Genomic DNA, 57,671 nt, shown 5'->3' with positions numbered 1-57,671 from the left:
GCCCGACGTCGCGCGGTCGTAGCAGGCGAAATCGTGGCCCGCTCCACCTTCGAGATAGTCCGCGCCGGCTCCGCCGTAGAGCCCGTCCCCGCCCTCACCACCGGAGAGCATGTCATTCCCGCCGTTGCCGAAAAGCTCGTCATTGCCGCCATGACCGTAGATCTGGTTGCCGGCTTCGTTGCCTGTGAGCCAGTCAACATAGTTCGAGCCGCCCAGGCCTTCGATCGACACATATACGTCCCCGGCCGCATCGCCGGTATTGACCCAGGGACTGGCAAGACTCGCCTGCACGCCGGTGAGGGCAGTGTAGTAGCTGGCCCAATCATAGCCTTCGCCGCCATCGAGGGTGTCGGCGCCGTGTCCCCCGAGCAGATCGTCATTGTCGCCGCCGGCCAGGAGGAAGTCGTTGCCGGATAGGCCGAAGAGGGTGTCCTGACCATAGCCGCCGTAGAGCACGTTACCGCCATGGTTACCGGTGAGCGTGTCGGAGTAGTTTGAGCCGAACAGGCCCTCGATGCTCTCATAAGTATCACCGGCAGCTTCGCCGGTGTTCTGCGAGGCATCGAGGAGACTCACGGTGACGGCCATCGTGTAGGCGGCATAGTCATAGCCGGCCCCGCCTACGAGCCAGTCGCCGTGCTGACCACCCACGAGCGTGTCGTCGCCAGCCCCGCCCACCATGTAGTCGCGCCCATCCAGGCCCGAGAGCCAGTCGCCGCCATCATGGCCGTAGAGTTTGTTGCCGGTCTCGTTGCCGATAAGTTTGTCGTCATAAGCTGAACCGGACAGCGCCTCGATGCTGTCGTAAACGTCGCCGTAAGCCTCGCCCCTGTTCTGCGACGCATCGGAGAGGTTGGCCACCACGCCTCCGGCGGCGTTAGAGTAGCTGGCAAAATCATAACCGATGCTGCCCCGCAGCACGTCAGCGCCTGCGCCGCCCTCCAGATCATCGTCGCCGGAGCCGCCCTCAAGGGTGTCGGTCCCGCCTTTACCCTGAAGCTCGTCCCTTCCGTCCCTGCCTTCGAGAACATTGCTCGCGTGATTGCCGAGGATCTTGTCGTTGCCGCTTCCCCCGATCGCGTTCTCGATCAGGGAACGATTGTCGCCATTGTGCTGGAAAGCGTTGTAGACGTTGCCGCTCACCTTGGTGGCCGCATCCTTGCGGGCCAGCTGGGCATTGGAGAACCGCAAGTATCCGCCTGGGGCGAGATCGATCGCAGCATCGTCGGCGTAATTCGACATGTCATAGGTATCGACGCCGCCGCCATCCCAGATCGTCAGGAAAACAAGGTTTCCTGCAGTTCTGCCTTGGCTTGCCCCGTCGATGTACATCTCGCCCGTTGCGGCATTCCAGCGGTACGTGGTGTTGGAGCTCTGGGTCGTGAAATCGGCCCCGTACATCGCCTGAAGCGCCGCGATGTCGTACTGCATGAAGCTCTGGGGGCGATTGATCGTCTCGTTATATGACATTACCGTATATTCGGTGCTGTCACGGTAACTGGACATCCGCGGAAGGCCAGGAGCAGAGTCGTGGGAGTGCTTCAGGCCCAGCGAGTGGCCAAGCTCGTGCATGGCCATGAAGTAGTTGTGGCTCCCCTTCATGACAGCCGTCGACGTGCCGGTAGTCAGCCACGTGTCGCCGCCATAAACGGGTACGCCAGGATAATAGCCGTGGCTGCGCTGGATCACGGAACCGGGCTCGAAAGACGCGACCTTGATGTTGGCCTCGCCACGGCCCGCATAGGAGATGCCCGTGCTGACGAGCCCACCGACTGCAGCCATGATCGCGTGAACAGCGACCTCGGTCTCAGCGGACAGACTCTTGAAGCCCGATGCGCTCGGGTTGGCCCATTCATAATCCGAACGGAAATCAGGCAATGAATACGTGATCGTCGATCCGCTCCACTTGGACCCGGACTGAAGAGCGTTCACGTCGTTATCGGCATGGTTGGGAATGTAGTACTGCACGTTCCCGAACGTGTAGGACGGAACGAGCCCGCCCATGAACGAGAAGAACTTGAGTGGAATGCCTGAAATATTGTCGGACAGCCAACTCCAAGCGGAATCGGCCTGATCGCCGATCCAATCGCCCACGGATTCGACCTGATCGACAACCCAGTTACCCGCAGAGTTGAAAGCGTCAGAGAACCAGGACATAGATTCACCAGTACATTATATTGTTATGTTAACATAACGTATAGCTACGCTTTGTCAAGGATCGGCTCCTGGCCGGACATGCGCGCTCATCCTGCCGCAGAGGCATAAATCGTTATTGTCTCTGGGAAAACTTCCAAGAAGCGAACGGGGAGAAGCGCTCCCCACCTTCCTTTGGATCCTGAACCGGGATAGGTGCTCGCGAAGGCCGAAGGACGGCAAAATCTGGTGAACTTCCGCCGCGAAGCTGGTACAGGACCGCTTCACTGTACCAAAACCCATTGAGAGAGACGCGATGAACGCGCCACGTTCCGAATTTCTGAAGGTTCTCACCGAGCGAGGCTTCATTCACCAGACCTCGGATTTCGAGGGCGTGGATGCCGCGGCGCTGGAGAACCGGCTCACCACCTATGTGGGCTATGACTGCACCGGCCCGTCTCTCCATGTGGGGCACCTGCTCTCGATCATGATGCTGCACTGGCTGCAGAAGACCGGGGCCGGCAAGCCCATCACCCTTATGGGCGGCGGCACGACCCGGGTGGGCGACCCGTCCGGCAAGGACGAGAGCCGCAAGCTTCTCACCGTCGAGCAGATCGAGGCCAACAAGGACAGCATCAGGACCGTCTTCTCGCGCTTCATCTCCTTCGGCGACGACAAGGCCGACGCCATGATGGTGGACAATGCCGAGTGGCTGACCAAGCTCAACTACATCGAGTTCCTGCGCGATGTGGGCCGGCACTTCTCCGTCAACCGCATGCTGGCCTTCGACAGCGTGAAGCTGCGTCTCGACCGCGAGCATGAGCTGTCGTTTCTCGAATTCAACTACATGATCCTCCAAGCATACGACTTCGTGGAGCTCAACAAGCGCTACGGCTGCGTGCTGCAGATGGGCGGGTCGGACCAGTGGGGCAACATCGTCAACGGCATCGATCTCGGACGCCGACTCGGCACGCAGCAGCTCTACGCCGTCACCTGCCCGCTGCTGACGACCGCCTCCGGCGCCAAGATGGGCAAGACCGCCTCCGGCGCGGTCTGGCTCAACGCCGACATGCTGACCCCCTACGATTACTGGCAGTTCTGGCGCAACACCGAGGATGCGGATGTGGCCCGCTTCTTGAAGCTTTTCACGATCCTGCCCATGGACGAGATCGCCCGGCTCGAGGCGCTGCAAGGCGCCGATATCAACGAGGCGAAGAAGGTGTTGGCCACGGAAGCAACCGCTCTCCTTCACGGCCGCGAGGCGGCGGAGCTGGCGGCGGAGACCGCCCGCAAGACCTTCGAGCAGGGCGCGCTGGCCGAAAGCCTGCCGACGGTCGAGATCGCCTCGGATGTTCTGAAAGAGGGCCTCGGGGTGCTCGCCGCCTTCGGGCCGGATTACGCAAAGCTCGTGCCCTCGTCGAGCGAAGCCCGGCGGCAGGTGAAAAGCGGCGGCCTCAAGGTGAACGACCAGACCGTCTCGGACGAGCGCGGCACGTTGAGCCTGTCGGACGTGACCGCCGAGGGCGTGATCAAGCTGTCCTTCGGCAAGAAGAAGCACGTCCTCCTGCGCGCCGTCTAAGGCTTCTATCGGTCGGGAGCTGCGGGCAGCGATCCTGTCTGCGGCTCCCCGCCGACTCCGAAAAGCTTGCGCAGGAAGCCTGGGGCGACGGCCGATAGAGGATTGACCGTCAGCGAGGGCGCGCCGGCCGGTCCGGCCAGGCGGAAGTTGACCGCAAACAGCCCCTCGTTCTGCCCTCCCCCCAGCAACGGCCCGAACAGCGGCACCTGGGCGAACACGTTGTTCAGCCCATAGGCTGGCACGAAGGTGCCGGAAATATCCAGCCGGTCGCGGGCATAATCGATGAACCCGCCAAGGGTGAACCCGATCTGATTGCCCCAGATGGCTGCGTCCTTGAAATCGACGCGGCCCGCCGAGCGGGCAAACTCGAGCCGGGCCTTTGTGAAGTGGACCTCGTTCACGTCCACGCGAACGGTCTGCGGATTCCCGGCCCTGTCCTGACCCGCAATGATCTGGGTTTGTGTGGGAATGATGCGGCGCAGGGCAGGCTCGTTCACAAGGGCGAACGATTGCATCACCACATGGCCCGCCTGCGGCTCGCCCCCGGTCGCCAGCTGGAGGATGAGACTGCCGCGCGACATGCGCTTGTAGATGTCGGTGAAGCGCAGCAACGCGCCGGCATCCTCCGCCTGGATGATCACGACGGGGCTGCCCCCGTTCTGGGGAACCGTGCGCCCGAGGATGTCGGTTGCACCAAGCCGCCCCTTCAGATCGAGCTGACGCAGGCTGTCCTTGCGCATGGAGGCCTTGATCGACGCATTGGTGATCGCCTCCTCGTTGTAGCCGGTCAGGATGTTCAGGTTCAGATCGAGGTCGAAATCCTTGGCGTCGCGCTGCGCGGCGATGGCGCGGCCGGAGGCTGTCCCCCCGCCCTTCACGAAAGGCCGGGCGTCGCCCACATTGCCCCGGATCGTGACCTTGTAGACGCTGCCGGTGCGGTCGATCTGCGCCCGCATGTCGTCGCCGGGCGAGAGCTTGAAGGTGGACAGCTCAGCCTTGTCCAGGCCGCCGTCCGAGGACAGGGTTGCGGTTCCGCGCAGCTGCACCGTGCCGCTGTCGAGGTGCAGATCCTTGATCTCGTTGGCCGGTCCATCGACCATGGTGAAGGTCAGCTTGCCGGGCTTGCCGACCGGTTTCACCCAGCCGGGAACGAGCTGATCCACGCCTGCCTTGGCGAGATCCGCCTCGACCAGGATGATGGACGGGGCAGATGCCCCGAGGGGCAGGCTCGCCTTCAGGCCGACCGTTCCGGTGAGCTGGGAGCCGAAGGACAGCCCTCTCCTGCTTCGCGCCGCCTCGTCGAGCGAGAATGCGACGCTGGCCTGTCCGCCCTGCCGGTTTTTCTGGAGATTGATGGCCGCCGGGCTTCCGGCAAGCTTGCCGTCGCCTTTGACGGACAGGTCGCCCTTGTCGAAGGCGATCGTCAGATTGGCCCCTTCCAGGCGGTCCTTGCCGAAGAACTTGTCGACCCCGAAGTCGCTGGCCGTTCCGGTGACCTTCAGGGGCAGGTTCGCGAACTCCGGAATGTCGTTCACCGGAAGGCCTATCCCGACGCGCAGGTCCGCCCTGCCCTTCATGGTGGCCGGATCGATGTTGAACCCGGCGATTTCCTTGATGCGCGGCTCGAGCAGGAGCGCGCCCAATCCATCGGCGGCGCCGGTCAGGCGGAAGTCGATGCGCGCAACCGCTTTGTCGTCCCAGTAGTTGTCGAGAGTGAACGCCCCCTCGGACGCCGCAAGCGAACGGTCGCCCGCCATCTGGACATGTCCTGCTGGGGCGCGGACAAGAACCTTCGTGCCCGTCACCAGACCGGTGACGTTCATGCCGGAAACCGGCGGGAGGCCGTCGGCCGCCTGAAGCACGCCTTGCGCGATGGTGAAATTGATCTTCAGGGACTCGTCCGGCGTCGGGCCGCCCGTAACGGCCTTCTCGATATCGGCCCCTGTCATCGCAACCTTCAGGTCGATTGCCTCCAGGGTGCCCGCCTTGAGGTTGGAGACGAGGAAGCGCCGCACAGCTGGCGCAGCCGCCTCGGGCCAGAGCCGCAGGGCCGAGCGAAGGTTGGTCTTGTCCGCCCGCACATCGAGCCGCAAGCCCTTCGGATCGGCGGAGGCTCCCAGAAGGCCCGTGATGCTGGCTGACAGCTCCGGTCCCTTGAGCGTCAGGCTATTGATCGCAACGCCGTCCGGCCCGGAAAGCTCGGCGGCGAACTCGCTCACCCGGAGGGGCCTGTCCCCTGGTGCAGCCCCGGTCCAAACGATGTCCCGGCCGTTGAGGGACAGACGCCAGGGATCGTTCCCGGACGGAGTCATCAGGCGACCGCGAAGGCGCAGCTGCGTCTCGCCGCCCTTCATATCGAGCGAATGGAGCTCGAGCGCCTTCTCGCCCTCGTTCCAGCTCGCCTCGATCGCCGCCCGCTCGACCGGGAAGGGCGAGGTGTCGGGATCGTCGATCTGAACCGTGCCGGCATTGCTGTCGAGCCGGGTCTTCAGCTGCGTGATGCGGCCCTGCGCATAGGCGATGTCGAAGCGCCCCGAGAATTCGAGATCCGTGGTCGCAGGCAGGTCCGAGGATCCGGTGAGCAGCAGGATGTCCTTGATGGGCGCGCCATCCGCTACCACCGAGGCCCGATAGGTATCCTGCCCCTCGGCCATGGCGTCGCCGTTCAGTCGCCAGGGTCCCTGCGGTCCATCGACCGTCGCGGCGAACCGGCGGCCGCCATTCTCGGCCCAGTCGAAGGCGGCGTCGACCCGGTGGAACCGGGCCCGCTCGCGACCGTCCGCGTCGACGAAGACAAGGCGCGCATTGGTCAGCTGCGCCTGGCCCAAGGAATTGAGGACACTTCCGGGGCCCACGATCAGGTCGAGCAACGATCCGACCGCACCCGATACCGGCGAAGGTCCGTTGGTATCGAGGGCAAGGGATGCCGCGGCCGCCTTGGAAGGATCAGGCGAGACGGACGGCGGCGCGGCGTCCCCGGCATCGGCTCCCTGCACGGGAGAGAAGGTCAGCGATCCGTCGCGGTTCACCAGAACCCGCAATTGCAGATCGCGAACTTCGATCGCTTTCGGCTGAAGGTTCGCTGTCAGCAGGGAGGAGAGATCGACGCTGAAGACCGCATAGGGCGCCCGGAGCACGAGCGCTCCTCCCGGAGCCCTGATGTCGAGCCCGTTGGCCCGCAGGGCCGGAGACCCGTCGTGAAGCTCGATCGACGTATTCCGCAAGGTCACGTCCCAGCCGGGGCCGATGCGGGCGGCGAGCGCCTCGGCCACCCGCTCCGGCAGACGCCCGAAGCTCAAGGGTGCGGCGGACAGGCGCAGGTAGAAGAGGCCGAGCCCAACAGCGACAAAGAGAACAAGGCCAAGCTTCACATAGAGAGTACCACGAAGCACGCGCTTGAAGAGGCTTCGCTTCACCGGGTCTCGCCGGGGCAACGTGGTCCGAAATGGAAGCTTCATTCTTGTTATATCAAGCAATCCGGTTCTTGCGCTTGCGCGCGGATCAGGGAATCAGAGGAGACAACTTAACCGTGTCGGGCACTTCTCGCGACTGTTCCGTTCAGCCGTGCATACGAGAGGTTTCCAATCAGTATAATCCGCCGAAAGGAAGGCGAATGATGCACCTCAACATTGGAACCAAAGCCCCGGCCTTTGCCCTGCCCGCGACAGATGGTCGGGAGATCAGCCTGGAAGGCCTGAAAGGGCGCAAGGTCGTGCTCTACTTCTATCCTAAGGACGATACCAGCGGCTGCACCCTCGAGGCGCAGAACTTCCAGGCGCTCCGTGGGGACTTCGAGGCGGCGGACACCGAGATCATCGGCGTATCGCCAGACAGCCTGAAGAGCCACGACAAGTTCCGCAGCAAGTACGGTCTCGACTTCACGCTTGCCTCCGACGAGGCCAAGACGATGCTGGAGGCCTATGGCGTCTGGGTGGAAAAGAGCATGTACGGCCGCACATATATGGGCGTCGAACGCACCACGGTGCTGATCGATCGCGAGGGCGTTATCGCCCGGGTCTGGCCGAAGGTGAAGGTGCCAGGGCATGCGGAGGAGGTGCTGGCGGCGGCCAGAAACCTATAGCCATCTTCAGGGTTGCAAAAATAAGTAATCATATTACTTTGCGGATGAAATCTTTCCTTCCTTTGCGAGCCATCGATAATGCCGTCCCATAAAGCCATTCTGACCGGCTATAACTGGAACTCCGACCCGACCCTGAAGCCGCAGAAGACGCCGATCTTCCTCACCTATTCGTTCGCGGCAAGTTGGGGCGAAAAGCGCTTCAACTCGGCGGATCAGAAACTTGCCCGCTACGCCCTCAAACAATGGGGCGACGCTTCCGGGATCCGGTTTCTCGAGACCAAGAGTGCCGATGCGGAAATCAATTTCAGTTGGTACACCCCGTTCATCGACAGCACCACTGTGGCCTACGCCGAGTTTCCGGAGCTTTACACGCTGGACGAAAGCGAGCCGGGCGAAGCCTACAATCGGATGTACGAGGCTGGCAGCGTGCATTTCAACACCCATTACAAGCCCGATTTCAAGAACATCTCATATAAGACCTACGTTTTGCTTCATGAGATCGGTCATGCCCTTGGGCTCAAGCATCCGTTCCACACGTCGCCCTACAACAAGAAGAAGCTGAGCAAGGCTGACGACCAGTCCAAGAACACCGTCATGAGCTACGACAACGGCGAGAGCGAGATCTATCCGACCAAGCTGGGGCGGTTGGACAAGCTGGCCATCAAGGAGCTTTACGGATCGTCCAAGACCGACGGCAAGCATGTCGCAGCCTGGTCGTGGAACAAGAGAACCGAAACCCTGACCCAAATCGGGAAGGAAGGCGCGGACAAGATCCACGGAACGGGCGTCAAGGACGTGATTCAGGGCCGTGGCGGAAACGACCGCCTCTTCGGCTACGACGGTGACGACACCCTTAACGGTGGCGCTGGGAGCGACACGCTGCACGGCGGTTTCGGCGAAGACGTTTTCGTGTTCGATACCCCCCTCGATCCCGTAGCGAACGTCGACAAGATCGTTCACTTCGAAGAGGACGATTCAATCCATCTGTCCTCGGCGGTTTTCACGAAGCTGCCCGTGGGACAGCTCAGCTGGGACAGTTTCGTCGACTACGGCACCACGGAAGATGAGAACGACTACATCGTCTACGATGAGGACGACAACCTGCTCTACTACGACCCCGATGGATCGGGCGCCGTGGAGAAGGTGCTCTTCGCGAAGATCACCATAAGCCGGTATGACATAGGTTTGAACCTGAGCGCATCGGACTTCTACGTCGTCTGAACGGCGACCCATTGGGCTCCGGCGGCCTTGGATCCCGGAGCATGTTCGACGCACGCTCTGGAATGCTTCACGGCCGCGCCACAAACCATAATCCCTTGAAGCCTCCGGCAAGAGCCGCTCCGCCCTGAACCAGGAGGAGCATGCCTCTGCCGGAGCAAGATGCTTAGTCGATATCCTCGACCTCTGCGTCACCGCCATACACCCGCTGGGCGAGCGAGGCTTCCATGAACGGGTCGAGGTCGCCGTCGAGCACGTCCTGCGGGGCCGTGGACTGAGCCCCCGTGCGCAGGTCCTTCACCATCTGGTAGGGCTGCAGCACGTAGGAGCGGATCTGGTGGCCCCAGCCGATATCCGTCTTGGCGGCGGCCTCGGCGCTGGCCTTCTCCTCGCGCTTCTTCAGCTCGGCCTCGTAGAGGCGGGCGCGCAGCATGTTCCAGGCGGTGGCCCGGTTCTTGTGCTGGGACCGCTCCTGCTGGCAGGCCACCACGATGCCGCTCGGGATGTGGGTGATGCGCACCGCCGAGTCCGTGGTGTTCACGTGCTGGCCGCCGGCGCCTGATGACCGGAACGTGTCGATGCGGCAGTCCGATTCCTTGATCTCGATGTTGATGCGGTCGTCAACCACGGGATAAACCCACACGGATGCGAAGCTCGTGTGCCGGCGGGCATTGGAATCGTAGGGCGAGATGCGCACCAGCCGGTGCACGCCCGACTCGGTCTTGAGCCAGCCATAGGCGTTGTGACCCTTGATCAGGAGCGTGGCGCTCTTGATGCCCGCCTCGTCCCCATCCGTGATCTCGAGCAGCTCGACCTTGTACTTCCGGCGCTCGGCCCAGCGGGCATACATGCGCTGGAGCATGTTGGCCCAATCCTGGCTTTCGGTGCCGCCGGCGCCCGAATGCACTTCCACATAGGTGTCGTTGCTGTCGGCCTCGCCGGACAGCAGGGTTTCGACCTGGCGGCGGGCGGCTTCGGCCTGAAGGCTCCGGATGGTCTCCTCGCCTTCGCGGATGGTGCCCTCGTCGCCCTCGGCCTCGCCGAGCTCGATCAGGGTGATGGCGTCCTCGAGGTCCTGCTCCATCCGCTTGATCGCGGTGATCTGGTCCTCGAGGGAGGTGCGCTCGCGCATGATCTTCTGCGCGGCCTCCGCATCGTTCCAGAGGTCCGGCCCTTCGGCCTGGGCGTTCAGTTCTGCGAGGCGTCGCTGGGCATTGTCCCAGTCAAAGATGCCTCCTCAGCAGCCCGACTGACTGCTTGGTCTCTTCTACGAGATGTTGAATTTCGGCGCGCATGGTTCTCGGTGCTGTCCGTGCCTGATGACGGCGTCTTAGAGCATTGGGCCTGAAAGTGGAATGCACTTTCGGAATTTATCGATCCCCATTCCTGGCCCCCGCATCGTGTGGGCCTGAAAACCGGGTCCATTTTTCCCTGATACGAACCTTCGGTTCAAGCCAGATCCTCCCGGGAGCGCCGCCCTCCATTGAGAGTGACCCTGCGGCCGGATTGCGGCCACAGGGTCATTCGTTTCGGCTTTTGGACTATTCGGATAGGTAGGGTGGCCCGGCCTGATCAGTACAACCCGCCGCCCAGGGCCTGACGGGGCGCCGGCGCTCCCGGTGCCTCGTACTCGGCCTGCGGGACCTCTTGCGGCTCTGGAGCCACATATTCAGGCGGCGCCGTGCCGGGCTTGAAGGCCTCCAGGATCGTTCCGCCGCCCTCGCCTCCGGCACGGGTGCCGGTCGAGGCATTGACGCGGATCAGCTTGATACCAGCCGGCACCCGGAACGGGGTCGCGGGCTTGTCCTTGAGCGCCATCTGCATGAAATCGCGGAAGACCGGCGCCGCATACTGGCCGGCCGTCGCCGCATTGCCGAGGGACTTGGGCTGGTCGTAGCCCAGGAACACGCCGACCGCGAGATCGGGCGAGAAGCCGACGAACCACACGTCCTTGGCATCGTTTGTTGTGCCCGTCTTGCCGGCGAGCGGCTTGCCCACAGCCTTGACCGTCTGTGCCGTGCCGCGCTGCACCACACCCTCCAGGATCGAGGTCATCTGGTAGGCCGTGAGCGAATCGAGCACTTGCTCCCGGGTATCTGTAAGCTTCGGCGGCGCACCGCCGTCCCACTTCTGCGCGTTGCAGGTGGTGCACTTGCGGTCATCGTGACGGTAAAGCGTGCGGCCGTTTCGATCCTGGATCTGATCGATTAGGGTCGGCTTGATGCGACGCCCACCATTGGCGAACATGGAATAGGCTGCCGTCATGCGCATTACCGTAGTCTCGCCGGCACCGAGCGACATGGAGAGCAGCGGCAGCATGTCGTCATAGACCCCGAAGCGGCGCGCATAGTCGGTCACCGCCGGCATGCCGATCTCGTTCGACAGGCGCACTGTCATCAGGTTCTTGGAATGCTCAATGCCGTAGCGCAGGGTTCTCAAGCCACCAGACTTGCCGTCATAGTTGGACGGCGCCCAAGCGGCCTGCCCGGGCCCCATATCGAGCACGAAAGGCGAGTCCATGATCTGGGACGATGGGGTATAGCCGTTGTCAAGAGCAGTCGCATAGACGATGGGCTTGAACGAGGAGCCCGGCTGGCGCATGGCCTGCGTTGCCCGGTTGAACTCGCTTTGATCGTAGGAGAAGCCCCCCACCATGGCGTGAACGCGGCCCGTATTCGGGTCCATTGCCACGATGGCGCCGGAGATCTCTGGCATCTGGCGCAAGCGAAACTGGCCCTGCTTGTCCGCGAGAGGCTCCACGTAGACCACGTCGCCGACTGCCAAGGCCTTGTCGACGCTGCGGCGAGTCCATTTGATGCCGTCGGCCGTCACAAGACCCGTCTCGCGGTCCTTGACAACTTGCCCGGAAGCCTCACGCCTGGGCTGCAGGCCAACCTTTGCCTGTCCGCGGGCGACTTCCAGCACGACCGCTGAGCGCCAGGGCTGAACGTCGCCAAGTACCGGTACTTCTGCCAGGGCCAAGCCCCATTCGCGGCCTGCCAGATCAATCTTCTGCTGGGCACCGCGCCATCCGCGGGCCTCGTCGAAGCGCACGAGACCGTCCACGAGGGCCTTGCGGGCCATGGCCTGCAATTTGGGATCGAGCGTCGAGCGGATGAGCAGGCCGCCTTCGTAGAGGCTCCCCTCCCCATAGCGCTCGGCGATGTCGCGGCGCACGCCCTCGGCGAAATATCCCGAAGCGATGCTGTTCGGGGAGACCACCCGCAGCTTGACGTTGAGGGGCTCCTTCTTGGCCGCCTCGGCATCGGCCTGCGAGATGTAGCCGTTGAGGGCCATGCGCTCGATCACCCAGTCCCGGCGCTCGACGGCGGCCTTGCGCTGGCGGAACGGATGGTAGTTGTTCGGCCCCTTCGGCAGGGCCGCGATATAGGCGGCCTCCGCGATCGTCAGCTCGTGAATGGACTTGCCGAAATAGTCGAGAGCCGCGGCGGCGATGCCGTGCAGGTTGCGCCCGGGGGTCAGGGTGCCGAGGAAGATCTCGTTGAGATAGAGCTCGAGGATCTTCTCCTTGGAGAAGGTCGACTCCATCCGGAGCGCGATCAGCGCCTCGCGGATCTTGCGCTCATAGCTCTTCTCGTTGCCCACCAGGAAGTTCTTGGCCACCTGCTGGGTGATGGTGGACGCGCCCTGCTCGCGGCTTCCGCCGGACCGGAGGTTCACCACCACGGCGCGCACGAGCCCCTCCGGGTCGATGCCCGGGTGCTTGTAGAAGTTTTTGTCCTCGGCGGACAGGAAGGCTCCGATGATGAGCTTCGGCACCGTCTGGATCGGCACGTAGAGGCGCCGCTCCCGGGCATATTCGGCGATCATGCTGCCGTCGGAGGCGTGAATGCGCGTCATCACCGGCGGCTCGTAGTTGGCGAGCTGGGCGTGATCGGGCAGGTCCTTCGAATAGAACCAGAACCCATAGGCCAGGCCCACGGCGCCGATCAGGAAGAAGATCGCTCCAACGCTGAAGAGAAACCCGAAAAATCGTAGGACGAAGCGCATTCGAAGGTATTCCATGACGGCGCCTTGGGCGCCCGTTTATGTAGATCTTGAAACGCGGACCCTCGTTAACCGATGAATCGCGCCCCCGCTACGGGTATCCACACTCTATCTATGGTAAAACTGCGGCGGCGCCCTGCTTGGCAAACCGCGTCGCGAAAAAACGATCCACCGCGACGGCCATGGCCGAGACCATTTTGGACCGCCACTCCTCGGACATCAGCAGATCCAGATCCTTCTGGCTCGACAGATAGCCGAGCTCGACCAGGACGGAGGGGACATCGTGGGCGCGCAGCACCTGGAAGCGCGCCTGCCGGTGAGGGTTCTTGTTGAGGCGGGCCACCGCGTCGAACTCGCCCACGAGGCGGGTGGCGAAGCCGTGGGAGAAGCTGCGGGTTTCCCTGAGCGTGAGCTCCTGCAGGATGTCGGACACGTCGTCCGGCATGTCGCCCGACTCGACGCCGGCCGCCGCGTCGGCCTTGTTTTCGCGGTCGGCGAGCCGGGCGGAGTCCGCGTCGGAGGCGCGCTCGGAGCCGGTATAGACCGTCAGTCCCCGAACATCCTGCCCTCCGGAGATCGAATCCGCATGGACCGAGATGAAAAGGTCCGCCTGGGCGGCCCGCGCCGCCTTCACCCGGGCGCCCAGGGAGACGAACACGTCCTCGTCGCGGGTCATGACAACCTTGTAGCGCCCCCCGGCTTCGAGCTTCTTCTTCAGCCGCTGGGCGAAGGACAGGACCAGATCCTTCTCGACCACATGGCCCGACGCCGCCGCCCCTGGATCGATGCCGCCGTGGCCGGGATCGATCATGATGACGGGCCGCGCATCCTTGGCCTGCTGCACGGCGGGAGGCTCCGGGGCGCCTTCCGCCGATTTGGAGGCGCTCTCGGCCGCCGCGCGGCGAAACTCCTCGCGCTCCACCCGGGACAGCTCGATGGTCAGAAGCGTGGCCGCGCCCGACGCATCGGGCTGGACCGTCATGCCGGACACCACGGCGGGCTGGGCCAGATCCATCACCACCCGGGAGCGGCCGGGGGCAAAAAGCCCATAGCGATAGGAGGCGATGAGGCCCTCCTTGCTGCGCCCGGCCTCGGCCGGCAGGTGAAAGGACACCTCCGGCAGGTCGACGATCACCCGGTCGGGGCGCTCCATCAGGAAGGCCTGAGCCGTCACCGCCTTGGAGAGGGTGATCTTGAAGCGGGTCTTGGCGCCCTCGGACTCCACCGCAACGGCCGCCGCGACAGCCGAGGCTCCGGCCTTCGCTCCCTCCCCCGCAGCCCATGCGCGAGCGCCTCCGGCGGCGATGGCAATCGCCAGCAGGAAAGCGCTCATGAGGCGTATGAAGGGTGCAGGTTGCATGACCGGTCGCTGAAGATCTGGAGCGTCCTTCCTAACTCATAGACGGCCTTTGGTTAATGAAACCTCACGGGGGTTGAACGGTTGCTGAGACTCTGTTGCATTCATGGTACAGTGACCTTGCATCTTGCCAAATGCCCCAATCGATCTGTAATGATCTTGATCCCGTTCGGCATGGCCGAATCTGACGGCGGCTCCGAGGAGACGGTTGTGTTGACCGATCCTCAAGGACGCCCGTCACCCTCGACAGGCTCACGGACAGGATCATATGGCGACGCTTGTCGCCACCCGCCGATGGCCGGCTCCGCCGGTTGTCGAATTCTATGAAAGGGCCGTCTTGAATGGTTGCGAACACGAAGTCAGATCTGACTCTCGTCTCGGCACCGTTCGAATCGCGCGTTTCTTTTCGCGCCCGCCCATGCCTCCCCTCACCCGGCATGGAGCCGGCCCAGTTTAACCCAGGATGCGCCCGAATGAGGCGCACGATGGCGATCGACAGCAATCCGAACGCAATCTCAGCCCGCCGCCGCAACACGCGGCGTGGCCACCCGCCCACAACGCGGCCCCTGCCTCAGGTCCTGCCCTCGATCGCCATGTCGAGAGTTCAACATGGCAAACAAGATGCTCATCGATGCCTCACACCCGGAAGAAACCCGGGTCGTGGTGGTACGTGGTCAAAAGGTCGAAGAATTCGACTTCGAATCCGCTAACCGGAAGCAGCTGCGGGGTAACATCTACCTCGCCAAGGTCACCCGGGTCGAACCGTCCCTTCAGGCGGCTTTCGTCGAATACGGCGGCAACCGCCACGGGTTCCTCGCCTTCAGCGAGATCCATCCGGATTACTATCAGATTCCTGTCGCCGACCGGCAGGCTCTGCTCGAGGCCGAGGCCGAGGCCCAGCGCGAGGAAGAGCACGAGGAGGAGCGCCGCCGCAACCGCCGCCGCCGTCCCTCCCAGAAGCGGGCCCGGAACGACGAAGCCGTCGCTTCGTCCGAATCCGAGGCCGGCGCCGGCGAGAGCCTGGAAGCCTTCGCCGAGGGCGAGGGCTCCGGCGAAGCCCAGGCCCTGGGCGAGGCTCAAACGTCCGAACAGGACGTCTCAAGCGCCTCAGCCGAAGGCGACACCCCTGACGCAGGTGCGCAGGAAGACGCAATCGAGGCTGTCGAGGGATCGGCAGCGGTCGCATCTCCCGATGATTCACAGGAATCCGACGAGGACGCATCCGAAACCGGCGAGGACAACGAAGCCGACGAGGACGCGGACGACGAGGAGTCCGAGGATGATCACGAGCTGGAGGAGCACGAGATCGTCGAGCAGCTCGGCGGCGACGACGCCATCGAGGATCTTCCCCAGCGCCGGCGCGTGCCCCGCAAGCAGTACAAGATCCAGGAAGTGATCAAGCGCCGCCAGATTCTTCTGGTGCAGGTGGTCAAGGAAGAGCGCGGCAACAAGGGCGCGGCGCTCACCACCTACCTGTCGCTCGCCGGGCGCTATTCGGTGCTCATGCCCAACACGGGCCGGGGCGGCGGCATCTCCCGCAAGATCACCAATGCGGCGGACCGCAAGCGCCTGAAGGAAATTGCCCAGGAGCTGGAGGTGCCGGAAGGAATGGGCATCATCCTGCGCACCGCAGGCGCCTCCCGCACCAAGCCCGAAATCAAGCGCGACTACGAATACCTGATGCGCCTCTGGGAGAGCGTGCGCGAGCTCACGCTGAGCTCGGCGGCTCCCGCCCTCGTGTACGAGGAAGGCTCGCTGATCAAGCGCGCCATCCGCGACCTCTACAACAAGGACATCGACGACGTCATGGTCGCCGGCGAGGACGGCTACCGCGAGGCCAAGGACTTCATGCGGATGCTCATGCCGAGCCATTCGAAGCTGGTCCAGCCCTATCGCGATCCGCAGCCCCTCTTCGCGAAGTTCGGCGTCGAGGCCCAGCTCGATGCCATGTTCTCGAACGTGGTCACCCTGAAATCGGGCGGCTACCTGGTCATCAACCCGACGGAAGCGCTCGTTTCCATCGACGTGAACTCAGGACGATCCACCCGCGAGCACAACATCGAGGACACGGCGCTTCGCACCAACCTCGAAGCCTCGGAGGAGATCGCCCGGCAGCTGCGCCTGCGGGATCTCGCGGGCCTCGTGGTGATCGACTTCATCGACATGGAGGAGAAGCGGAACAACCGCGCCGTCGAGAAGAAGCTGAACGAGTGCCTGAAGAACGACCGCGCCCGCATCCAGGTGGGCCGCATCTCGCCGTTCGGGCTCCTCGAAATGTCGCGCCAGCGCATCCGCACGGGCGTGCTCGAATCCTCCTCGATCCCCTGCGCGCACTGCGCCGGCACCGGCTTCGTCCGCTCGACGCCGTCGGTCGCCCTGCAGGTGCTGCGCTCGATCGAGGAAACGCTCATCAAGAACGCGAGCTACAACCTCATCGTCCGCACCAAGATGGACGCGGCGTTCTACATCCTGAACCAGAAGCGCATTCACCTGCGCGAGCTCGAGACCCGCTTCGGCGTCGCTATCTCCATCGTGGCCGACGACAGCATCATCGGCACCACGACCTACGCCATCGACCGGGGCGAGCCCGCCCTCAAGCTGGAGCACAAATCCGCCGCGACCGGCATCCAGATCGACGCCATCATCCCCGTGGACGAGCCGGTCGACGAGGTTGAGGACGAGATCGAGGCTGAGGCCGAGGAGGAAACCACCGAAGAGGCTCAGGCCGGAGAGGAGCGCGGCGAGGAAGGCGATGCGAACGGACGCCGCCGCCGCCGCCGCCGTCGCCGCCGGGGCCGCGACCGGGAGGTCTCCGCGGGCGGAGCCCAGGACGACGAAGGCACCGAGGCCGGCGAACCCGAAGGCGAGGAAGCTGCCGAGGTCGAGGCCTCCACGGGCGAGGCTGCGGCCACGGAAGGCGAAGGCTCCCCTGAGTCCGATGAGGACCGCAACGGACGCCGCCGGCGTCGCGGCCGCCGCGGTGGCCGTGGACGCGGACGCGACGAGACCGCTGAGTTCGCCGCCGAGGAAGGCTTCGTGGCCGCCGATCAGGCTGAAGCTGCGCCGGTGTCGGATGCCATGTCGGCTCCTGCCGAAGAGCTCAAGCCCGAGGTGGAGGCTCCGAAGCCTGCGCCCCAGGACGACCGCATCATGGCGCCGTCCCAGCCCGTGGCCGAAGAGCCCGCAGCGCCGGCACCCGTGGTCCCTGAACCCGAGCCGGTCGCCGTCGTGCTGACCCCGCCGGACCCGGAGCGCCCGAAGCGCGCCGGCTGGTGGTCCAAGGCCAAGTCGGTCCTGAGCGGATCGTAATCCTGACATGAAAATGCCCGGCCTTGAGCCGGGCATTTTCAATTCGGCTTCCATGCGCTGTCATTCCGGGTTCTCGCTATGCTCCCCCCGGAATGACAGTGGGCGGACTTACTTCAACCACCCCTTCAGCCGCGCCACCGTCTCGCGGCAATCGTTCTCGGAACCGGCGAAGGACAGGCGCAGGTAGTGGGATCCTTCGATGGGATCGAAGTCCAGGCCCGGGGTTGCGGCGACGCCCGCCTCCTCCAGCATGCGCTTGGAGAAGCCGATGGAGTCGTTCGTGAAGCGGGCAATGTCGGCATAAATGTAGAAAGCGCCGTCCACCGGGTGCATCTCCGTGATGCCCACCTTCGGCAGCTCCTCCAGAAGGTAGGCCCGGTTGCGGGCGTATCCTGCCTTGACGGCCTCAAGCTCCTCCACCGCGTCGAAGGCGGCGAGCGCCGCCACCTGGGACAGGTAGGGCGGCGAGATGTAAAGGTTCTGCGCCAGGCGCTCGATGGGCCGCACCAGCCGCTCGGGCACCACGACCCAGCCGATGCGCCAGCCGGTCATGCAGTAGTATTTCGAGAACGAGTTGATGACGACCGCATCGTCGTCCGTGGCCAGCGCCGTCGAGGCGGGCTCGCCATAGGTGAGGCCGTGGTAGATCTCGTCGGACACGAACCACAGCCCTAAGCGGCGGCAGGTCTCGCCAAGCTCCGCCAGCGCCGCCCGTCCGATCATGGTGCCTGACGGATTGGCCGGGCTCATGGCCAGGATGCCGTGCAGGGGTTTTTCCGCATGGGCCCGCTCGACGGCCTCGGCCGTCATGATCCAGCCGTCGGCCTTCGCCAAGGGGATCGCCACCGGCTCGATGCCGAGCGCTTCCAGGATGTTGCGGTAGGCCGGGTAGCCCGGCGCCGTGATCGCCACCCGCTGCCCCGGATCGAAGAGGCTCAAAAAAGCCAGCACGAAGCCGGCCGAGGACCCCGTGGTCACCACCACCCGCTCCGGCGCGATGCCGACCCCATAGGTGTCCTTGTAGTGCCGGGCGATCCGCTCGCGCAGGGCCGAAATCCCCAGCGCTTCCGTATAGCCGACGCGGCCAAGGTCGAGGGCGGCTTTCGCCGCCTCCCTGGCCGCGCGGGGCGCCGGCGCGGAGGGCTGGCCCACCTCCATGTGGATCACGCTGTCCCCCCGCCGTTCCTTGGCGGCGGCGGCGCTCAGCACGTCCATGGCCAGAAAGGAGGAGACGCGGTCCATGCGGCGCGCGACGAGGGGCGAACGAAGATCGGCAGGTGATTTGATCATGGGAAGGCTCGTATCCCGTTGTGCGGGTGGCCTCAAGGCGGTTTTCTCTGATGAGGATCCATGGCACCAAGCTCGATCGTGGATCCCCTTCCCGGTCCTGCGGACCGCCGGGGATGACAGCAGCACTCTCCAGTGTCATTCCCGGCCGGAGCGAAGCGGAGGGGAAGGGAATCCATGGCACCGGAGCATGCAAGTGAATCCCCTTCCCTCGCTGCGCTCGCCGGGGATGACACGCTGCCCGGGACAGCACCTCAACAAACCCGTGATTTGACGACGCGCGCCATAAGCCGCTAACTCGCTATGGAAACAGCAATTCCCAAGCCGGCCTCGAACCATCCCCAAAGGACGGACTTGTCTCAAGAATTCCGCAAAGGACCGGACATGCGCTTTTCGCTTCCCAAAATCGGCCAGGCTGTGGCCCTCATCGGCACCCTGGCTCTGGCTCCCGCCGCGATGGCGCAGGGTGCGGTCTTCAACGAGCAGCAGAAGCAGGCCATCGGCGAGGTCGTGAAGGAGTATCTCCTCAAGAACCCTGAAGTTCTGACCGAGGTGATCGGCGAGCTGGAGAAGCGCCAGGCCGAAGCCCAGCAGGCGGCCCAGGCCGGTGCCGTGAAGGAGACGAAGCAGTCGCTTCTGAACGCCTCCCACTCCTATGTGGTCGGAAATCCGTCCGGCGACATCACCCTGGTGGAGTTCTTCGATTACAACTGCGGCTACTGCAAAAAGGCGCTCGCGGACGTCCAGACCCTCATGAAGAGCGATCCCAAGCTGCGGGTGGTGCTCAAGGATTTCCCGGTGCTCGGGCCTGATTCCGTCGAAGCGAGCCGCGTGGCGCTCGCCGTGAAGAACCAGCTGCAGGGCCCGAAGCTCCTCGACTACCACGTCAAGGTCATGGACAGCCACGGCCGGGTGAACGGCGAGCGCGCCATGGCGGTGGCCAAGGAGATGGGGGTCGACATGGCCCGCCTCCAGAAGGACGTCGATAGCCCCGAGATCCGCAGCGCCCTGCAGGAAAACATGGCGCTCGGCGACAAGCTCAGCCTGACCGGAACCCCCGCCTTCATCGTCGGCGAGACCGTCATTCCAGGGGCCGTGGGCCTCGATCCCCTGAAACAGCTCGTGGACAACGTCCGCCAATGCGGCAAGGCGAGCTGCGGGTAAGGTTTGACCGCCACTGTCATTCCGGGCTCGGCCTACGGCCGCCCCGGAATCGCAGTCGGGGCAGACACGCCGCCGCTTTTCGGGCCGAACACCCCCTCATCCCCTTAAGGAACCCACGCCAAGCTTGGGAAAGCCTTGGTTTTCCCCTTTCCCCCTGCGCGCCTTTTGGCTAAGAGGGCGTTTCGGCTCCGCCATGCGGGGCTTTTCGGAACGCTCCTTTCAAGATGATCAACGTCCACGTCCTCAACGGACCCAACCTCAACCTGCTCGGGCGCAGAGAGCCTCAGATCTATGGCAGCACCACGCTTGCCGACATCGAGAAGCTCGTGCGCGACAAGGCGGAGGCCTTGGGGGCGGCGATCACGTTCCGCCAGTCGAACCATGAGGGTCATCTGGTCGACTGGATCCAGGAAGCGGGAGCGCAGGGCGCGGGCATCGTCATCAATGCCGGCGCCTATACCCACACCTCGATCGCGCTGCGCGATGCCATCTCCGGCAGCGGCGCCCCCACGGTCGAGATTCATCTTTCCAATGTTCATGCTCGCGAGGGCTTTCGCCATCGCTCGCTCATAGCGCCCGTGTCCGTCGGCGTGATCTGTGGTTTCGGGCCCATGAGCTACGTGCTCGGCCTGGAAGCGGTTCACCGGGTGATCGTCGAGCGCGCGCGGCAAGCGAAGCCTTCCCAGCACTAGTTCCTCAAAGATTAAGAGGTGAGCCCCATGGCCAAGGATAACCCTTTCGATCCCGATCTCGTCCGTGAGCTGGCGAATCTGATCGCCGACACGGATCTCAGCGAGATCGAAGTGGAGAAGGGCGACCTTCGCATCCGCGTGGCGCGCATGGTCACGGCCGCCGCGACCGTTGCGGTCGCGGCTCCGGCGCCGGTCGCGCATGCGCCCGTCGTTGCGCCGCCTCCGGCTGCCGCAGAGGCCGCCGCTAAATCCAGCGCGCCCCATCCGGGCACCGTGCTCTCGCCCATGGTCGGCACCGCCTACCGCAAGCCCTCACCCGAGGCGAAGGATTTCGTCGAGGTCGGATCCAAGGTTCAGGCCGGCGACAAGGTTCTGCTGGTCGAGGCCATGAAGACCTTCAACGAGATCGTCGCGCCCCGCGCCGGCACCGTGACGGCGATCTTCGTCGACGACGGAACCCCTGTTGAATACGGCGAACCTCTCCTCGTCATCGAGTAAGGCGCGATATGTTCGATAAGATCCTCATTGCAAACCGCGGCGAGATCGCCCTGCGGATCCTGCGCGCGGCGAAGGAGCTCGGCATCGCGACCGTGGCGGTGCATTCCACCGCCGACGCCGATGCCATGCATGTGCGCCTGGCCGACGAGAGCGTGTGCATCGGCCCTCCGGCCGCCCGCGACAGCTATCTCAACATCCCGGCCCTGATCGCCGCCTGCGAGATCACGGGCGCCGACGCCATCCACCCCGGCTACGGCTTCCTGTCCGAGAACGCGCGCTTCGCGGAGGTGCTGGAGCATCACCGCATCGCCTTCATCGGCCCGAAGGCGGAGCATATCCGCATCATGGGCGACAAGATCGAGGCCAAGCGCACCGCCAAGCGCCTCGGCATTCCCTGCGTTCCCGGCTCCGAGGGCGGCATCACCGACGACGACGAGGCCAAGCGCGTTGCCAAGGACATCGGCTACCCGGTGATCATCAAGGCTGCCGCCGGCGGCGGCGGGCGCGGCATGAAGGTGGCGCGCACGGAAGATGACCTCGTCCACGCGCTCCATACCGCCAAGACCGAGGCCAAGGCGGCCTTCGGCGACGACGCGGTCTATATCGAGAAGTATCTCGAGAAGCCGCGCCACATCGAGATCCAGGTGCTCGGCGACGGCAAGGGCAACGCCATTCATCTGGGCGAACGCGACTGCTCGCTCCAGCGCCGCCACCAGAAGGTCTGGGAGGAAGGCCCCTCACCTGCCCTCAACGTGGAGATGCGCGAGCGCATCGGCGGCGTCGTGGCCAAGGCCATGCAGGAGCTGCAATATGCGGGCGCCGGCACCATCGAGTTCCTGTACGAGGACGGCGAGTTCTACTTCATCGAGATGAACACCCGCATCCAGGTGGAGCATCCCGTCACCGAGATGATCACCGGCATCGACCTGGTCAACGAGCAGATCCGCGTGGCGGCGGGCCATCCGCTATCGGTGAAGCAGGAAGACATCAGGATCGAGGGCCACGCCATCGAGTGCCGCGTGAATGCCGAGCACCCTTCCACCTTCCGCCCCTCGCCCGGCACGATCAGCTACTTCCACCCGCCGGGCGGCCTCGGCGTGCGCGTCGATTCGGCGGCCTACCAGGGCTACCGCATCCCGCCGCATTACGACTCCCTCGTGGGCAAGCTCATCGTCCATGGCCGCACCCGCAACGAGTGCCTCATGCGCCTGCGCCGGGCGCTCGACGAGTTCGTGGTGGACGGGGTCGACACGACGCTCCCCCTCTTCCGCACCCTCGTGCGCAATCCGGAAATCCAGAACGGCCAGTACGACATCCACTGGCTCGAGCATTTCCTGAAGACCGGCGGGCTCGGAGAAGTCGAGTAGCCTTGTTATACAGTATCGGCCCCGCTATTCTGTCCGCAACGGAACAGGGGCCCGTCCCAGAAGGCGAGGCTATGGAAGACCATGCCTCGCTTTCTTCATGTCGGCTGCGGGCCGAAGCGTAAAGATCAGACCGTCAGGGCTTTTGCTGCTTCCGAATGGGAGGAGGTCACGCTCGACATCGACGGGAGCGTCAAGCCGGACATCGTCGACAAGCTGCCCGACCTTTCACAGGTGGAGCCCGGCAGCTTCGACGCCGTCTACTCCGCTCAGAACATCGAGCACCTTTATCCGCACCAAGTTCCTCTCGCGCTCAAAGCCATGCTCCGCGTTCTCAAGGCGGACGGGTTCGCGATTCTGACCTGTCCGGATCTGCAGGTGCTCGGGGAAAGGCTGGCAGCCGGGGACATCGATACGCCCCTTTACACCAGCGGCCGCGGCCCGGTATCGCCCATCGACATGCTCTACGGCTTCAGGCCGGCCATGCAGCAGGGCAACCTGTACATGGCCCATCACACCGGCTTCACGATGAAATCCCTCGGGAATGCCTGCATTCAGGCCGGCTTTGCCAATTTCTTCGGGTTCCGCCGCCCCCGGCGGCACGATCTATGGGGGCTTGCTACAAAGACGCGCCGAACCGAGGACGAAATGCGGGAACTCGGCAAAATCTACCTGATGCCGCTCTGACTTCGAGCCTCGGCTGTTCTATCTATCGGGCACGGCCCGAACGATCGGATGCGTTGGTGAATGAACCGGTCTCCTGACCACTTGATTGAGATCACGCCCGAGATCCTGCTGAAAGCCTACGCGGCGGGCATCTTTCCCATGGCGGAGGATGCAGACGATCCGTCCCTGTTCTGGGTCGAGCCCCGCGAGAGAGGCATCATCCCCCTCGACGGCTTCCACATGTCGAAGCGCCTTGCCCGCACGGTCCGGTCGGATCACTTCGAGGTCCGGGTGGACCGGGACTTCGACGGGGTGATCGCCGGCTGCGCGGCCCCGGGGATGGACCGGGAGAAAACCTGGATCAGCCGCCGGATCCGCGAGCTTTATGGGGAGCTCTTCGACGCCGGCTACTGCCACACGGTCGAGGTCTACCGGGAAAACCGCCTCGTCGGCGGCCTTTACGGCGTTCGCCTCAACGGCGCGTTCTTCGGCGAGAGCATGTTCCACACGGAGCGGGATGCCTCCAAGGTTGCCCTGGTGCATCTGGTGGCCCGCCTGCGCCGGGGCGGGTTCTCCCTTCTGGATACCCAGTTCGTCACCTCACACCTGGCCCAGTTCGGCGCCGTCGAGGTTCCCAGGCGCACCTACAAGCAGATGCTGCGCCACGCCATGGATCACGGGGCTGAATGGAATGTCTGGCCCCGTGGCCAGATCGTCAGCGGCGAGGAAGCTCTCGCGGCCATTGCGGCCCGCTGATCAGGGACGATCCGAGTTGATGACGGGAGCCGCCGGAGCCTGGCGGCGTGCGGGCTGGCGCACGGGCGCGGTCTCGACCGCCGGCGGCCGCGGCGCCGTGCGGGCCGCAGGAGCAGTTCCCCTGGCCGGGGCGATGATGTCGTTGGGCCGTGCGGGCTCGTTCGGCCCCCGTGCGGCATCCTGGATCGGCGGCAGCTCCTCGGGGGTCTCCTTGGGCTCCGCGATCACCTCCGTGCCGCCTTTGCAGTCGACGAGCCAGATGTCGTAGACCGGGTGCTCCATGCCGTGCAGGCCCGGGCTTGCGGCGAACAGCCAGCCCGAGAACACGCGCTTGCTCCCTTCGGTGGCGGGTTCGTCCACCTCGATGAAGGCGGTCGTGTTCGGGGCCTCCGTCGGCGGCTTGGTGAAGCAGACCCGCGGCGTCATCTGGAGCGCGCCGAACTGCACGGTCTCGTCGACCTTGACCTCGAACGAAACGATTCGCCCGGTGATCTTGTCCAGCCCCGAGAAGACGGCAGTGGGATTCTTGATCCGGTCCGCCTGGGCCGCGCCGACGCTTCCGATGATCGATGCGAGAACCAGAGTCGCCAGCGTCCAGCCGAAATTCATTGTACCGTCCAAGTTACCCTGCAGGCCAGGTTCGGTCTGGCCCATCCCGTCCGGCCATACCCGGCCGCACCCGCTGGGGCAACGCGATAGCATGCGAACCATGATGGAAAAAGGGCAAGCCCCGAAAGATGGTTCTTCGGGGTGGAAACTGCGAAAGCCCACGGTCCGTCGAGGGCCGCTTCACGACAACGTCAGAGGATTGTCCGAACCGCGGACCGGGCCGCCGGTTAACCCTTCCGATCATCCAAGGACAGGAACGGCAGCATGCACGGGAACGACGATCATTCGATGTCACGGCGGGCCATGGTCGGCGGCGCGGCCGTTGGCCTGGCGGCGACCACGGCCGGAGCGACACCGGGCCAGGCTCAGGGGCAGGCTCAGGGGGCCGGCACGGCAACGGCTGTGGCCAAGGACGACCCGACGACGAAATATCCAAAGCCGCCCTTCCGCTCCCAATCGCAGCCCTGGCCCGGACTTGCCGGGCAGATGGACCCGCGCCCCGATCACGGCGAGGCGAGCTACAAGGGCTCGGGACGGCTCAACGGGCGCAAGGCGCTGATCACCGGCGGCGACTCGGGCATGGGCCGGGCCGCGGCCATCGCCTATGCCCGGGAGGGCGCCGACGTTGCCATCAGCTATCACCCCGACGAGGAGCCCGATGCCCGGGAGGTGATCGCCCTGATCGAGAAGGAGGGCCGGGTCGCCGTTGCTCTGCCGGGCGACCTGCGCGACGAGGCCCTGTGCACCCGCATCGTGGCCGAGGCGGTGCAGCGGCTGGGCGGGCTCGACATCCTCGTGAACAACGCAGCCCGCCAGCAGCAAAGGCAGTCGCTTCTCGACATCACGTCTGAGGATTTCGACGCCACCATGAAAACCAACGTCTATGCCATGTTCTGGCTCACCAAGGCGGCGCTGCCGCACCTGACCCCGGGCTCGGCGATCATCCAGACCACCTCGGAACAGGCCTACGATCCCTCGGCCAACCTGGTGGATTATGCCATGACCAAGGCGGCCATGATGAACTTCACCAAGTCGCTCGCCAAGCAGCTCGGGCCGAAGGGCATCCGCGTCAACGGCGTGGCGCCCGGACCGATCTGGACCCCGCTTCAGGTGAGCGGCGGCGCCACGCAGGAGAAGCTGCAGCAGTTCGGCGGGGACACGCCCATGGGCCGCCCGGGCCAGCCCGCCGAGCTCGCCTCCATCTATGTTCAGCTCGCGGCCTCCGATGCCAGCTACGCGACCGGGCAGGTCTACGGCGCGGCCGGAGGCAGCGGTCAGCCGTAGCGGTTTCGCTTCCAGGGCCGGTCCGCTAAGCTTCTCTCCAGATGCCCGTAGGGTTGAGTGAAGCGGACGCCATGGACGAAGCGCAACGAATGAGTGATGCCGCCCGCCGGCAGCTCGGTTTTCTGTCGCGGGCCGAAACGGCCGCCCTCGCCCGTTTCGGCGTCGTTCTGCCCGATCCGGGCTCCGTGCTGGTCTGTGCCGACGCAGGGCTGGAGGAAGGCGTCGTCCTCTGGCCCAACGTCATCCTTCAGGTTTCGACGGGTGGCCGCATGGCCGTCGGGCGGGGAACGAACCTGTTCCCGGGAACCAGGATCGTCGCCTCGGGCGGGTCGGTCACGATCGGGGCCGGGGCGGAGATCGGCGAAGAAGGCGGCTTCACGGTCAAGGCAGGCGCCGGGGAGACGATCGCGGTCAGAGACGAGGCCCGGCTCCTCGGCGGAGGATCCCTGACCCTGTCGAACCGCATCGGGCGCGGCGCCCAGATCCTGGGGCCCATCCGGTGCGAGAATTGCATCCTGGGCGACGGCGGCTCCCATCGCGAGCCGGAGCCGGACCGGCGCGGCGGGGTTTTGAAGGGCTCAGGGGTGGCGCGTCATGTGGAGGTGCCGAGGGGCCATGTGATCCAGGCCTTCGGGTTGTTTGCCGACGCCGTCATCAGGCCTCAGTCCTATTTCCATCCCAAGCCTTGAGAGGCGCTCTTTATTCCCGGCGGCAGGCGAAGGGCGGAAAGGTGCTCGCGGTGCCCGCGTTCATGGCCGCAACCACCATCATGTTGGCCAGCTCCAGCTCCTCGGCCGAGCGGGGGCAGACATCGCCCCTCGTCGTGCAGCCCGATGCCAGGAAGGCCTCGTGCCGGTCGAGGAATTCCTGCCCCAGGCCTTGGGCGCCCTGCCTTGCGAGAGCATCCGACCATGCCTTTGCGTAGCGGGCGCATTTCACCTCGGGCCAGCTCTGCGGCCTCCCCTGCTGCGCGACGGCACGGGACGACTCGCCTGCGGGCAGGCCGACGAGGAAGACCACGAGGGCAGTGATCGACCTGACCCGATAACCCATCTCGTCCTCGGCTGGTTGAACGTGGCGGGACTTGGAGGACGCGGGTCTTTACGACCGATCCTGCTCAAGCGGATTGGGAGCAGGCTCGCGCATGGGGTCGCCCTCCTTCTCCCGCCGCTCGAAATGAACCGTCGAGCAGCCATGGGAGCACAGGAGCCCCCGGTCCGACCAATAGGCGGGTCCGTTCTCGATCCGGCCGTAATGATAGGCGAAACCGGCGTGACCGTAGGACAGGCCACACTCGACGCAGGTGCGCGCTTTGGTTCTTGTCAGCATGCGGCCCGATGCGGCGAGGCTGTCAGGCCCCGCTCCCCAACGTTACTCGCCAGGGGTCCACGGCACGTAGTCGCCCGTGGCAGCCGGGCGCTGTCCGGTCGAGAGGTGCGAGCCTTGCGGGCGATAGGCCTGCGGGGTGCCGGTCATGTTGGGCACATAGGGCTTTTCCCACGGATGGGCCTTGTAGGTCTCTTCGCTGGGGGGCACGTCGCCGTTGTGGCACATCCAGGCGCGCCAGCCGGGCGGCACCCTGGAGGCGTCGGTGTCGCCGTTATAGACGACCCAGCGACGCTCCGCGCCCACATTCGAGTCGATGGCCTCGGCCTGGACGTGGCGGTAGTACTTGTTGCCGAACTCGTCCTCACCCACGAACTGTCCCTTGCGCCAGGTGTAGAACCGGGTGCCGAGGGTCTGGCCGTTCCACCAGGTGAAGAACTGGATCAGATAGTCTTTCATGCTGCTGCCGCCGGAGGGGTTCGTGAAGTTGCGCGGAATATGGCGGCAAGGGGGAGCGAAGTCCAGCTTTTGAGTCGCCAAAAGCCGCGTCTGATTCTCGAAGCCTCCCTTTACGCTGGAGCGTGAGCCGAAATCCCCGTGTTCAGGCCATTCCCGGGGCGGCCAAGGCGTCGGGAGAAGGTCCGGGGCGGGCACCAGGGATTGATGCGCCGGCACAACATCGACCCTCCGTTAATCATGACTCAAGGCCAGCCGATGAGCCGGCGAAGCTTGGCCATTGCAGAATCTCGGAACGGATTCTCAGAGGAGTCTCCGAGGCTTAGCAGGAGCCCCCGATGTTATCCACAATTCTCACAGCTACACACAACATGTAGTTCGGAACCCTGAGCCGCGACACTAGTTCTTGACGTAAGGCTCGCAACACGACTAGCTTGCCGGGGTGCCGATCTGAGACCGGCAGCCAGCCCGAAAGGGCCGGTTGAACACTCCCCAGAGTAAGCGTCAGAGCCCGTGGCAATGCGTTGCCGCGCGACCTGTGGCGTCTGAAGGAGGCCGTAACTCAGGCGTGTTGCGTGTGGCGATCCGATAAAGCGGATCGTCGGGGCGTCGAACAATAATGATGGGCTGATGAGCTGCGGGGCAAATCGCGGCCACGGGGACGTTTGTCCTCAAATTTAGGATGTGACCTATGCGGATCGAGCGGCGTTATACCAAATCCGGACAATCGCCTTATTCCTCCCTCGCCTTCCGGCTCGCCACGAGCGAGATCCGCAACCCGGATGGCTCGGTGGTCTTCAAGCTCGAGAACATCGAGGTTCCCGAGACCTGGAGCCAAGTGGCCTCCGACGTGCTGGCCCAGAAGTATTTCCGCAAGGCCGGCGTTCCGGCCCGCTTGAAGAAGGTGGAGGAAAACGACGTCCCGTCCTGGCTGTGGCGCTCCGTGGCCGATGAGGCCGCCCTTGCCGGGCTGCCAGAGGACCAGCGCATCGGTTCCGAGATCTCCTCCAAGCAGGTGTTCGACCGCCTTGCCGGCTGCTGGACCTATTGGGGCTGGAAGGGCGGCTACTTCTCATCGGAAGAGGACGCCCAGGCGTTCTACGACGAGCTGCGCTTCATGCTCGCCAACCAGATGGTGGCGCCGAACTCCCCGCAATGGTTCAACACCGGCCTGCACTGGGCCTACGGCATCGACGGCCCCGGCCAGGGCCACTATTACGTGGACTACAAGACCGGCAAGCTCACCAAGTCCAAGTCGTCCTACGAGCACCCGCAGCCCCATGCCTGCTTCATCCAGGGCGTCGAGGACGACCTGGTGAACGACGGCGGCATCATGGACCTGTGGGTTCGCGAGGCGCGCCTGTTCAAGTACGGCTCCGGCACCGGCTCCAACTTCTCCAAGCTGCGCGGCGAGGGCGAGAAGCTCTCCGGCGGCGGGCGCTCAAGCGGCCTCATGAGCTTCCTCAAGATCGGCGACCGGGCTGCCGGCGCCATCAAGTCGGGCGGCACCACGCGGCGCGCGGCCAAGATGGTGGTGGTCGACGTCGATCACCCGGACATCGAGAGCTACATCGACTGGAAGGTGAAGGAGGAGCAGAAGGTTGCGGCGCTGGTCACCGGCTCCAAGCTCGCGGCCAAGCACCTCAAGGCCATCATGAAGGCCTGCGTGAACTGCGAGGCCGAGGGCGACGCCTGCTTCGATCCGGAGAAGAACCCGGCCCTGAAGAAGGAAATCAAGATGGCGCGCCGGGTGCAGATCCCGGACAACTACATCAAGCGCGTCATCCAGTTCGCGCGCCAGGGCTACACCGACATCGACTTCCCGATCTACGACACGGATTGGGACTCGGAGGCCTACCTCACGGTGTCGGGCCAGAACTCCAACAACTCCGTCTCCCTGACGGACGACTTCCTGCGCGCCGTCGAGAACGATGCCGACTGGCACCTCACCGCCCGCAAGGACGGCAAGGTGGTGAAGACCCTCAAGGCCCGCGACCTGTGGGAGCAGATCGGCCACGCCGCCTGGGCCTCCGCCGATCCGGGCCTGCACTTCAACACCACCATGAACGACTGGCACACCAGCCCCGCCGGTGGCCGCATCCGGGCGTCGAACCCCTGCTCGGAATACATGTTCCTGGACGACACGGCGTGCAACCTGGCGTCCGCCAACCTGCTCCAGTTCTACGACCGCACCGCGAAGGCCTTCGACGCCGAGTCCTTCGAGCATGCCTGCCGCCTGTGGACGGTGGTGCTCGAAATCTCCGTGATGATGGCGCAGTTCCCGTCGAAGGAGATCGCGCAGCTTTCTTACGAGTACCGCACGCTGGGCCTCGGCTTCGCCAATATCGGCGGCCTGCTCATGACCATGGGCCTGCCCTACGACAGCGATGTTGGCCGTGCGCTCGGCGGCGCGATCACGGCGATCATGACCGGCGTGTCCTATGCCACCTCGGCCGAGATGGCAGGCGAGCTCGGGCCGTTCCCGAACTACAAGGCCAACGCGAAGCACATGCTGCGCGTGATCCGCAACCACCGCCGCGCCGCCCATGGCGTGTCGGAGGGCTACGAGGGCCTTGCCGTCAACCCGGTGCCGCTCGATCACGCCTCCTGCCCCGACCAGAGCCTCGTCGCCCATGCCAAGGAGGCCTGGGACCAGGCGCTCGAACTCGGCGAGCGGAACGGCTACCGCAACGCCCAGTCCACCGTGATCGCCCCCACCGGCACCATCGGTCTGGTGATGGATTGCGACACCACCGGCATCGAGCCCGACTTTGCGCTCGTGAAGTTCAAGAAGCTCGCCGGCGGCGGCTACTTCAAGATCATCAACCGCGCCGTGCCGGATGCCCTGCGCACCCTTGGCTACCGCGAGCATGAGATTGCCGAGATCGAGGCCTATGCGGTCGGCCACGGCTCCATGCGCCAAGCGCCCGCCATCAACCCGGGCAGCTTGCGGGCCAAGGGCTTCACGGACGAAAAGATCGACGCGGTGGAGAAGGGCCTGAAATCGGCCTTCGACATCAAGTTCGTCTTCAACCGCTGGACGCTGGGCGAGGACTTCCTGACCGGGATCCTGAAGGTCCCGGCCGAGAAGCTCAACGATCCGTCCTTCGACCTGCTGGCCTTCCTCGGCTACTCGAAGGCCGACGTCGAGGCCGCCAACATCCACATCTGCGGCGCGATGACTCTCGAGGGAGCACCCCATCTGAAAACCGAGCACTACGCGGTGTTCGATTGCGCCAACCCGTGCGGCAAGATCGGCAAGCGCTATCTCTCGGTGGAAAGCCACATCCGCATGATGGCGGCCTCGCAGCCCTTCATCTCGGGTGCGATCTCCAAGACCATCAACATGCCCAACGACGCCACCGTCGAGGACTGCAAGAACGCCTACATGCTGTCCTGGAAGCTGGCGCTGAAAGCCAACGCCCTCTACCGCGACGGCTCCAAGCTCTCGCAGCCCCTGAACTCGGCGCTGATCGCCGACGAGGAGGAGGACGCGGACGACGCCGTCGAGGCGCTCGTCGCCATGCCGGCCGCGGCAAAAGCCGCCCACGTGTCGGAGAAGATCGTCGAGAAGGTGATCGAGCGCGTGGAGCGGGTGCGCGAGCGCGAGAAGATGCCGGACCGCCGCAAGAGCTACATCCAGAAGGCCGTGGTCGGCGGCCACAAGGTGTATCTCCACACCGGCGAGTACGACGACGGCCGCCTCGGCGAGATCTTCATCGACATGCACAAGGAAGGCGCCGCCTTCCGGGCCATGATGAACAACTTCGCCATCGCGATCTCGCTCGGCCTGCAATACGGCGTGCCGCTGGAGGAATACGTGGAGGCCTTCACCTTCACGCGCTTCGAGCCCGCCGGCTTCGTCCAGGGCAACGAGCGCATCAAGAGCGCCACCTCGATCCTCGACTACGTGTTCCGCGAGCTTGCGGTCTCCTATCTCGGCCGCAACGACCTCGCCCACGTGGACCCGTCGGAGGCAGGCCCCACCACCATCGGCACGGGCGAGTCCCAGTCGAAGGCGCCGGAGCCCGCGCCTGCCACGGCCATCGTGTCCCGCGGCTTCGTGCGCGGCAACTCCGACCGCCTCATGCTCATCCCCGGCGGGGCCGGCGGCCCAGGCGTAACCCAGCGTACCGGTGGCATGACGGTTAGCGCGACGGCCCTCAAGGGCGAGCTCAGCCAGCCTGCCCCGCAGGAGCAGACGGTGGGCGAAGCCGAGATGTCCAAGCTCGCCTTCCAACCCGCCGCCAGCCCCTCCGTCGCCGACCGGCGCGCCGAGGCCAAGATGAAGGGCTATGTGGGCGAAGCCTGCCCCGAATGCGCCAACTTCACGCTGGTGCGGAATGGGACGTGCTTGAAGTGCGATACCTGCGGCAGCACGACGGGGTGTTCGTAACTTAGAAAGCCACGCCGCAACTGAGGATGTACCCAAAGGTTGGCCAGATTAACCCATAGTGCATCCTCAAATGACCCATCAGTCCGCCGCACCCGTGCGGCGGACTTGCAACATCCAGAAATCATGCGCTGTGGGCGCATGGAAATCCTTCGTCGAACAAGAGGGAAATTCCGGTGGGCAATCGAAAAGGCCCCGGGGGCAAAATGAGTGCGCCGAGTGCAAAGGCGTCAACTCGGCACCGGCAAGGGCTTACCTCAGGGACGCTTCAGCACATCATCAGGACCAAGCCCGCTAAGCCGGGTGGTGGCACACAGGCGGACACGCGCCAAGCACCCTTGCAGGCCCCGAAGAAGTGAGTGAGGACTTCGTGTGGAGCCTTGCCGCTGACGTCGCGACGGTCGGCGCGACCGCGATAGCCGCAATCGGCCTGATCTGGACAGCGCTCTCTCTGAGGGCAAGCACCCGCGCCAGCGACCTCAACTCGCTCTTCCTGATGACGGGGCACATTACGGCGGCGGAGGCGCGGCTGTTTGCAAGCCGGGATGATCCTATCCAGCAGGATGTCGACTTCAATAACTACCTGAACATGCTCGAAACGTTGGCGGCCGCGATCAACGGGGGGCTGTTCGGCTCCGTCTCAAGCAAGATCGCGTCGGACCGGCTGTGCAATGACATTGCAATTCTCATGTCGAGCGATTGGTCCCGCCAGAGGATCGAACGTGCCGTGACGTCGCCTGAGACGTTCTGCGAGATTCAGTCTTCTACCGGAAAAACAAGAAACGGATCAAAGGTCATGTAACGTTCCTTGATGTCGGAATTAGCGAGGGGAATGATGCTCCCTAGGCCCGAGCGTCAGCCTCAGGAATATCTGCCCTCTGCTCATCAGTGCTCCCTGTAATTTGACTCGATTAGCGCACCTCAAGCGCCACTTTCTCTCAAAATTAACTCACAAACGTCTCGTAGCCGCCGACACCCGTTCGGACGCCTTTAACCCATAGGCAAATGCCCTGCCGGCGACATCTGCCCCAAAGTCCGACTATCGCCGCATTACGGACATTCGGCGTACTTCCGCCTCGTGCCGATTGCGTTGACAAAGTCGGCATCCAGACGGGCTCGGGCAGCGACGCAGCTTGCCTTGTTGAGGTTACGACTGTGGTGAGGTGTATCCTTCGGGCCTTCTCAGGCTCCTTGGATCATCTGAGGCCCTGGTGAAGTGACTAGCTTGGCGAGCTTTCTCAGGTTCTGAGCCGCTGCCGCCAGCAGGAACTCATCCTGTGCCCCGCACGGACCTCGCAGCCGCAGACGTCCCATCTTCAGGATCCGCTTGAGATGGGCAAACAGCATCTCGATGCGCTTGCGGCCCTGACGTGACCGCTCATAGGCCGGCGTGCCGACCAGCGCTCGGGCGACCTCTCTTGCGTGCTCATAGATGCTGCGCGGGATTTTGCGCGCCGGCGTGTTGGGACAGCACTTCTCCTTGAGATGACACGGAGCACAATCGAACGTGCTGCCTAGGTAGATGCGCGTCGTGCCCTCGTTCACGATCCGGCCGCTGGTCGTCAGGATCTTGCCCTCGGGACAGGTGTAGGTGTCCGCCTCTGGATCATAGGCGAAGTCTGCCTGTGAGAAGGTGCCGTCTTGGCGCTCGGACTTGTCGATGACGGGTACATGCGGCTCGATCTTCTGCTCCTCGACCAGCCAATGCAGCATCTCGGCGGAGCCGTAGGCACTGTCAGCCGCCAGCCGTTCGGGCTTGAGGCCAAAGCGATCAGCCGTGCGCTCCAGCATGGTTCGAGCCGCGCCCACTTCCGCCTGACGCACCGCACGAGAGGCCTCCACGTCCACGATCACAGCTTCCTTGAGGTCGATGAGGTAGTTGTCGGCATAGGCAAAGAACGCCGGACCGCGCATGGCCCCAGTCCACTGTGCGGCAGGATCAGAGGGCGAGACGAACTTCGGCTCAACGTCAGTCGCCGCACCCCAGGCGGCCTCGTCGAGGGTAGCGAGATACTCGCGCACTGCTCGCGGAGCTGCCTCGGTGTGATCCTTTGCCCTCCAGTCAGCGCCTGCCAGGGAGCGCTGCTTGTTGGCATCAGCCTGGATCAGGCTGGCATCGACCGCAAAGCCCTCACCACCCACCAGCCCCTCGTCCAGGCAGCGTTGCACCACGGTCTCGAACAGGTGACGGAAGAGATCGCTCTCGCGAAAGCGCCCGTGCCGGTTCTTGGAGAAGGTGGAGTGGTCCGGCACCTTGCCCTCCAGCCCGAGGCGGCAGAACCAGCGATAAGCGAGGTTCAGGTGCACCTCCTCGCACAGGCGCCGCTCGGAGCGGATGCCGAGGCAGTAGCCGATCAGCAGCATGCGGATCATCAGCTCGGGATCGACAGAGGGCCGGCCTGTGGCGCTGTAGTAGCTCGCCAGACGCTGGCGCAGCCCGGAGCAGTCGACGAAGCGGTCGATGCGCCTCAGGAGGTGATCGGATGGGACGTGATCCTCAAGCCGGAACTCGTAAAACAGGCTCTCCTGCATCACGAGACGCTCGCCCATCATGGCCCGATCCTCCTGCTGAGAAGCCTCATCAGGGAATCACGATCCGCCGCCAATCACGAGGACTTTTTCAACGAAATCTGCCATGAGCGGTCATTACCTAAACCCGCAATCTTAATCCGACAGCAGCACTGTCCGTTTCAGTCGCGGGGCCGAAGCGCCTCGATGAGACCCTCGAGACGTGCTATCTCGCTCTCCAGGCACCGCACCCGGGCTTCCAGGTTATGCAAGTGTTCGCCTGTCGGATCATCCAGGCCGGAAAGCGCCTCGGAATACAAACGCATCTTCTCCAGGAACCACTTCATCTTTCTTCCTCGTCGTTTGAACACTCTCAGATCTGCGACAATGTGGTCAGTGACCGTCGCAGCAGATCGGCTTCATTATTTGTGAACAGGTTCCCATGCGGACATGAACCCGGTGCCAGATGGGGATTGCAGCAGTCAACAGGTCTTTTCCGGCTGGTGGCAGCGTGAGCGTACGACCGCGGCTGTCTTCCAGGTTGACCATAACCACGACAAGTCCGTGTTGTGTCAACGGCTTGAGGATTGCCGTAATCGTCGTGCACTCTCTGCCGAGACGTTCGGTGACCGCACCAATCCACCCTGCGGGTGTCCGCCCGAGCAAGACGAGGAGCTCAAACTGTCCGCTGGTCAGCTCGAGCAGTCCTAATGCCTGGTCGAAGCGGCGCGCGACTACGCGGGCGGCGCGTTGCAGTTGCAAGCCGAGGCAGTGATCGGGAATGTCGCGAGTCGTCGCGATTGGAATGTCATCGTGCACCTTGGATTACCTGTCCTCGTTCAGCGTGTACGGCTCATATCTGCTCTATTCAGCGGCCGGGGCTATGACGGGGATTTTTTGCGGCTCGATGCCTTGCTTTTCCCCATGTCCCTCATCGACGACGTCAGGCTTGATCCGGAACCACGCCGCATAGAGTGCAGGAAGGAAGAGCAGGATCAGCACCGTGCCGACCGCCGTGCCGCCGATCAGCGTGTAAGCCATCGATCCCCAGAAGACAGAGTGTGTGAGGGGAATGAAGGCCAGCACGGCGGCAAGCGCGGTCAGGATGACAGGACGGGTCCGCTATACCGTCGCCTCGATGACGGCGTGATGGTCGTCTAGGCCGGCAGCACGGTTCTCCTTGATCTGTTCGGTCAGGATCAGCGTGTTGCGCCTCAGGATGCCGGCCAGTCCGATCAATCCCAGGATGGCGTTGAATCCGAAGGTCTGGTTGAAGGTGAGCAACATAGGGACGACGCCGACGAGGCCAAGCGGTGCCGTCAGCATCACCATGGCATTGTCGAGAAGGATCGCACCTGCGGCAATCATGCCTGGGAAAACTATACCCAGCGCGGTGTTGGCCTTTCCTCGATCGAACCGCCCGTATCGATGCGGTAGCCGGCCGGAAGGGAGGCGATCAGCGGCTGAAGCGCCGTCATGATCTGCTTGGAAACCTCTGGAGGCTGAGTCGCCTCATTGATGTCCGAGCGGATCGTGATGATGGGGGTGCGATCACGGCGCTTCAGGATCGGCTTTTCCAGACAGATTTCCCAATGGCCGATCTGGTTGAGCGGAATCTGGCGGCCGTCCCGGCTCGTCAGTGAGAAATCCGCCAGACGCGTCGGATTCAGCCGCTCGCCGCCGGCGCTACGTGCCACGATCGGGACATCGACCCTGACCGTGACGTCTCCAACATCAAGGTCGCTGTCGTCCAGCATCACGAGTTCGGTCGTAACGCCTGTATCCGTTCTGCTGGCGCGGATGGCACGGAACGGCATGGCATTCTCCTGACAATTCGAAGCAAGGATCCAAGCGCTTAATACGTCCGCTCAGTCCCGCCCCTTGCATTTAGCCTGCATCTTCATTACTTCAATGATTGAACTTAGTCGAGAGCCAGCCTTATGAAACCCAAATCCTTTGCCGGAATGCGCTGTTCGATCGCGGGAGCGCTTGAGCTGATCGGTGACAGATGGACGTTGCTGGTAATCCGCGATCTTTTGCTGGGATTCAGACGCTACGACGACCTGCGGGCTAATACGGACATTCCCGCAGCGACCCTCGCCGCGCGTCTGAAACATCTCGTCGAGCATGGCATCGTCGAGCGCGTGCGCTATCAGGAGCACCCGCCGCGCGACGAATATCGGCTGACGCCGAAGGGGCGCGATCTGTGGAAGGTCAGCGTCGCCCTGCGCGAATGGGGCGATCGCTGGGATGCGACCGGCTTCGGCGCGCCGTCCATCGAAATGGTCGATCGTGAGACCGGACGCCCTTTGGTTCTGGCGCTCGTCGACACTGAGACGGGCGTCGCCATTCCCCCCGATCGCGCTCAACTCCGCCCCGGCCCAGGCGCGGGCGACAGCACATCTCGGCTTCTCGATGAACGCACAGGAGCAGGCCGGTGACGCAACCGATTGAACTTTTCTACGACTTCCTCAGCCCATACAGTTACATGGCCTATACCCAGTTGCGCGAGATGGACGTCGATATCGCGCTGCGGCCAATGAAGGCCCTCAAGGTGATGGAACTGGTGGGCAACGTCCCGACCACCCTCACTTGCGCGGCGAAGGGACGTTATGCGCGCGTCGATCTGGCGCGCTGGGCGCAGCGCTATGGCGTACCGCTCAACCCGTCGGACATGCGCGCAAATGACGGCGAGGCCTGTTCGCGAGCGGTCCTAACGGCGCAATCCCCGACCGATGCGGCGGCGATCACCCTGGCGCTTTACCGGGCGATCTGGAGTGACGGCAAGACGCTTGCCAGCCGGGACGACATTGTCACGGAGATCGCGACGACCGGGATCGAGGCCGGCCAGATAGCCGACCGGATCGATGCGCCGGACGTCGTCGCCCAGCTCGACGCCAACACCGCCGAGGCCGCCGAGCGCGGCGTATTCGGCTCACCCACAATCTTCGTCGGACACGCGATGTTCTTCGGCAACGACCGTCTCGATTTCGTGCGCGAGGAACTCGCACGCCTGGAGGAAGCAGCATGACCAATCTCACGACCAAACCGCTCGCTCTCGTGACGGGTGTCGGCCCGGGCACCGGAGCTGCGATCGCGCGTCGCTTTGCCGAGGACGGCTATCGCGTGGCGATGCTCGCGCGGAATGCAGACCGGCTCGCCACGCTGGAAAAGGAAATACCGGACTCGATCGCAGTGCCGTGTGACGTCAGCGATGCCGCCGCGCTGGAGCGGGCGATTGCCGAGGTCGGCAATCCCAAAGTCGTCGTCCACAACGCCGTCGGCGGCGCGTTCGGCACCTTCACCGAGATTGAGGCCGAAACGCTCCAGCGCAACTTCGAGATCAATGCGATGGCGCTGTTCCACCTCGCGCGGCTGACGACGCCCGCGATGATTGCGGCGGGAGAAGGCGCTCTGATCGTCACCGGAAACACCTCGGCGCAACGTGGGCGCGCCGCATTCGCCGGCTTTGCGCCGACCAAGGCCGCGCAGCGCATCCTCGCGGAATCGCTCGCCCGCGACCTGGGACCGAAGGGCGTGCACGTCGCGTACCTCATCATCGACGCGGTGATCGACGTGCCGTGGCAGCGCGAGCGCCTGCCCGAGGCAGCGGACGATTTCTTCATCTCACCTGCTTCGATTGCTGCCGAAGTACATCATCTCGCGCACCAGCCGCGGGACGCCTGGTCGTTCCTCGCCGAGGTCCGTCCCTTTCATGAGCCGTGGTGAACAGATGGCCGACGCGATAGCGAAGGCGCGCCCGACGGTCTCCAGCAACTGCGCGCGATGCTCGCAGGCGACCTGAAGGCGCCGATGGGCGAGAAGCTCGGCTTCGATCTGGTCGAGATCGAGTGCGGCCATGTGGTGTTCGAAGGCACGCCCGACCGCAGCGTCGAGAAGCTCCCAGTATGTCTGAGAAGGGGCGCTAAGCGGTCATTAGCAGCCGCATGCCTGGAAGTCCGTTATGGGTCATTGAACGAACCCGCTCGCGCGGGAGGGCGCGCGTTTCAAGGCTGACGCTTAACCTCTGGCGTCAGTGAGGCTGTGAGCGATCAGAGGTGACGGACGGTGCTCCGCCTCCAAGCTTGAAGGGTCAACCTTCAGCTTGAGAGGAGCGTCTCATGATCGTCCACCCGTCGCCTCCGGCCAGCAGCGCCTTGCGCCAGCGCATGATCGAGGACATGACCGTGCGTGGCTTCACCGCGAAGACCCAGCACGACTACATCCGCTATGTGAAGACCTTCGCCGCCTTCCTCGGCCGCTCCCCGGACAGGGCCACAGCCGAGCACCTGCGCCGGTTCCAGGTGCACCAGACCCAGACGGGCCTCCAGCCTCCAGGCATCAACAGCGCCGTTGCGGCGCTGCGCTTCTTCTTCACCGTGACCCTGGACCGCCCCGACCTCGCCCGCCGTCTCGCGCTCGTCCGCCAGCCGCGCAAGCTGCCACTGGTGCTCAGCCTTGAGGAGGTCACACGGCTGCTCGAAGCGGCGCCAGGTTCGAAGTACAAGGCTGCGCTGGGCACAGCCTACGGCGCTGGACTGCGCGTTTCCGAGATCGTGTCGCTCAAGGTGACCGACATCGACAGCACCCGCATGCTGATCCGCATCGAACAAGGCAAGGGCCGCGAGGACCGCCACGCCATGCTGTCACCGCACCTGCTCGAGCTCCTGCGGGCCTGGTGGCGGGAGGGTCACCGCCAAGGCCTGATGCTGCCCCAAGGCTGGCTGTTCCCGGGCCGCAATCCGGTCACGCCGCTGTCGACCCGTCAGATGAACCGCGCCGTCCACGCCGCGGCCCAAGCGGCCGGGATCCAGAAGCGGGTGACGCCGCACACGCTGCGCCACAGCTTCGCCACGCATCTGCTGGAGCAGGACATCGACATTCGCGTCATCCAGGTCCTGCTCGGCCATGCCAAGCTCGATACTACCGCGCTCTATGCCCGCGTCGCCACCTCCACGATCCGCACGGTCATGAGCCCCCTCGACCGGATCTGGCTTGGACCGCAGGACGAGGCGAGGCCGGACGGATGACAGAGCGGCGGTGAGCCGCCCGTCGCTGGAGGTCGCCGACATCTTCCATCGCCATGGCGCCGCCTGGCGTGCGGCCCAGGCCGGGCATCTCAGCCTTGGCCAGCTCAAGGTGATGACGGCAATCGAGGCCTGCCGCACCGCAGCCCTCGGCGGCCATGTCGAGGCCTGTGAGGACTGTGGCCACATCCGCATCGCCTACAATTCCTGTCGCAACCGGCACTGCCCTAAATGTCAGGGCGCGGCGGCGCAGGACTGGCTCGCTGCGCGCCAGGCCGATCTGCTGCCGGTCGGCTACTTCCACGTCGTGTTCACGCTGCCGGCCCGGATGGCTGCCATCGCCTGGCAGAACAAGGCCGTGATCTATGATCTGCTCTTCCGCACCGCCTCCGAGACGATGATGACTATCGCCGCCGATCCAAGGCATCTTGGTGCCCGCATCGGCATCACCGCCGTGCTCCACACCTGGGGCTCGGCCATGACCCACCACCCGCATGTCCACATGATCGTGCCCGGTGGCGGCCTCTCGCTTGATGGCAAGCGGTGGGTGGCGTGCCAGCCCGGCTTCCTCCTGCCCGTGCGCGTTCTCTCGCGGCTGTTCCGGCGGCTGTTCCTGTCCAAGCTCGCCGACGCCCATGTGGCCGGGCGTCTCCAGTTCTTCGGCGATCATGCGAGCCTCAGCGACCGGCGCGCCTTTGCCGGGCAATGCCTCACGCTGGTCGAGCGGAATCCCCGCCAGAGCCTTGCGGAAGTCCTCAAAGGCGAGACGGGCTCCCTGCTCAGGTGGGACCGAAAGCCGGGTCGCATAGGAGCCATCAGCGTCCTCAACCTCGCGCCGTCGCTTCCGGTATTCGGAATGAAAGAGGTTGCGCAGGATCGTGAACAGCCAGGCATTGAGGTTGGTGCCCACCTCGAAGCGGCGGATGTTGGCCACGGCCCGCACCAGCGTGTCCTGGACCAGATCGTCGGCGCGGTCGGCATTGCTGGCCAGCGACATGGCAAAGGCGCGCAGGCTCGGAACCGCGGCCAGGATCTCGTCGCGCAGGCGCGGGTCAAGCGTCAATGGAATGTTCTCCGCGCGCGCCCCCTGATCAAGAAGGGCCAGGAGCCGTTCCGGTGCGGGCTCACGAAGGATGCTGTCATAGTACTCGCGCAGCTCGCGCCCAATCCAACTCAGGTCGGCAGGACCGAGTGTACCGCCCCCGAGCACGAACTCGCAGTCTTCCGGCGCTCCTGTTTCCGGGAATGCGATGCCGTCCGCCACCTCGTCCTCGTCCATGGGGAACTCCGCTGTCAGAGCCTGGCCGTGCGGGCGAACGTGTCAGCCTGTGGGAGGTTCCCTTGCTTTCCCTCACACTGATGATTGCCCAGGCTTACGAGCGAGTGCAGAGGTTCTGCTGGAGCCCTGCTCCGGTATAACGGTGGGCGAGGCCAGACGGAGCCTCATCGAGAGCGTCGGCATTGACCATGCGCACCAGCGGCTTATCCGCGATAATCAGGATCACAGGACAGGCATCAGACGGGGTAATCGGCGTGGCAGTGCCCTACGCGTCCGCGAGCGCCTTCCGGCGAACCGTCATGGCTACTGCTACGGAGAGCACCGGTTCGCCCTGTTCGTCCCTGACCCGCACACAGATCTCAGGGCTGCGGCGCTTCGGGAGGCTCTCGTGGCCGATCTCGGATGCAGCCTGGATGGCCATGACCTCGGCGGCATTCAGATCCTCCAGCTTGAGGCCTTCATCATCACGGGTGAAGCTGTCCCCGTCCAACACGTCAAAGTAAAAGCGACGCAACGCAATATCTCCTGTTTTGCTTGATGCTTACGAACTACAGGAGAAGCCGTTTGTTCATCAGAGGCGATGAATATGTTCGCCATTTAATGTATGTTAATTCAGTCACTTGACCTATGTCGTGACTCTGGCTCCACAAATCCCATACACAGGTCGCCTGTGCCAAACACGTGAAACCCTGGCGTTAGGCACGAGTTCAGCCAACAGCGTTACGCGCCGTTCTGAACGCATTACCATGAAGGTCCGGTAGTGGCACTCCTGAGATGTAAGCGCTTGGTCCACTTAAGCGCTCAAGAGCGGACGTTCGTTAAGTAGTCGGAATGTGAAAGATTGGCCCACAACAGACATTCCGGTAGTCGGCAAGAACGATCTGCCGTCTCCTGGACGAGGTCACTTCATTCGAGAGGCGGCAGCCGGCTTTGGTGTCAATGAGCGCACCGCCGCAGACAGGAGCCCCGTGTCATCTTCCCGGGGATATCGTTGACGGGGGACCTGGCAGCCGTGGCGCGATACACATGGTCGCGTTGACCCTGAGGCGCGGGCCCTCGCGGCAATGCGGCGACCAGACCTTCTTGATCGCACTAGACAGGATCTCCTTGAAAGAACCGACAAGCTTCGCAGCGTGCCTGCTGGCGGAGCTTCGGCTGCGGCCGAGGCGTATGGTATCAATGAACGAGCTTGGCCTATAGGCGTTACCTCAGGGCGGCAAACGGGAGCATGAGGAATTGGAGCCTGGCCCACAAGCCACCAATGCCGATCAGGGAAGAGCCGAAGATCGGGTCAATGTCTTTCAGCGGGGCGGTGGCCCGTTCGTCGCCGCGGTCGAGGCCACCCGCATGCCCATGGTGGTCACCGATCCCACGGTGAGCGGCAATCCCATCGTCTATGTGAACCAGTCCTTCATTGACCTCTTCGGGTACTCGCGCGAGGAGGTCCTGGGCCAGAACTACTTCTTTCTTGCAGATCCCGACGCCGATCCCGAGGTGGAGCGGCTCATCCGGTCCGCCATGATAGCTGATGAGGCCCTCAACCTCGAGGTCCAGCTTCGGGCCAAGGACGGCCGGGAGGTCTGGGCCGCACAGTTCGTCAGCCCTGTCCACGACGACCAGGGCCGCGTGATCCAGCACTTCGCATCGTTCTGGGACATCACCCGCCGCGTCAGGGCCGAGCGCCGCACTCGGCGCTTGAACGAGGTGCTGGAGAGCCGGGTCAAGGAACGAACCCAGGAGCTTCAGACCGAACTGGATCGCCGACGTGCCCTGGAGGGCGTCCTGACGGAGAGCGTTCGGGAGAAAGACAAGCTTCTTGGTCAAAGGAGCGTGCTGCTGCACGAGGTCAACCACCGGGCCAAGAACAGCATCACCATGGCAATCTCGATGCTGCGCCTTCAGATGGCCCGCCAGGGCGATCCCGGTGTTTCGGAGGCCTTGGAAAACGCCATCCAGCGGCTCGACCACCTTGCCCGCATTCACGAACTCCTCTACCGCCAAGACAGCAACGACGTGCAGTCGGTTGATATGGCTGGCTACCTGACGGAGTTGTGCCTGAACTTCGGCCATCTCCGGAACCCGGAGGATCATCGCATCGAACTGGTCAGCGACGCCGATGACATCACTCTGGATGTCGATCGGGCCATCAACGTAGCCCTGATTGCCGGCGAGGCGATCACCAACGCTCTCAAGCATGCCTTTCCCGACAAGCGGCGGGGTGCGGTTCGCGTCGGGCTGCACCAGGAAGGGGATGACGTGCTTCTCTCCATTGAGGACAACGGCGTGGGCCTTCCTACCACTCGGCGCCAAGGGTCCATGGGCATTCGCCTGATCGAGGGCATGGCCCGAAGTCTCAATGGTACCTTGACCATCGAGGGCGACCGCGGGACGCGGATTGCCGTGCGCTTTCCAGCCAAGCTTGGATCGTAAGCCGATCCGGTCGACAAGAGGCATCCCAATCACCCTCAGGCGACGATCAACTCCGTGAGGGCAGAGTCTGGCACCGGGCTGACATAAGCTGACTTCTCCCACGAGGGAACTGAAGCAGACCTTCATACGGCCATGCTTGAAGGCTGTCCCTGGCCGAGGATAGCCACCAGCTCGTCAGCCATTTCCTGAAGGCGTTGGCGGTCGGGTTCCGGGAATTCGCGCGGTTTGGTGTCGATAACGGAGAGGCAACCAACGGCTAACCCGGAAGACGTCCGCAATGGAGCTCCGGCATAAAAACGGATGCCCTTCTCCAGAACAAGCGGATCGTCGGCGAACCGGGGGTCCTCGGTGACATCTTCGGACACGATCACCTCGTTCGCCGCTACGACGTATGCATCCAACGACCCGTGAGCGGAGTACCCAGTGGCCTGGTGACTCACGGGGGTACCGGTTGCTTCATCCCTGGGATGGGGGACCTCGTCGGCCAGCGACACGAGGGCGATCGGCGCGCCAAAGGCCTGGGCGACTTTCCTGGAGATCTCGTCGAAGCTCCGTGCGCTCACGGAGGTCAGGCCGAGGTCGTGCAGCGCAACAAGCTGCTCTTGCTCCGTGGCGGGATAGATCGGGGGCGTTCCAGCAGCGGATGTCGTGCGGGAGAGCCATGCGTGCACCTGGTTGATCCACGCTTCCAGTGAGCTGAATGCCGCATCAGCCGCCATCTGGTTCGCGAGCGCATCCGTCTGCTCTGTGCTCGGCGCTGGGTTCCAGCAGCAGACTGCGAGCTTCACATGGGGTGCCCGGCGCCGGAGGCGACGGCAGATATACCGGGCATACACCTGCGGCTGTGGGTGGAGATAGGATAGGCAGACGACGTCCACACCCTGAAGATCGAGCTGCTCCAGGGCCCCTTGGCTGACGGCGATTGGCGGCAGGGCACGCGCACCAATGCCGCGTTCCCCGAGCACCTGCGCCATCATCTCGGCCGCCGCACGATCAAGCTCCGTGCGCCCGGCCACACAGAGGAGCGACGGCTGTTGCGCCTCACCCGCAGACGGCAAGTCGTCCTTGCCGCTCCCTGCATTCGCTTGGTCGCCGGAGGCTGCCTTTTCCCGAACGTGGTCCTCGATCTCCCGGACGACACAGATTGCCGTATCCGCAACGAGACGTCTGTAATTGGTGTCCGTGGTGCTGCGTTGGCGGTCGTTCTCTGCCAAGCGAAGAGCGGGGATGGCGACATTGTCGTAGAACTCACGCGAGGAGTGTTCGTCGACGTAGTCCTCGGCCAGTTCGACTGCCTCCTCCAGATTGCCGGCGAGAAGACGCTGATAGAGACGCTCTTCCGGTGCAAGAACCGGATCGCTGCCCAGGAGGATGCCTAGAAACTCGAGACGCGGCACGTAGCGGCCAATGACGATCAGGCAGACCGTGAGAGGTGTTGCCAGGAACAGCCCGACCGGACCCCACAAGGTCGTCCAGAAAATCGCCGCCATGATAATGGCCAGCGACGACAGGCCCGTGCTGGAGCCGTAGAGCCACGGCTCGATGACGTTGTTGCTGACGAGCTCCGCCAGGAGGAATAGTCCGACGACCCAGAACAGCATGGTCCAGCCGGGATCGACCGCAATGGAAAGGGCAATGGGGAAGAGGGCTGCCAAAAAGGGACCGAGATAGGGAACGAACCGCAGCACTGCCGCGAGCAAGCCCCATAGCACCGCGTTTGGTACGCCGATGAAGTAAAGGGCAAGCCCGATGGGAACCCCGTAGGTCAGGTTCACCAGGAGCTGCATCAGGAGATAGCGGCTGACCCGGGCGGCCGCATCGTTGATGGCTTGCGTGCTCTTCTGGAGATCGCCTGCTCCGGCAAGCTTGATGAAGCGGTCGCGCAAATCCTCCCGCTCGAGCAGCACGAAAATCACGAAGATGATGACCAGGCCGGCGGTCGCGAGCGGCGCCAGCAGAGGGCCAACGATAGTCTGGATCATCTCCAGCGGGCGGGGGCCGGGAGGCTCCAGCCTAACAGTGATCGGTTCCTGCGGTGTGCTTCCGCCGAGCGCAGAGCCGGGTGCCTGCGCCGGCTTGTCCTCGGGTCGCCCCTCGCCGGAGATTTCCTTGCCGAGATCCTGGATCGTGGTGGTGACCCTTTCAACAACACCGCCGCCGGTTGCCGACTGCTGCAAGGATCGGATCTTCTGGGTGATAGTCGTCTGGTAAGACGGTAGGTTGTTGGCGAGTTGGACAAGTTGACTGCCAACAACGAAGCCAATGCCGCCGATGGCGATGAAGGCAAGGGTGACGGCAATCAGCACCGCGGCGATCCGGGGTAGCTTCAGGCGCCGGAGCCAATTGACCAAAGGTGTAAGCGCAAAGCTCAGGAGTATGGCGAGGGCAAAAGGGATGAAGATGTCTCGGCCGACGTAAAGCCCTCCGATGGCCAGGACGATACCGCCAGCGGTCAGAAGAGGGGAGCTCGCGGGCTGTGCAACGGGTGGGGGAAGGGCCGGGCCAGCCATGATACGGTGCTCTCAGCTCAGGCTGCTCACAGGACAATCCGGCCTTGGCTCATTGGATCCGCTCCCTTGTACGGGATCTTGGATCATCCCATCAGAATGGAGGCTGCAAGTTCAGCACACCTATGCGCACCAGGGGCTCAGGAACTGGGTCTCGTCGCTGCCCTGTGGTTCGAACAGCGTGACGCGACTGATCTCTTCTGGCCCTCGTTGGCCCGTCTTGCGGTCTGTTTTCGAGATCTGCTTAAACTGCTCCACAGGGGCCCTGCGCCGGATGATCGCCTCGATGTGCTCTCGTGTGCGCGCCTTTCGGGCTTGCGCAGGCAGCGGCAGACCTTCAACGGAGCCTGACACTTGGTCTTCATTCTGAGGCATCTGGCTTGCCTCCTTCTCACGGGTCGCGCCTAAGGACCTTTCCCCAAGAGATTGCTCACTAAGTCACAACGGCGATCCAAACTCCCACCCCAGCAGGAATCAGGGCTCAGAAGCTAACAGGTCTTGATGGCACTAAACGTCTGGTTACCCGATCTGTGTGCTGGCCGCTCTGATCTGGATTAAGCGTGGCCGCAAATTTATGCGTTAGTCGACACTCCACTGCTCCAAAATCTAATCTGGATCATAGACGCGCTCCCAATACCGCAGGACGGTTGTGGCATGAACCCGGGGAGGCCACATGCCACGTTACTTCTTTCACCATCGCATCGGCGACAGGATGATGTGGGACCCCATCGGGCTCGATCTGCCAGACCTGAAGTTGGCTCCCGACCCGGACCGGGCCGCGGCGGTGTGGATAGAAATCATCGAAGGCCGGATCGAGCCAGACCAGATCCTGGTGGTCACCGATGCTGTTGGGCAGGTGCTGTTCGTCACTGCCCGATAATTTCCGAAACGCAGGCCTGTCCTTGCCTGGATGGCGCCGCTCGCATTCGGATCCGTGTGATCCCATATGGAAATCATCGGTGGCCAGGAGTTCGGTCTGTTGCCAAATGAGAGATGCGACATGCTCCCGCCTTATGGGCTGAGGAGCATCCCATGCCCTGCTACTTCTTCTATATGAACGACGGCTCCTCGGTTCGCGACGCCGAGGGCACGGAACTGCCTGACATCTACGCAGCCCAGGATCAGGCGATCCGCACCAGCGGTGAGATCCTGCGCGACAGGGGTGCCAAGTTCTGGAACGGCACCGAATGGAAGCTCGAAGTCACTGACGAGAGCGACCAGGTCCTGTTCGTGCTCCGCTTCTCGGCCGAGGAGAAACTCGATCCTGGAACATCCTAGAGGCTTTGTTCCCGGAAGCCGTCCTGCTCGGCCAGATGCAGGTAATTCGAATTGAAGCCGCTGAGGGCCATCAGCCGCTCCACATCAAGAATGACAAGGTTTTTGCCTTTCAGGGTAATCAGTCCACTCGCCCGCAATCGCTGAAGGATCCGGTTCACGTGCACCCCTGTCAGGCTCACGGTGTCGGCCAGCTCGCCCTGGGTGATCGGAAGTTCATATTGGTTGCCGTTCGTCAGCCCGACCGTTTGCAGGCGCAGCAGCAATTCGCACAGAAGATGGCCAACGCGTTGCTCAGATCGGCGGGCACCGATGTTCACCAGCCACTCGCGTAAGGTCGCCTCATCGACCAGTGCGGCCCACCAGAATGCCCGCGCGAGGGCAGGCCTCTCCATCAGCTCCAGAATGCGCGCGCGGGGGATCTTTACCACCGTGCAGGCGGACAGGGTGGCGATGGTATGGTCCATGGTCTTCAGAATGAACACATGAAGATCGCAGAAGTCGCCTGGCACCAAGTAAGCCATGATCTGCCGGCGGCCGGTCGGGAGAACCTTGTAGCGGCAGGCGAAGCCCTCCAGGATCAGGTTGACATCACTTGGCGTGTCGCCCTCTCGGATCAGATCCGTCCGCGGGCCAACCGCCCGGGCAGAGCGGATGACATCATCCAGGAGGAGGCGGTCGGCATCCGGCAGAGGCCCGAACGCCTCCAGCTTGCGGGTAAGCAGATTTGCCATGGGCCAGCCTCCTGAGCCCTGTCATCCTTGAAGTAGCGGAAGCGCCTGTCCGGCCAAGAGGCCCATGCCCAATAGACGTGTTGCCTCAAATTACATCAGGCCTCGCCTCCTTGTGACACTGACCTGAGCAGTGCCCTTTGTTCCATGCTTATTGTGCAGTGCAGCCTGCGGCCGAGCCTATGCTGCAATGCAGCAACTGCTGGTCATCTCAGACGTTCACAGTGCTCCTGTCGGGCTTGTTCATCCGATCGGCCGTGCTGCACCACCGATCAACACAACTATAACCCGCGGCACTATGGAGGCAGACATGAACCTTCTCAATCCCATCACAGAGCCGCTTCCGCTTGCACAGACAGGCATTCTGCCGCCGGCCCGGTCTTCCCGACTCAAGACAGCGGGAACCAGGCCAAGGCGGATCTCGCTTGCGCTCCAGGGTGGGGGTGCCTTCGGCGCCTTCACGTGGGGTGTGCTCGACCGGTTTCTGGAGGAGGACGTGTCCTTCGATGTCGTAAGCGGCGCCAGTGCGGGCGCCATGAACGCCGTGCTGCTCGCCTCCGGCTTGGCGCAGGGTGGTGCCGCGGAAGCGCGCGCTACGCTGGAGCGGTTCTGGCGCAAAGTCAGCGAGGTGGGCAGTCATAGCCGCTTTCTCACGTCAAATCCCATTCTGACGCGGGTGACGTCGCACCTGTCGCCCTACCAGTTCAATCCCTTCGATCTGAGCCCCTTGCGGGACATCCTCACGACCGAGGTCGACATCGAGGCCGTGTGCCGGCGAGCGCCTGTGCGGCTGCTGCTTGGAGCGACACGGGTCCGGGACGGGGCGCTGCGGCTCTTCCGCAACAAGGAGTTGACCTATGATGTTGTCCTCGCCTCGGCGTGCCTGCCGCAACTGCATCAGGCCGTGTTGATCGATGGCGAGCCGCATTGGGACGGCGGCTACGCGGCCAACCCTCCGCTGATGCCGCTGGTGACCGCCACACGGGCATCGGACTTGGTGGTCGTGCAGATCATTCCCACGAACGATGCTGATTTACCGACAACCTCAGGGGCTATCGATAAGCGGGTGAACCAGATCACCTTCAGCAACTCCCTACAGAGAGATTTGGAAGCCTTGTCGATGATGGCTCAGCTTTGCCGGGAAGGCGACATGCAGGGCTCGAGTCTCGGACGTAAGCTGCAACGTCTTAAGCTGCACCACCTGATTGCTGAGGATCATGTTGATGGCTTGAGTGGGCTCAGCTTCATGAACACGGACTGGGGGCATCTTCAGCATCTGCGGGATCAAGGCCGGTCGGCGGCGGAGGCTTGGCTTGCGCGGCAAGCGAAACATTAGCCACGGCAGATAGTCTCGCTCCAGGCGATAAGGCCCTGTCGATTCCGTAAGGAAGCCGCTCGGGGGAACATTGACGCTTGCCCTGGCGTTGCTTCAGTATCTCGCCGGAAAAGGAGAGCCGGATTAATACCCTGCACAACGACATAGCCATCGCCGCGTGTATCGACGGGGATGGATCGAAACGAACCCTGGTTTGCTTTGAACGGCACCAGGGTTTTCTCTTAGATGCAGGATGAGATCGACCAAGAACAGCTTGAGGCGTGGACGGGTCCTCTCTCAACGGTCAGAAGCGTCGACCTGATCTACCGCCACGATATGCCCCTCGTGCTCCAAGTGTAGATAGTTCGGCTCTGTCGCGAAACTGAGATGAGGACAGAAAGACGGTTATTCCACCTGCCGGCCTCACGCAGCCAGTCTGTCGAATTGCTCGGCGAGAGATAGCAGCCCGCTTTGTTGCACGAATAGGAGAGTTGGTAACCTGAACCCGATCTCATAGGAGCACTGTGCCCTTCCTGTCGGATGTCTCTCGTGCCGTTCAAAGCCAATGCCACTCGCCGGCACCGCATTCCCAAGCAGCGATATCGGGTGACAAATTGGGCCGAGTACGATGCCAGTCTGCGTCAGCGCGGCAGTCTCACGGTCTGGTTCTCTGAGGAGGCGATCGCCGCCTGGCGGGCCGAGCCTGGAAGGACACGGGGTGGTCAACCTCACTACTCGGCTCTTGCGATCCGAACGGCGTTGACGCTCCGGGCGGTGTTTCGGCTGGCGTTGCGCCAAACCGAAGGACTGATCGGCTCGCTCCCCCAACTCCTCGGCTTAGATCTGGCGGTGCCGGATCATTCGACTCTGAGCCGTCGGGCCGAAATTCTTGAGGTCTCAAAGCTATGTCCAAGCTCCAGAAGACCCGTCCACCTGGTGGTGGACAGCACCAGCCTTCGGCTCTGTGGACCCGGCGAGTGGCTCGTCGCGAAGCATGGCCCCCAAAGGCGCCGCTCCTGGCGAAAGTTGCACGTTGGCGTTGATGCTGCGACTGGGCAGATGCTCGCTTCGGAGCTGACGACCAGCGATGTTGATGATGGCTCAAAGGTCGAGCCCTTGCTCGGCCAGATCGCGGCGCCACTTGCGTCCTTCATCGGCGATGGAGCCTACGATCAGGCTGACGTCTACGGAAGGGTTGCCTCGCGCCGTCCTGAGGCCGACGTCATAGTCCCGCCCCGGTCAACGGCTGTGTCGAGTGAGATGGCAGGGAGCGCTCCGACCCAGCGCGATCAACATCTCCACAGCATTGCCGAGCATGGACGCATGGGCTGGCAGAAGCGGTCCGGGTACAATCGGCGGTCTCTGGTGGAGGCTGCCATCAGCCGGCTGAAACGAGTGATCGGAGACGCCTTACGTTCACGGACGGATCGGCGTCGCGCGATCGAAATTGCCATTGCAGTCCATGCGCTCAACCGCATGCTTAAGTTTGGACGCCCGAAGTCCATTCGCACCACCTGAACAAAGGCATGGCGTGGGCTCAGTACGTTCACCAACTGATTCATGCAACACAGTATCATTTTATGCGATCCTACCCATCAAGGTTCTTTGAACCCAGGCTCCGGCTTCCTCGGGCGTCTTGAATACGGGTGGAGCGATACGGACATCGCAATGGCCGAAACCCGCCTCCAGGTGCCACAGCCCCTTGTACTCAGGGCCATGGTACTCGCCGTCGAGGCGGACGATCACGGCAGCAAGTTGGCCGTCTGCGAGAACAAGGCTGCCCTCACTGTCGTGGCCGTCAATGAGTACGCGCATGGGCTGGAACGAGATGTCGAGGGTCATGGCCTTCGCCTTCGGGTTGGGGCGAAGGGTCAGATGCCAAGTGGCCAGACACCCAGTGCAACATCAAAGCAACGCCGGAAAATGACGAATGTTCAGATACTTAACAGTAAGTCCATAAAGGGTATCCTGCCAAATTGGGCAGCAGCTTTCCACACGTGCCTATGACCGGCCGAGAGTGCCCATGAAAAAGTGCCGCGCCCGGTCTTATGACCATGTTCGCGACCCTTTGGACCGTATTTGCCCCTACGGCGAAGCATGCTTATCTTCCCCGAAGGAGGCATGCAATAAGTACAAGCACCTACTTTAGGACCACGCAGTGTCAGATTACCGCACCTAATCCTAATCCAAGTTAGTGACAGGGCGCACCTGAGTTGAATAATCATCCAACAACCGGATCCCAATTTTGCCCCTGCGGATCCGCAACTTTAAGCGCCGTCTTCGGACAGGCGCTTTTTTCTTGGCCGCTGCCTTCTTCTACTGACATTCGATAAAGCGCATCCTGCGAACTATGCATTCATGACCGCCCCGCTCGCATCGGAACTCGGAGACCCCATATGAGGGCTATCGGTAGCCCGCGTCGGGCTGTTGCCGACTGAGAGATCCGATGCGCTCCCGCCCTTAAGGCAGAGGAGCACCCCATGCCCCGCTACTTCTTCCACGTGACAGACGGCCACTCGGAACGCGATACCGAGGGCACGGAGTTGCCCGACATCTACACCGCCCAGGATCAGGCGATCCGCACCAGCGGGGAGCTCCTACGCGATATGGGTGCCAAGTTCTGGAACGGCTCCGAATGGAAGCTGGAGGTCACTGACGAGCAGGGCCAGATCCTGCTCACTCTGCGCTTCTCGGCCGAGGAGCACCTCGCTTCGACCGATCCCTCACGCGACCCGGGTTCTGCTTAGAGGCTCTGTTCCGAGATGCCGTTTTGCTCGGGGAGGTGCAGGTAGTTGGGGTTGAAGCCGCTGAACGCCTTCAGCCTCGCGGCGTCCAGAATGACTAGGTGCTTGCCCTTGAGCGTGATCAGCCCATCCCTGCGCAGGCGCTGGAGCACCCGGTTCACATGCACGGACGTCAGGCCGGTGGTATCAGCCAACTCGGCCTGGGTGATGGGCAGCTCATACGTGTCACCGTTAGTCAACCCGACCGTTTCCAGCCGCAGCAGCAGCTCGCACAGAAGATGGGCGACCCGGTGCTCGGCCTTTCGGGCACCGACGTTGACCAACCATTCGCGCAACGTGGCCTCGTCCACCAGCGCCGCCCACCAGAACGCCCGCGCGATGGCCGGCCGCTCCATCAGCGCCAGGATCTGGGCTCGCGGGATCTTCACCACCGTGCAGGGGGACAGCGTGGCAATGGTGTGATCCATGGCCTTGAGGATGAAGACATGCAGGTCGCAGAAGTCGCCCGGCACCAGGTAGGCCATGATCTGGCGGGTGCCGTTCGGGATCGTCTTATAGCGGCAGGCGAAGCCCTCCAGGATCAGGTTCACGTCGCTTGGTGCTTCACCTTCGCGGATCAGATCCACCCGAGGCCCGACAGCCCGGACCGGGCGGATCACCTCGTCCAGGAAGAGCCTGTCCGCGTCTGGCAGAGGTCCGAAAGCCTCCAGCTTGCGGGTGAGCACGTTCATCATCGGGAAGTCTCCTGAACCTACCGAACTTAAGGTACAGGCCTGGGTCTCGTTCCATAAACGCAGGCGCCGTCCACACAAGCCTACCCGCAACTTGAGCCCGAAACTCCGAAAGGTCCGAACCTGGCAGATTGTGTTGAAAAACTCCGCAGGTACCGTTTTTCGGGTGCTCGACGTACAGGATACTGGGCCTCGTCGGGCACACAGGCCCTACTAATAGACCGACACAGCAGCACCCGGAAGTTTTTCAACAAAATCTGCCAAAAGCGGTCCTTCGCTCAATCTGCGCCGGCCGCTTCGCTGCCCCCGCGCCTCGGCCTCATCAAATTCTCGGAGGAGACTCGGGACCGGCCCCGGATCGAGAGGGCCTTGCGCCTGACAATTTTCAATGGCTGTGGTGAGCAGCACTCTCCCTTGATGTGGATTTGCGGAGCAGCGTCCTGGATCTCGCCTGATTTGGGTTTTGGGAGCTGGATATCGGCAGGTACATCGATCGGTTGCCCTGAGGACGGCCTAATCAGTCCCCCTTGAATTAAAGTACGAACGTTCGTATATGAATTCCCGAAGGACACTGGACGGCCATGGCGAGAACCCGGAAGATCATAGCGGACGACATCCTCGACGCAGCCGAGCGCGTCGTCACCCGTTCGGGTGCGGCCGGCCTGTCCATCGATGCCGTGGCGCAGGAGGCTGGTGTCAGCAAGTCCCGGGTCGTCTACGACCACAAGTGCAAGGCAGACCTCCTCGAGGCGCTCGTCGACCGCCAGGTGTCGCGCGAGCACGAGCGCATCGCGAAGGCCGTCGCCGAACACGCCGACGCGCCCCACCCCGAACTCTACGCCAGGATCGCCGTCTACGGACCGAAACCGAACGACACCGACAGGGCGGTGGTCCTCGCCCTCAGTGCCTCCATGCCGGGTCACGAGGAACTGCAAACGCGCATGCGGGAGTGGACCGACACCGCGCTGGACGGCATGGCCAGCGGTCCGCGCCCCAAGGCTGCGCTCATGGCCTTCCTGGCCCTCAACGGCCTCTCGTGCCTCGAACTCTTCGGATTCCATCAGTGGGACGAGACCAAACGGTCCGCGATCCTCGACGGCATTCGCACGATCTACGCCACCTTCCCCGAAGACCAATAGTCACGGACCCCATCATGTACAGCACACAACGGTCGCGCCTGACGGCGTGCCTGATCGCCACCACGTTCCTCGCGCTCTCGTCCGGCGGCGCCCTCGCGCAAGCCGGCGGGGCCATGCCGCCGCCCGCCGTCGGCGTGATCCAGCTCCAGGCGCGGCCGGTCCCGGTCGTGAACGAGTTGCCGGGGCGCATTGCGGCGACCCGCACCGCCGAGGTCCGCGCCCGTGTGTCCGGCATCCTCCAGGAGCGCGTGTTCCAGCAGGGCAGCCGGGTCAAGCAGGGCGACGTGCTCTTCCGCATCGAGCCCCGCCTGTTCCGGGTTCGGATCGACAGCGCCGAGGCATCGCTGCAAAAGGCCAAGGCGATCCAGGCCAATGCCCGCCAGCAGCTCGAGCGCCAGAAGACCCTGATGGACAGGAACGTCACCAGCGGCGTCGCCTACGACGAGGCCGTCGCCAACCTGGCCCAGGCCGATGCCGACGTCGGTCTCGCCGAGGCCGCGCTCGCGGAGGCTCGGATCAATCTCGATTACACCGAGGTTCGGGCCCCGATCACCGGGATCATCGGTGGCGCCCTCGTCACGGAAGGCGCCCTCGTCACCGCCGAGGGCGCCTCCGCCCTTGCGCTCATCCAGCAGGTCGATCCGGTCTATGCCGACTTCACCCAGTCGGCCCAGGAGCTGCTGGCGCTCAAGAGAGCGGTGGAGCAGAAGACCCTTGCCAGCCCTGCCCCGGGCGAGGCGCGGGTGGAGCTCGTCATGGACGATGGCACCGTCTACGGGCAGCCGGGCCGCCTGCTGTTCGCCAGTGCTAGCGTGGCGCCGACCACCGGACAGGTGACGCTGCGGGCCGAGTTCCCGAACCCGAAGGGAGATCTGCTGCCCGGGATGTACGTTCGCGTGCGCCTCGAGCAGGGGGTGCGGCAGGCCGGCGTGACCGTTCCCCAGCGCGCCGTCGTGCGGACCGCGGCGGGCGAAGCCCAGGTCTATGTCCTCGGGGACGACAACACCGCGCAGGCGCGCAACCTCACGCTGGGCCGCTCCATCGGTCAGGACTGGGTGGTCGAGGCCGGCCTCGACGGCTCCGAGCGCATCGTCGTCGACGGTGTCCAGAAGGTGCAGGCCGGCGGCAAGGTCGCGCCCGAACCCTGGAAGTCCGCCTCGACCGAACCCACCACCACATCCGCGACCAGCAAGGCGGTCGAGTAACCGATCATGGCACAGCTCTTCATCCGGCGCCCGATCCTGGCCTGGGTCTTCGCGCTCTTCATCTCCATCGCGGGCGTGCTCGCGATCCCGTTCCTGCCGATCGCGCAGTATCCGAAGGTCGCCCCGCCGCAGCTCACCATCACGACCACCTACCCGGGCGCATCGCCGCAGGAGATCTACCAGGGCGTCACCCGGCAGATCGAGGAGGAGCTGAACGGGGTCGAGGGCCTGCTGTACTTCGAGTCCACCTCCGACAGCTCGGGCTGGGTCAGCATCAACGCGACCTTTGCCGCCGGCACGAACATCGACCAGGCCTCCGTCGACGTCCAGAACGCCATCCGGCGCGTCGAGGCCCGCCTTCCCGCCACCGTGCGCTCCCAGGGCATCAACGTCGAGGAGGCAGGCTCCGGCTTCCTGATGGTGGTGGCGCTGACCTCCACCGACGGCACCCGTGACCCGGTGGCGCTGGGGGACTACATCAACCGCAACATCATCGGCGAGATCCGCCGCATCGACGGCGTCGGCCGCGCCCAGCTCTACGCCGCCCAGCGGGCACTCCGTGTCTGGATCGACCCCGACAAGATGGTCGGCCTCAACCTGACGTCGGCGGACGTCAACGCTGCCATCGCGGCCCAGAACGCCCAGGTCGCCGCGGGTCAGATCGGCGCCGCCCCGAACCCGGTCAGCCAGGACATCACCGCCACCGTCATCGTCCAGGGGCAGCTCACCAACGTGCAGCAGTTCGGCGACATCATCCTGCGCGCCAACCCGGACGGCTCCACGGTCCGGCTCAAGGACATCGCCCGGATCGAGGAAGGAGCCGAGACCTACAACTTCTCGAGCCGCCTCAACGGCCAGCCGAGCGCGGCGCTGGCCATCCAGCTCTCCTCGACCGGCAACGCGCTTGCGGTCTCGAAGGCCATCCAGGCCAAGATGGCGCAACTGGAGAATTTCTTCCCCTCGGGCATCGCGTACGCCATCCCCTACGACACCAGCCCCTTCGTCTCGGCCTCGATCGAGAAGGTGATGCACACGCTCCTCGAGGCGATGGTCCTCGTGTTCGTGGTGATGTTCGTCTTCCTCCAGAACATCCGCTACACCCTCATCCCGACGCTCGTGGTACCCGTGGCGCTGCTCGGAACCTGCGCCGTCATGTACGCGACCGGGTTCTCGATCAACGTGCTCACCATGTTCGCCATGGTGCTGGCCATCGGCATCCTCGTCGACGACGCCATCGTGGTTGTCGAGAACGTCGAGCGCATCATGGCCGAGGAGGGTCTCCCGCCCAGGGCCGCGACCCAAAAGGCCATGGGCCAGATCACGGGGGCGATCCTCGGCATCACGCTGGTGCTGGCCTGCGTCTTCATCCCGATGGCGTTCTTCCCGGGCTCGACCGGCGTCATCTACCGCCAGTTCAGCCTGACCATGGTGGTGTCGATCCTGTTCTCCGCCTTCCTGGCGCTCTCGCTGACGCCTGCCCTGTGCGCGACCTTCCTCAAGCCGATCAAGCATGGGCATCACGAGAAGCGTGGTCTCGGAGGCTGGTTCAATCGCAAGTTCGACAGGTTGACGGCTGGGTACTCCACCGTCGTGACGGGGATGGCACGCCGGGCCGGACGGATGATGGTGGTCTACCTCGCCCTCGTCGTGGGCTTGGGCTACCTCTTCATCAGCCTGCCCACGGCCTTCGTGCCCAACGAGGACCAAGGCTTCCTGGTCGTCGACATCCAGGCCCCGCCGGAGGCGAGCGCCAACCGCACCCGTGCCTCTGTCGAGCGGATCGAGGCGATCTTCAGGGAGGAGCCGGCGGTGGCGAACATCGTGGCCATTCAGGGCTTCAGCTTCTCGGGCATGGGCGCGAACGCCGCCATCGCCTTCGTGACGCTGAAGGACTGGGCCGAGCGCGGCGATGGAAACACCGTTCAGGAGATCGCCAACCGGGCGAACATGAAGCTCTTCGGGCTCAAGGACGCCACGGCCTTCGCGCTGTCGCCGCCGCCGATCGAGGGCTTCGGCACGACCAACGGCTTCTCCTTCCGGCTCCAGGACCGGAGCGGGTTGGGTCAGGAAGCGCTCAAGAAGGCCAATGCCGAGCTCATGGCGAAGGCCGGCAGCGGCACCATCGTCACGGGCCTGCGGGTGGAAGGTATGCCGGATGCCGCGCAGGTGATGCTGGTCATCGATCGCGAGAAGGCCAACACCTTCGGCGTATCGTTCTCCGACATCAACAACGCGATCACCGCCAACCTCGGCTCGTCCTACATCAACGACTACCCGAACGCGGGGCGGATGCAGCGTGTCATCGTCCAGGCGCAGGACCGCAGCCGCCTTCAGATCGAGGACGTGCTCCGGATTAACGTGCGCAACGCCAACGGCGGCATGGTGCCCCTGTCCTCCCTGGCGATTGCCGAATGGCGCAAGGGATCGCCGCAGATCGTGGGCTACAACGGTTATCCGGCGGTGAGGCTGTCGGGCCAGCCTGCGCCCGGATACTCCTCGGGCGCGGCCATCGCCGAGATGGAGCGGCTGGCGTCCGAGTTGCCCGAGGGCTTCGGCTTCGAGTGGACGGGACAGTCGCTCGAGGAGATCACCTCCGGTTC

At 63.8% G+C, this 57,671-nt stretch carries 47 protein-coding genes and 4 pseudogenes (1 of these 51 running past the window's edge); 29 read left to right on the top strand and 22 right to left on the bottom strand.

The window, feature by feature from the left end; genetic code table 11:
• Positions 1-2,157, bottom strand: the 5' portion of a protein-coding gene (locus tag JKG68_RS06825) for a M10 family metallopeptidase C-terminal domain-containing protein (RefSeq protein WP_202057295.1). The gene continues 573 nt to the left of window position 1, outside the view; 2,157 of the gene's 2,730 nt are visible here — the first part of the coding sequence; it begins with the start codon at positions 2,155-2,157; the stop codon falls past the left edge of the window.
• A 292-nt stretch (positions 2,158-2,449) separates the two neighbouring features.
• Here JKG68_RS06825 and tyrS point away from each other — a divergent pair, with 292 nt between their 5' ends.
• Positions 2,450-3,712 carry a tyrosine--tRNA ligase gene (gene tyrS, locus JKG68_RS06820; protein ID WP_202057293.1) on the top strand — a complete coding sequence of 421 codons (1,263 nt, stop codon included), beginning with the start codon at positions 2,450-2,452 and terminating at the stop codon, positions 3,710-3,712.
• A gap of 5 nt (positions 3,713-3,717) precedes the next feature.
• Here the strand turns inward: tyrS and JKG68_RS06815 are convergent, their stop codons facing one another.
• Positions 3,718-7,128, bottom strand: a complete 3,411-nt coding sequence (locus tag JKG68_RS06815; protein WP_202057291.1) for a YhdP family protein — start codon at positions 7,126-7,128, stop codon at positions 3,718-3,720.
• 200 nt (positions 7,129-7,328) lie between these two features.
• Between JKG68_RS06815 and JKG68_RS06810 the strand changes: the two genes are divergently transcribed.
• Both JKG68_RS06810 and JKG68_RS06805 read left to right on the top strand, forming a co-directional pair.
• Positions 7,329-7,793: a peroxiredoxin gene (locus tag JKG68_RS06810; protein WP_202057462.1), complete on the top strand. Its 465-nt coding sequence runs from the start codon at positions 7,329-7,331 to the stop codon at positions 7,791-7,793.
• Between the two features lie 78 nt (positions 7,794-7,871).
• Positions 7,872-9,014: a matrixin family metalloprotease gene (locus JKG68_RS06805; protein WP_202057288.1), complete on the top strand. Its 1,143-nt coding sequence runs from the start codon at positions 7,872-7,874 to the stop codon at positions 9,012-9,014.
• A 163-nt stretch (positions 9,015-9,177) separates the two neighbouring features.
• On the opposite strand, the gene prfB is transcribed toward JKG68_RS06805, so the two are convergent.
• From prfB to JKG68_RS06790, 3 genes are all read right to left on the bottom strand, one after another.
• Positions 9,178-10,306, bottom strand: a protein-coding gene (prfB, locus tag JKG68_RS06800; protein WP_202057286.1) for a peptide chain release factor 2 whose coding sequence is annotated in 2 segments (ribosomal slippage) — positions 9,178-10,236 and positions 10,238-10,306 — 1,128 coding nt in all. Because the reading frame shifts where the segments join, the coding sequence is not laid out codon by codon here.
• A 277-nt stretch (positions 10,307-10,583) separates the two neighbouring features.
• Entirely contained in the window at positions 10,584-13,022 is a 2,439-nt protein-coding gene (locus JKG68_RS06795; RefSeq protein ID WP_202057461.1) for a penicillin-binding protein 1A, read from the bottom strand.
• A 109-nt stretch (positions 13,023-13,131) separates the two neighbouring features.
• A complete protein-coding gene (locus JKG68_RS06790) occupies positions 13,132-14,352 on the bottom strand; it encodes an N-acetylmuramoyl-L-alanine amidase (protein ID WP_246515157.1) in 1,221 nt (406 codons plus the stop codon).
• A 633-nt stretch (positions 14,353-14,985) separates the two neighbouring features.
• On the opposite strand from JKG68_RS06790, the gene JKG68_RS06785 reads away from it, so the two are divergent.
• Positions 14,986-17,685: an Rne/Rng family ribonuclease gene (locus JKG68_RS06785; RefSeq protein WP_202057283.1), complete on the top strand. Its 2,700-nt coding sequence runs from the start codon at positions 14,986-14,988 to the stop codon at positions 17,683-17,685.
• A gap of 108 nt (positions 17,686-17,793) precedes the next feature.
• Here JKG68_RS06785 and JKG68_RS06780 read toward each other — a convergent pair whose 3' ends face one another.
• Entirely contained in the window at positions 17,794-18,975 is a 1,182-nt protein-coding gene (locus tag JKG68_RS06780) for a pyridoxal phosphate-dependent aminotransferase (RefSeq protein WP_202057282.1), read from the bottom strand.
• Between the two features lie 381 nt (positions 18,976-19,356).
• Between JKG68_RS06780 and JKG68_RS06775 the strand changes: the two genes are divergently transcribed.
• The 6 genes from JKG68_RS06775 to aat all read left to right on the top strand — a co-directional run bounded on the left by JKG68_RS06775 (position 19,357) and on the right by aat (position 24,112).
• Entirely contained in the window at positions 19,357-20,136 is a 780-nt protein-coding gene (locus JKG68_RS06775) for a DsbA family protein (protein ID WP_202057277.1), read from the top strand.
• A gap of 224 nt (positions 20,137-20,360) precedes the next feature.
• Positions 20,361-20,828, top strand: coding sequence for a type II 3-dehydroquinate dehydratase (gene aroQ / locus JKG68_RS06770; RefSeq protein ID WP_202057276.1), 468 nt, complete (start codon positions 20,361-20,363; stop codon positions 20,826-20,828).
• A 27-nt stretch (positions 20,829-20,855) separates the two neighbouring features.
• Positions 20,856-21,326: an acetyl-CoA carboxylase biotin carboxyl carrier protein gene (gene accB, locus JKG68_RS06765; RefSeq protein WP_202057275.1), complete on the top strand. Its 471-nt coding sequence runs from the start codon at positions 20,856-20,858 to the stop codon at positions 21,324-21,326.
• Positions 21,327-21,334: 8 nt separating this feature from the next.
• Entirely contained in the window at positions 21,335-22,693 is a 1,359-nt protein-coding gene (accC, locus tag JKG68_RS06760) for an acetyl-CoA carboxylase biotin carboxylase subunit (protein WP_202057274.1), read from the top strand.
• Between the two features lie 81 nt (positions 22,694-22,774).
• Positions 22,775-23,377, top strand: a complete 603-nt coding sequence (locus tag JKG68_RS06755; RefSeq protein ID WP_202057273.1) for a class I SAM-dependent methyltransferase — start codon at positions 22,775-22,777, stop codon at positions 23,375-23,377.
• Positions 23,378-23,437: 60 nt separating this feature from the next.
• Positions 23,438-24,112: a leucyl/phenylalanyl-tRNA--protein transferase gene (gene aat / locus JKG68_RS06750; RefSeq protein WP_202057271.1), complete on the top strand. Its 675-nt coding sequence runs from the start codon at positions 23,438-23,440 to the stop codon at positions 24,110-24,112.
• Here the strand turns inward: aat and JKG68_RS06745 are convergent, their stop codons facing one another.
• Positions 24,113-24,721, bottom strand: coding sequence for a DUF2155 domain-containing protein (locus JKG68_RS06745; RefSeq protein ID WP_202057268.1), 609 nt, complete (start codon positions 24,719-24,721; stop codon positions 24,113-24,115).
• 264 nt (positions 24,722-24,985) lie between these two features.
• Between JKG68_RS06745 and JKG68_RS06740 the strand changes: the two genes are divergently transcribed.
• Together JKG68_RS06740 and JKG68_RS06735 are read left to right on the top strand one after the other, a co-directional pair.
• Positions 24,986-26,005: an SDR family oxidoreductase gene (locus tag JKG68_RS06740; protein ID WP_202057265.1), complete on the top strand. Its 1,020-nt coding sequence runs from the start codon at positions 24,986-24,988 to the stop codon at positions 26,003-26,005.
• A 71-nt stretch (positions 26,006-26,076) separates the two neighbouring features.
• Entirely contained in the window at positions 26,077-26,694 is a 618-nt protein-coding gene (locus JKG68_RS06735) for a hypothetical protein (protein ID WP_202057262.1), read from the top strand.
• A gap of 10 nt (positions 26,695-26,704) precedes the next feature.
• Here JKG68_RS06735 and JKG68_RS06730 read toward each other — a convergent pair whose 3' ends face one another.
• Genes JKG68_RS06730 through JKG68_RS06720 form a run of 3 tightly spaced genes read right to left on the bottom strand, consistent with a single transcriptional unit; the run spans position 26,705 to position 27,790 of the window.
• Positions 26,705-27,058 (bottom strand): hypothetical protein, encoded by a 354-nt coding sequence (locus JKG68_RS06730; RefSeq protein WP_202057259.1) that lies wholly within the window; start codon positions 27,056-27,058, stop codon positions 26,705-26,707.
• Positions 27,059-27,106: 48 nt separating this feature from the next.
• Positions 27,107-27,334 carry a hypothetical protein gene (locus JKG68_RS06725; RefSeq protein WP_202057257.1) on the bottom strand — a complete coding sequence of 76 codons (228 nt, stop codon included), beginning with the start codon at positions 27,332-27,334 and terminating at the stop codon, positions 27,107-27,109.
• A gap of 42 nt (positions 27,335-27,376) precedes the next feature.
• The gene (locus JKG68_RS06720) at positions 27,377-27,790 is read right to left on the bottom strand and encodes an NADH:ubiquinone oxidoreductase subunit NDUFA12 (protein WP_202057255.1); all 414 of its coding nucleotides are present in this window, start codon (positions 27,788-27,790) and stop codon (positions 27,377-27,379) included.
• Between the two features lie 688 nt (positions 27,791-28,478).
• Here JKG68_RS06720 and JKG68_RS06715 point away from each other — a divergent pair.
• Together JKG68_RS06715 and JKG68_RS06710 are read left to right on the top strand one after the other, a co-directional pair.
• Positions 28,479-32,183 (top strand): vitamin B12-dependent ribonucleotide reductase, encoded by a 3,705-nt coding sequence (locus JKG68_RS06715; RefSeq protein ID WP_202057253.1) that lies wholly within the window; start codon positions 28,479-28,481, stop codon positions 32,181-32,183.
• A 352-nt stretch (positions 32,184-32,535) separates the two neighbouring features.
• Complete coding sequence (locus JKG68_RS06710; RefSeq protein ID WP_202057250.1) at positions 32,536-32,982, top strand: hypothetical protein; 447 nt, start codon at positions 32,536-32,538, stop codon at positions 32,980-32,982.
• Between the two features lie 380 nt (positions 32,983-33,362).
• Here the strand turns inward: JKG68_RS06710 and JKG68_RS06705 are convergent, their stop codons facing one another.
• The 4 genes and pseudogenes from JKG68_RS06705 to JKG68_RS06690 form a co-directional block, all read right to left on the bottom strand.
• Positions 33,363-34,733: a transposase gene (locus JKG68_RS06705; protein WP_202057249.1), complete on the bottom strand. Its 1,371-nt coding sequence runs from the start codon at positions 34,731-34,733 to the stop codon at positions 33,363-33,365.
• Positions 34,734-34,870: 137 nt separating this feature from the next.
• The gene (locus JKG68_RS06700) at positions 34,871-35,035 is read right to left on the bottom strand and encodes a hypothetical protein (RefSeq protein ID WP_202057248.1); all 165 of its coding nucleotides are present in this window, start codon (positions 35,033-35,035) and stop codon (positions 34,871-34,873) included.
• Between the two features lie 46 nt (positions 35,036-35,081).
• On the bottom strand, positions 35,082-35,507 hold the full coding sequence (locus JKG68_RS33290) for a MarR family winged helix-turn-helix transcriptional regulator (protein ID WP_202057247.1): 426 nt from the start codon (positions 35,505-35,507) through the stop codon (positions 35,082-35,084).
• Positions 35,508-35,552: 45 nt separating this feature from the next.
• Positions 35,553-36,397: pseudogene (locus JKG68_RS06690) on the bottom strand (efflux RND transporter permease subunit); the annotation flags it as partial.
• 231 nt (positions 36,398-36,628) lie between these two features.
• Here JKG68_RS06690 and JKG68_RS06685 point away from each other — a divergent pair.
• From JKG68_RS06685 to JKG68_RS06660, 6 genes and pseudogenes are all read left to right on the top strand, one after another.
• Entirely contained in the window at positions 36,629-37,129 is a 501-nt protein-coding gene (locus tag JKG68_RS06685; RefSeq protein ID WP_202057246.1) for a winged helix-turn-helix transcriptional regulator, read from the top strand.
• Positions 37,126-37,719: a 2-hydroxychromene-2-carboxylate isomerase gene (locus tag JKG68_RS06680; RefSeq protein WP_202057245.1), complete on the top strand. Its 594-nt coding sequence runs from the start codon at positions 37,126-37,128 to the stop codon at positions 37,717-37,719. Before JKG68_RS06685 ends, JKG68_RS06680 begins: the two co-directional genes overlap by 4 nt.
• Positions 37,716-38,417 (top strand): SDR family NAD(P)-dependent oxidoreductase, encoded by a 702-nt coding sequence (locus JKG68_RS06675; protein WP_202057244.1) that lies wholly within the window; start codon positions 37,716-37,718, stop codon positions 38,415-38,417. Before JKG68_RS06680 ends, JKG68_RS06675 begins: the two co-directional genes overlap by 4 nt.
• Before the next feature lie 57 nt (positions 38,418-38,474).
• Entirely contained in the window at positions 38,475-38,705 is a 231-nt protein-coding gene (locus tag JKG68_RS06670; RefSeq protein ID WP_202057242.1) for a hypothetical protein, read from the top strand.
• A 104-nt stretch (positions 38,706-38,809) separates the two neighbouring features.
• Positions 38,810-39,718, top strand: coding sequence for a tyrosine-type recombinase/integrase (locus JKG68_RS06665; protein ID WP_202057241.1), 909 nt, complete (start codon positions 38,810-38,812; stop codon positions 39,716-39,718).
• 10 nt (positions 39,719-39,728) lie between these two features.
• A pseudogene (locus JKG68_RS06660) lies at positions 39,729-40,433 on the top strand (IS91 family transposase); the annotation flags it as partial.
• Here the strand turns inward: JKG68_RS06660 and JKG68_RS34490 are convergent.
• The 3 genes and pseudogenes from JKG68_RS34490 to JKG68_RS06645 all read right to left on the bottom strand — a co-directional run.
• Positions 40,404-40,778: pseudogene (locus JKG68_RS34490) on the bottom strand (sigma-70 family RNA polymerase sigma factor); the annotation flags it as partial. The pseudogenes JKG68_RS06660 and JKG68_RS34490 overlap by 30 nt on opposite strands.
• 36 nt (positions 40,779-40,814) lie before the next feature.
• Positions 40,815-40,994 (bottom strand): annotated as a pseudogene (locus JKG68_RS34485) (NepR family anti-sigma factor); the annotation flags it as partial.
• Between the two features lie 265 nt (positions 40,995-41,259).
• Entirely contained in the window at positions 41,260-41,508 is a 249-nt protein-coding gene (locus JKG68_RS06645; protein WP_202057240.1) for a DUF6894 family protein, read from the bottom strand.
• 722 nt (positions 41,509-42,230) lie between these two features.
• Between JKG68_RS06645 and JKG68_RS06640 the strand changes: the two genes are divergently transcribed.
• Positions 42,231-43,424, top strand: a complete 1,194-nt coding sequence (locus JKG68_RS06640) for a sensor histidine kinase (RefSeq protein WP_202057238.1) — start codon at positions 42,231-42,233, stop codon at positions 43,422-43,424.
• 122 nt (positions 43,425-43,546) lie between these two features.
• Here the strand turns inward: JKG68_RS06640 and JKG68_RS06635 are convergent, their stop codons facing one another.
• Together JKG68_RS06635 and JKG68_RS06630 are read right to left on the bottom strand one after the other, a co-directional pair.
• Complete coding sequence (locus tag JKG68_RS06635; RefSeq protein WP_202057236.1) at positions 43,547-45,934, bottom strand: AI-2E family transporter; 2,388 nt, start codon at positions 45,932-45,934, stop codon at positions 43,547-43,549.
• A gap of 120 nt (positions 45,935-46,054) precedes the next feature.
• Positions 46,055-46,306 carry a hypothetical protein gene (locus tag JKG68_RS06630; RefSeq protein WP_202057232.1) on the bottom strand — a complete coding sequence of 84 codons (252 nt, stop codon included), beginning with the start codon at positions 46,304-46,306 and terminating at the stop codon, positions 46,055-46,057.
• 298 nt (positions 46,307-46,604) lie between these two features.
• On the opposite strand from JKG68_RS06630, the gene JKG68_RS06625 reads away from it, so the two are divergent.
• Together JKG68_RS06625 and JKG68_RS06620 are read left to right on the top strand one after the other, a co-directional pair.
• Positions 46,605-46,811, top strand: coding sequence for a DUF6894 family protein (locus tag JKG68_RS06625; protein WP_202057231.1), 207 nt, complete (start codon positions 46,605-46,607; stop codon positions 46,809-46,811).
• A 152-nt stretch (positions 46,812-46,963) separates the two neighbouring features.
• Positions 46,964-47,209, top strand: coding sequence for a DUF6894 family protein (locus JKG68_RS06620; RefSeq protein ID WP_202057230.1), 246 nt, complete (start codon positions 46,964-46,966; stop codon positions 47,207-47,209).
• Here JKG68_RS06620 and JKG68_RS06615 read toward each other — a convergent pair.
• Entirely contained in the window at positions 47,206-47,940 is a 735-nt protein-coding gene (locus JKG68_RS06615) for a Crp/Fnr family transcriptional regulator (protein ID WP_202057229.1), read from the bottom strand. The two genes, JKG68_RS06620 and JKG68_RS06615, sit on opposite strands and share 4 nt — an antisense overlap.
• A 307-nt stretch (positions 47,941-48,247) precedes the next feature.
• Here JKG68_RS06615 and JKG68_RS06610 point away from each other — a divergent pair, with 307 nt between their 5' ends.
• Together JKG68_RS06610 and JKG68_RS06605 are read left to right on the top strand one after the other, a co-directional pair.
• Positions 48,248-49,273 (top strand): patatin-like phospholipase family protein, encoded by a 1,026-nt coding sequence (locus tag JKG68_RS06610; protein ID WP_202057227.1) that lies wholly within the window; start codon positions 48,248-48,250, stop codon positions 49,271-49,273.
• 528 nt (positions 49,274-49,801) lie between these two features.
• On the top strand, positions 49,802-50,770 hold the full coding sequence (locus tag JKG68_RS06605; protein ID WP_202057221.1) for an IS5 family transposase: 969 nt from the start codon (positions 49,802-49,804) through the stop codon (positions 50,768-50,770).
• A 60-nt stretch (positions 50,771-50,830) separates the two neighbouring features.
• On the opposite strand, the gene JKG68_RS06600 is transcribed toward JKG68_RS06605, so the two are convergent.
• The gene (locus JKG68_RS06600; protein WP_246515156.1) at positions 50,831-51,094 is read right to left on the bottom strand and encodes a hypothetical protein; all 264 of its coding nucleotides are present in this window, start codon (positions 51,092-51,094) and stop codon (positions 50,831-50,833) included.
• A 638-nt stretch (positions 51,095-51,732) separates the two neighbouring features.
• On the opposite strand from JKG68_RS06600, the gene JKG68_RS06595 reads away from it, so the two are divergent.
• Complete coding sequence (locus JKG68_RS06595; RefSeq protein ID WP_202057218.1) at positions 51,733-51,999, top strand: DUF6894 family protein; 267 nt, start codon at positions 51,733-51,735, stop codon at positions 51,997-51,999.
• Here JKG68_RS06595 and JKG68_RS06590 read toward each other — a convergent pair.
• Positions 51,996-52,730 carry a Crp/Fnr family transcriptional regulator gene (locus tag JKG68_RS06590; RefSeq protein ID WP_202057216.1) on the bottom strand — a complete coding sequence of 245 codons (735 nt, stop codon included), beginning with the start codon at positions 52,728-52,730 and terminating at the stop codon, positions 51,996-51,998. The genes JKG68_RS06595 and JKG68_RS06590 overlap by 4 nt on opposite strands.
• Positions 52,731-53,308: 578 nt before the next feature.
• On the opposite strand from JKG68_RS06590, the gene JKG68_RS06585 reads away from it, so the two are divergent.
• The 3 genes from JKG68_RS06585 to JKG68_RS06575 all read left to right on the top strand — a co-directional run.
• The gene (locus tag JKG68_RS06585; RefSeq protein WP_202057214.1) at positions 53,309-53,866 is read left to right on the top strand and encodes a TetR/AcrR family transcriptional regulator; all 558 of its coding nucleotides are present in this window, start codon (positions 53,309-53,311) and stop codon (positions 53,864-53,866) included.
• Positions 53,867-53,880: 14 nt separating this feature from the next.
• A complete protein-coding gene (locus JKG68_RS06580) occupies positions 53,881-55,071 on the top strand; it encodes an efflux RND transporter periplasmic adaptor subunit (RefSeq protein ID WP_202057213.1) in 1,191 nt (396 codons plus the stop codon).
• Positions 55,072-55,077: 6 nt separating this feature from the next.
• A partial coding sequence (locus JKG68_RS06575; RefSeq protein ID WP_202057212.1) for an efflux RND transporter permease subunit occupies positions 55,078-57,671 on the top strand: 2,594 nt, incomplete at its 3' end.

This window comes from Microvirga aerilata (assembly GCF_016743775.1).
Lineage (GTDB): Bacteria > Pseudomonadota > Alphaproteobacteria > Rhizobiales > Beijerinckiaceae > Microvirga > Microvirga aerilata.
Note: the sequence above shows the minus strand (reverse complement) of the source record. Positions and strands in the feature narration are given on the sequence as shown.

Coding starts and splice junctions, on each gene's coding strand:
- JKG68_RS06720 (WP_202057255.1), bottom strand. CDS start 27,790: ATGAAAGACTATCTGATCCAGTTCTTCACCTGGTGGAACGGCCAGACC.
- aroQ (WP_202057276.1), top strand. CDS start 20,361: ATGATCAACGTCCACGTCCTCAACGGACCCAACCTCAACCTGCTCGGG.
- JKG68_RS06580 (WP_202057213.1), top strand. CDS start 53,881: ATGTACAGCACACAACGGTCGCGCCTGACGGCGTGCCTGATCGCCACC.
- JKG68_RS06665 (WP_202057241.1), top strand. CDS start 38,810: ATGATCGTCCACCCGTCGCCTCCGGCCAGCAGCGCCTTGCGCCAGCGC.
- JKG68_RS06790 (WP_246515157.1), bottom strand. CDS start 14,352: ATGAGCGCTTTCCTGCTGGCGATTGCCATCGCCGCCGGAGGCGCTCGC.
- JKG68_RS06635 (WP_202057236.1), bottom strand. CDS start 45,934: ATGGCTGGCCCGGCCCTTCCCCCACCCGTTGCACAGCCCGCGAGCTCC.
- JKG68_RS06675 (WP_202057244.1), top strand. CDS start 37,716: ATGACCAATCTCACGACCAAACCGCTCGCTCTCGTGACGGGTGTCGGC.
- JKG68_RS06630 (WP_202057232.1), bottom strand. CDS start 46,306: ATGCCTCAGAATGAAGACCAAGTGTCAGGCTCCGTTGAAGGTCTGCCG.
- aat (WP_202057271.1), top strand. CDS start 23,438: ATGAACCGGTCTCCTGACCACTTGATTGAGATCACGCCCGAGATCCTG.
- JKG68_RS06795 (WP_202057461.1), bottom strand. CDS start 13,022: ATGCGCTTCGTCCTACGATTTTTCGGGTTTCTCTTCAGCGTTGGAGCG.
- JKG68_RS06755 (WP_202057273.1), top strand. CDS start 22,775: ATGCCTCGCTTTCTTCATGTCGGCTGCGGGCCGAAGCGTAAAGATCAG.
- JKG68_RS06775 (WP_202057277.1), top strand. CDS start 19,357: ATGCGCTTTTCGCTTCCCAAAATCGGCCAGGCTGTGGCCCTCATCGGC.
- JKG68_RS06595 (WP_202057218.1), top strand. CDS start 51,733: ATGCCCCGCTACTTCTTCCACGTGACAGACGGCCACTCGGAACGCGAT.
- accC (WP_202057274.1), top strand. CDS start 21,335: ATGTTCGATAAGATCCTCATTGCAAACCGCGGCGAGATCGCCCTGCGG.
- JKG68_RS06700 (WP_202057248.1), bottom strand. CDS start 35,035: ATGAAGTGGTTCCTGGAGAAGATGCGTTTGTATTCCGAGGCGCTTTCC.
- JKG68_RS06620 (WP_202057230.1), top strand. CDS start 46,964: ATGCCCTGCTACTTCTTCTATATGAACGACGGCTCCTCGGTTCGCGAC.
- accB (WP_202057275.1), top strand. CDS start 20,856: ATGGCCAAGGATAACCCTTTCGATCCCGATCTCGTCCGTGAGCTGGCG.
- JKG68_RS06585 (WP_202057214.1), top strand. CDS start 53,309: ATGGCGAGAACCCGGAAGATCATAGCGGACGACATCCTCGACGCAGCC.
- JKG68_RS06705 (WP_202057249.1), bottom strand. CDS start 34,733: ATGATGGGCGAGCGTCTCGTGATGCAGGAGAGCCTGTTTTACGAGTTC.
- JKG68_RS06615 (WP_202057229.1), bottom strand. CDS start 47,940: ATGGCAAATCTGCTTACCCGCAAGCTGGAGGCGTTCGGGCCTCTGCCG.
- JKG68_RS06670 (WP_202057242.1), top strand. CDS start 38,475: ATGCTCGCAGGCGACCTGAAGGCGCCGATGGGCGAGAAGCTCGGCTTC.
- JKG68_RS06730 (WP_202057259.1), bottom strand. CDS start 27,058: ATGGGTTATCGGGTCAGGTCGATCACTGCCCTCGTGGTCTTCCTCGTC.
- JKG68_RS06600 (WP_246515156.1), bottom strand. CDS start 51,094: ATGACCCTCGACATCTCGTTCCAGCCCATGCGCGTACTCATTGACGGC.
- JKG68_RS06725 (WP_202057257.1), bottom strand. CDS start 27,334: ATGCTGACAAGAACCAAAGCGCGCACCTGCGTCGAGTGTGGCCTGTCC.
- JKG68_RS06745 (WP_202057268.1), bottom strand. CDS start 24,721: ATGAATTTCGGCTGGACGCTGGCGACTCTGGTTCTCGCATCGATCATC.
- JKG68_RS06610 (WP_202057227.1), top strand. CDS start 48,248: ATGAACCTTCTCAATCCCATCACAGAGCCGCTTCCGCTTGCACAGACA.
- JKG68_RS06625 (WP_202057231.1), top strand. CDS start 46,605: ATGCCACGTTACTTCTTTCACCATCGCATCGGCGACAGGATGATGTGG.
- tyrS (WP_202057293.1), top strand. CDS start 2,450: ATGAACGCGCCACGTTCCGAATTTCTGAAGGTTCTCACCGAGCGAGGC.
- JKG68_RS06740 (WP_202057265.1), top strand. CDS start 24,986: ATGCACGGGAACGACGATCATTCGATGTCACGGCGGGCCATGGTCGGC.
- JKG68_RS06715 (WP_202057253.1), top strand. CDS start 28,479: ATGCGGATCGAGCGGCGTTATACCAAATCCGGACAATCGCCTTATTCC.
- JKG68_RS06810 (WP_202057462.1), top strand. CDS start 7,329: ATGCACCTCAACATTGGAACCAAAGCCCCGGCCTTTGCCCTGCCCGCG.
- JKG68_RS06735 (WP_202057262.1), top strand. CDS start 26,077: ATGGACGAAGCGCAACGAATGAGTGATGCCGCCCGCCGGCAGCTCGGT.
- JKG68_RS06780 (WP_202057282.1), bottom strand. CDS start 18,975: ATGATCAAATCACCTGCCGATCTTCGTTCGCCCCTCGTCGCGCGCCGC.
- JKG68_RS06785 (WP_202057283.1), top strand. CDS start 14,986: ATGGCAAACAAGATGCTCATCGATGCCTCACACCCGGAAGAAACCCGG.
- JKG68_RS06805 (WP_202057288.1), top strand. CDS start 7,872: ATGCCGTCCCATAAAGCCATTCTGACCGGCTATAACTGGAACTCCGAC.
- JKG68_RS06590 (WP_202057216.1), bottom strand. CDS start 52,730: ATGATGAACGTGCTCACCCGCAAGCTGGAGGCTTTCGGACCTCTGCCA.
- JKG68_RS06685 (WP_202057246.1), top strand. CDS start 36,629: ATGAAACCCAAATCCTTTGCCGGAATGCGCTGTTCGATCGCGGGAGCG.